The sequence below is a fragment of the Bordetella sp. BOR01 genome (assembly GCF_019218885.1).
GTDB lineage: Bacteria > Pseudomonadota > Gammaproteobacteria > Burkholderiales > Burkholderiaceae_B > Bordetella_A.
The window spans coordinates 168,649-226,319 of sequence record NZ_JAHUWT010000004.1 but is presented as its reverse complement, the minus strand read 5'-3'; the positions used below and the strand labels follow the sequence as shown (position 1 = coordinate 226,319).

Here is a 57,671-nt window from a genome sequence, read left to right as displayed (position 1 = left end):
GCGGTTCGGCAGGTTGGCGACCTGGTCGTCGATCGGGCCGGCCTGGCCGCCGCAGATGTCGATGATCAGGCGCGCGATGAATTCCAGGTGCTCGGGAATGCTGGCGTAATCGACGCCGCGCTCGAAGCGATGGCTGGCCTCGGAACTGAACTTGTAGCGACGTGCGCGGCCCGCAATCGACTCGGGCCACCAGAAGGCGGCCTCGACATAGATGTTGGCGGTATCCAGCGTGACAGCGGTCGCTTGGCCGCCCATGATGCCGGCCAGGCTCTCGACCTGCTGGCCCGCTACCACGACGCCAACCTTGCTGTTGAGCTCGACCGTCTGGCCATTGAGCAGTTCCAGGGTCTCGCCTTCGCGCGCCCAGCGCACGTCGATGCTGCCGTGGATCTTGTCGAGATCGAACACATGCGAGGGGCGGCCCAGCTCGAGCATGACGTAGTTGGAAATATCGACCAGTGCCGAAACAGACCGTTGCCCGGCGCGTTCCAGGCGCGTCTTCATCCAGGCTGGCGTGGCGGCACGCGCATTCACGCCGCGGATGACACGGCCGGCGAAGCGGCCGCACAGGTCGGGCGCCTGGATGGTGACGGGGATGCGGTCGGCCAGCGTGACGGGCACCGCCACGGCGGTGGGCACCGACAGCGGCGCGCCGGTCAGGGCGGCGACTTCGCGCGCCACGCCCAGGATGGACAGGCAATCGGCGCGATTGGGGGTCAGCTTCAGGGTGAACAGCGTGTCGTCCAGGTCGAGCGCCTCGCGCAGCGGCTGGCCGGGCGCCAGGCTGGCCGGAAGCTCGAGCAGGCCTGCATGATCTTGCGACAAGCCCAATTCGCGCGCCGAACACAGCATGCCGGCCGACTGCACGCCGCGCATCTTGGCCTGGCCTATCTGGATGCCGCCGGGCAGTTCCGCGCCCACGCGTGCCAACGGCACCGTCAGGCCTTGCGCCGCATTGGGCGCGCCGCACACGATCTGCAAGGCCTGGCCCGATCCGTCGTCGACCTGGCAGACGCGCAGCTTGTCGGCATCGGGATGCGGGGCAATGGCCGTGATACGCGCCACCACCACGCCGGTAAATGGCGGCGCGGCCGGTGCGGTTTCTTCGACTTCCAGGCCGGCCATGGTAAGCCGGTGTGCCAGTTCGTCGGTTGCGATCGCGGGATTGACCAGGGCGCGCAGCCAGGATTCGGGAAATTGCATGATCAGCCGTCGGTTATTCGTTGAACTGGCGCAAGAAGCGCAGGTCGCCTTCGTAGAACTGGCGCAGGTCGTTGACCCCGTAGCGCAGCATGGTCAGGCGCTCGAGGCCGGAGCCGAATGCGAAGCCGATGTAGCGCTCGGGGTCGAGGCCGAAATTGCGCACGACTTGCGGATGCACCTGGCCCGAGCCCGAGATTTCCAGCCAGCGGCCGCGGTTCGGGCCCGAGGTGAACATCATGTCGATTTCGGCCGATGGCTCGGTGAACGGGAAGAATGACGGACGGAAGCGCACGACGAGATCGTCGCTTTCGAAGAAGCGACGCAGGAAATCGGTGTAGACCCCTTTCAGGTCGGCAAACGAGATGTCTTCGGCGATCCATAGCCCTTCCACTTGGTGGAACATGGGCGAATGGGTGGCGTCGCTGTCGACGCGATAGGTGCGCCCCGGTGCAATGACCTTGATGGGCGGCTGGTGCATGCGCGCATAGCGCACCTGCATGGGGCTGGTATGCGTGCGCAGCAGCAACGGCAGGCCGTCGCCGTCTTGCAGGTCGACGTAGAACGTATCCTGCATGGAGCGCGCCGGGTGGTCCAGCGGATTGTTCAGTGCCGTGAAGTTGGTCCAGTCGTTCTCGATCTCGGGGCCGTCGGCCACATCGAAACCAATCGAGCGGAAGATCTCTTCGACGCGTTCCCAACTGCGGGCAATGGGATGGATGCCGCCCAAGGCCCTGCCACGGCCGGGCAAGGTGACATCAATGGTTTCGGCAGCCAGGCGCGTGTCGAGTTCGGCCTGTGCCAATTGGGCGCGGCGCTCGTTCAGCAGGGCTTCGATCCGCTGCTTGGCCTGGTTGATGCGCGCGCCCGATTCGCGCTTCTGTTCGGGGTCGAGCTTGCCCAACTCTTTGAGCAGCATGGTCAGTGCGCCCTCTTTGCCCAGGAAACGCGCCTTGGCGTTTTCCAGGGCAACGGCATCGGGCGCCGCGGCGAAGCGTTCTTGGGCCTGGGAAACCAGGTCATCAGCCAATAGAGTCATGGAATCACAGCCTAAAAACAATGCCCCCAACGCTACGCCCGGCGGCAAAACGCAAACGGGGCCAACAAGCCCCGTTTGCAGCGATGCGCGATGCGATCAGCGCACGATCAGGCGGCCAATGCTGCCTTGGCTTGCTGCACGATGGCGGCAAAGCCGGCCTTGTCGCGCACGGCCAGATCGGCCAGCACCTTGCGGTCGAGCTCGATCGAGGCCTTTTTCAGGCCGGCGATGAACACGCTGTAGCTCATGCCCTGTTCACGCACGGCGGCGTTGATACGGGTGATCCACAGGGCGCGGAAGGTGCGCTTCTTGTTGCGGCGGTCGCGGTAGGCATATTGCCCGGCGCGCATGACCGCCTGCTTGGCGATGCGGAATACATTGCCGCGGCGGCCACGGTAACCCTTGGCAGCAGAGATGACTTTCTTATGACGAGCACGGGCGGTAACGCCGCGTTTGACGCGAGGCATAGTGGATCTCCTATCAAGCGAAAGGCATCATGGCCTTGACGGAGGCCACGTTGGTTTCATGAACCGCCGTCGAACCGCGCAGCTGGCGCTTGTTCTTGGTGGTCTTCTTGGTCAGGATGTGGCGCTTGAAAGCCTGGCCACGCTTGATCGACCCGCTGCCGCGAACCTGAAAGCGCTTCGACGCGCTTTTCTTGGTTTTCATCTTGGGCATGATGATTCCTAGTTTTGTTAAATACATGAACCACAGGTGCTTGCTCGGGGCAAGGCTTGCCGTACCTGGATCCACTTCTGGTTTTTCCCTGGCGAACCAGGAAAAGCCCTTGATTATATGGTGGTTTTGGGTTTTTTGTCGAATCTGCGGAAAAGACGGGACCTTAGCGCAGGGTGCAGCGGTATTGCAGGGCCTCGGCCACATGGCGGACCTGGACGCGCTCCTGGCCGTCCAGGTCCGCCACCGTGCGGGCCACCCGCAAGGCCCGCAGGGACGCCCGGGCCGAGCCGTGCAGCCGCTGCATGGCTTGCTGCAGCAGGCCGCGCGCGTCGGCATCCAGGGCGCAGCAGGCGTCCAGGTCGGCCCCCTGTAATCCCGCATTCGGCCCGCCCTGACGGCCCTCTTGGCGCTCGCGGCAGCGGGCCACCCGGGCGCGCACCGCCTCGGACGACTCGCCGGGCGGGCTGTCAAGCCAGTCCGGGGCGGCGGCCGGCAATTCGATCGCCAAATCCAGCCGGTCGAGCAGCGGTCCCGACAACTTGCCGACGTAGCGAGCCACCTGGTCGGGCGTACAGGTACAGGGCCGCGCCGGGTGGCCACGCCAGCCGCATGGGCAGGGATTCATGGCGGCCACCAGTTGGAAACGCGCCGGATACTGCACGGTATGCCGAGCCCGCGCGATGGCCACCCGGCCCGTTTCCAGCGGCTCGCGCAGCGATTCCAGGGCCCTGCGATCGAACTCGGGCAGCTCGTCAAGAAACAGCACGCCATGGTGCGCCAGGCTGACCTCGCCAGGCCGGGGACGGGTGCCGCCGCCGACCAGGGCGGCCGCCGATGCCCCATGGTGCGGCGCCCGGAACGGTGGCTGCCCCTGCAAGACCGCGGCCGCGCCGCCCGGGCTGGCCAGCCCCGCCAGGGAAGCCGCCTCGAGCGCCTGGGCACGCGACAAGGGCGGTAGCAGTCCGGGCAGGCGCTGGGCCAGCATGCTTTTTCCGGCGCCCGGCGGCCCCACCATCAACAGGCTGTGCGCACCGGCGGCCGCCACCTCGAGCGCGCGGCGCGCCATGGGCTGACCCCGGACGTCCGACAGGCAAGGCGGCATGGCCGCGGCTGGCCAGGCACCGGGCTCGGCCTGGGCCAGCGAGGCGGCGCCCGCCAGATGGGCGGCTACCTGGGCCAGCGTCGCCGCAGCCAATACTCGCAGCCCGGGCACCCAGGCAGCCACCGAAGCGCTGCCGACCGGCAGCACCAGCGCCGCGCCCGGCTGCTCGCGCGCCACCGCCAGCGCCAAAGCCAGGGGCGCGCCCATGGGCACCAGGGCCCCCGTCAGCGACAGTTCACCGGCCAGCACCAGGTCTTGCAGGCCGGCAGGCGCCTGCGCACCGCCCGGGCCGGGCACGGCGACCTGGCCCGAGGCCAGCAGCACGCCCAGCGCAATAGGCAGGTCAAAGCGCGCCGATGCCTTGGGCAGGTCGGCGGGCGACAGATTGACGGTAATGCGGCCGTTGGGAAAATCAAAACCGCTGTTGAGAATGGCCGCCCGCACCCGCTCACGGCTTTCGCGTACTTCGGTATCCGGCAGGCCTACCACGGTGAAGGCCGGCAGCCCCGGCCCCAGGTGTGTTTCCACACGCACGGCCGGCGCGTCCGCGCCCGACAGGGCGCGGCTGGCAAGTATGGCAAGAGTCATGGCGGCCCCAAGGATGGATCAGCCGCCAGTATGCGCAAGGAGGGGCCGCCTGGGCGGCGCCGATGCGACCGGAATGTCGCGCCTTGCGGGCCGGAACCGCCCTACTGCTTGCCTTCCAGCGTGGCGACTCGCGTTTCCAGTTGGCGCACCTGGGCGTCAAGTTGGTCAACCCGTTCGCGCGCCCGGGCCAGCAGTTCGGCCTGCACGTCGAATTCCTCGCGCGTGATCAAATCCATCTTCGTGAAGGCCTGGCCCATCATGGCCTTCGCATTGCGTTCCAGATCGGCAGCCGGGCTGCGCGCGATCAGGTCGGACAGGTTCTTCTGGAAATCTTCGATCCATTGTGTGCGGTTCATGACATCCTCGCATTCATCTTCGGTGCCCACAGTGTAGACCCGAACGACGATTGCCTGACGGCGGCCCGATGGCAAAAAAAATGGGCGGGCCGCACGCGGCACCGCCTCAAAGCACAGGAGAAAACCGAATCGCCATCTGGCGACTCCCAGAAGCAATCGCACCCGGAGGTGCTGGCCGCACGCAAATGCGGTATGGCTTGATTCTTCCTGACCTGAAGGTCTGTCACAAGCGGGCGCATGTAATGCCGCGTTTCAGGCGACCCGATACATTTATATCGAAAGTGCACCGAATTTTGACGCATGTGCAGCCGGCTGAATTGCTTTTCAGCCTTTGCATGCCGCATGCACGAGCCATTCGCGCATCATGGGACGGGTCGCTCACCATGTATGCAAATGATCAGGGCAGCAGCCCGATTTGCTGCAATTCGATACAACAAGGGTGCGGGCAAAATATTCTGTTGCACACCTCCCTGCCACGGTGCCACGCACCAGGACGGGGATCGCACGCACGCTACTTTGCACCGCAATGGGGCATTCGGGCACGATGCCGGGGCCTGCGCCGAGCAACTGCCCGCCGTGGAGCCGGAAAAAACATGGCATGGATATTGCTTGATTGGGCATGCCTGAGTGCAACCACGAGAGGAATTGCCATGAAACTCATCATCGCCATCATCAAGCCGTTCAAGCTCGACGAGGTGCGGGTGGCTCTGTCCGGGATCGGCGTCCAGGGACTGACCGTGACCGAAGTCAAAGGGTTCGGCCGCCAAAAGGGCCACACCGAACTGTATCGGGGCGCGGAATACGCCGTCGATTTCCTGCCCAAGTTGCGCGTCGAAGCCGCCGTGCCCGATCACCTGGTCGACCAGGTGATCGACGTCATCGAACAGGCCGCGCGCACCGGCAAGATCGGCGACGGCAAGATCTTTACCGCGCCGCTGGAGCAAGTCATCCGTATCCGGACAGGCGAGTCCGGCGAAGCCGCACTGTAACGACAACGATAAAGAAAGATGCATTGGAGCCTGAAAAATGGATAAAGCGGATATCTCCTGGTTGCTTGTTTCCACCCTGCTGGTCTTGATGATGGCCGTGCCGGGCCTGGCCTTGTTCTACGGCGGCCTGGTGCGCAGCAAGAATGTACTGTCGGTGCTGATGCAGGTGCTGTGCACTTTCGTGCTGGGACTGGTGCTGTGGTTCGTGTACGGCTACTCGCTGGCATTCACCGAGGGCAACGCCTTCTTCGGCGGCCTGTCGCGCACTTTCTTCTCGGGCATGTTCACGCCCGCCGATGGCACGTACTCCATGTCGGGCTCGCTGACCGAAATGCTGTTCGCGTCGTTCCAGGCCACGTTCGCGGGCATCACTTGCGCGCTGATCGTGGGCAGCTTTGCCGAGCGCGCGCGCTTCTCGGCAGTGCTGGTGTTCACGGTGATCTGGTTCACCTTCGCCTACGTTCCCATCGCACACATGGTGTGGTTCGCATCGGAAACGGCGCCGGGCCTGCTCAATGCCCGCGGCGCGCTGGATTTCGCCGGCGGCACGGTGGTGCACATCAATGCTGGCGTGGCCGGCCTGGTAGGCGCCTATGTGGTGGGCAAGCGCGTGGGGTATGGCCGCGAAGCGATGCAGCCGCACAACCTGCCCATGACCTTCATCGGCGCGGCGCTGCTGTGGGTGGGCTGGTTCGGCTTCAATGCGGGCTCGGCGCTGGCCGCCAATGAAGGCGCGACCCTGGCCTTCTTCAACACCATGATCGCCACCGCCGGCGCGGTACTGGCCTGGCTGTTCACCGAATGGGCGCTCAAGGGCAAGCCCTCGATGCTGGGCGCGGCGTCCGGCGCGATTGCCGGCCTGGTCGGCATCACTCCGGCCGCGGGCCTGGTGGGCCCTGGCGGCGCGCTGGTCATCGGCATCGTGGCGGGCGCCGTGTGCGTGTGGGGCGTGAACGGCTTGAAGCGGCTGCTGCGCGCCGATGATGCGCTGGACGTGTTCGGCGTGCATGGCGTGGGCGGCATCATCGGCGCCCTGCTGACCGGCGTGTTCAACGCCCAGGCCCTGGGCGGGCCGGGCCTGGCCAGCACGGGCGAGATCCTGGGGCAGGTCTGGGTGCAATTGGAAGGCGTGCTGCTGACCATCGTGTGGTCGGGCGTGGTGGCATGGGTTGCCTACAAGATCGCCAACGCACTGTGCGGATTGCGCGTGCCGGAAGACCAGGAACGCGAAGGGCTGGATGTCACCAGCCATGGCGAATCGGCCTACCACAGCTGATCGCGCTGCGGCTCGACTGGCCGACGAGGTGTCTGGCTTCCCTGCGGGAGTCAGACACCTTTTTTATTACCGGAACGCCGGCGCACGCTCGCATCGATCAGCCGGCCGGCGGCCTCGGGCAAATGACGCGCCGGACCGCCGCGGCCGAACAACTGGCTGGACACGAAGGCCCCTTCCAGCAACAACAACAGGCCGTCGGCCAGCATGTCGGCATCGTCAGCCCCCATGGCGCGCGCCAGTTCCGCCATGCGCTTGCGCAATTGCGCCTTGTGCGCCACGGCGACCCGGCGGGCCGGATGATCGGGCTCGGGGTATTCCACCGCCGCGTTGGTCAGCCCGCAGCCGCGATAGCCGCCACTGCTCGCGGCGCGCTGCGCCAGGCCGTCGAAGTACACCATCAACGCGGCGCGCGGATCGTCGGGATGCTGCTGCCCGCCCGCCTCGAACTTGCTCCAGAACTCGGCTTCGTAGTCGCGCAGATACGACGCGGCCAATTCATCCTTGGATGAGAAGCTGCGATACAGGCTGGGCTTGGTGACGCCGGCCTGGGCCACCAGTGCGTCGACCCCCACGGCCCGGATGCCATCCTGGTAGAACATGCGGCGCGCGGTCTCGCGGATGCGGTCGGCCGCCAGCTTGGGCGAGGCGGCCGGCGGCGATGGTGCGGCAACGGATGGGGTCTTGCGGGCCATGGCGTGCTCCTGACATCGGATCAAAAAATTTCACTTGACGATGTTACTGACCGGTACGTAGCATACGAGTTCCATTACGTACCGGTCAGTAACATGAGTATATCCCAGCTTCCCCGCCCGTTCCGGCACTACGGCCAGGCGTATGCCTTCGTGGTGGTCGCCGTGATTTTCCTGGCGTTGCTGGTTTCCGCCGGATTGCGCTCCACGCCCAGTGTCCTGCTGGTTCCATTGGAAGAATCGTTCGGCTGGAGCCGGGCCACGATTTCCTTCTCGGTGGCGATCGGCATTTTCCTGTATGGCCTGGTGGGCCCCTTCGCCGCGGCCGCCATGGAACGCTTCGGCCTGCGCCGCGTGCTGATCAGCGCGCTGGCGCTGATGGCCGTGTCCACGGCCGCCAGCACGTTCATGACCGAATCGTGGCACCTGCTGCTGAGCTGGGGCGTGTTCTCGGGCATCGGCTCCGGCGCGGTGGCCGTGGTGCTGGGCGCCACGGTCGTCAATCGCTGGTTCAGCACGCGCCGCGGCTTGATGATGGGCCTGCTGACCGCCAGCACCGCCACCGGCACCCTGCTCTTCTTGCCCGGGCTGGCCGCGCTGGCCTCGTCGGGCGACTGGCGCCGCGCGGTGTGGGCGGTGGCCGCAGGTGCCGCGGCGCTGGTGCCGCTGGCCTGGTGGCTAGTGCCCGACCGACCCGCCAGTGTGGGTCTGGCGCCCTACGGTACGCCGCCCGGCACGCCGCCGGCGGCGCCGGCACCGCGCACCGGCTTGCTGGCGGCCACGTTCGGCACGCTGAACCGGGCTATCCGCACGCGCACGTTCTGGTTCCTGTTCGCCACTTTTTTCGTGTGCGGTTTCACCACCAATGGCCTGGTGGGCACGCACCTGATCGCGCTGTGCGGCGACCATGGCATTCCCGAAGTGCGTGCCGCCGGCCTGCTGGCCGTGATGGGTGTATTCGACCTGGTAGGCACCACCGCATCGGGCTGGCTGACCGACCGCTATGACCCGCGCAAGCTGCTGTTCATGTACTACGGCTTGCGCGGCCTGGCGCTGATGTACCTGCCCTATTCCGATTTCTCGTTCTACAGCCTGTCCATCTTCGCCATCTTCTTCGGCCTGGACTGGATCGCCACCGTGCCGCCCACGCTGCGCCTGACGACCGAGGCCTTCGGCGATCGCGACGCACCCATTGTGTTCGGCTGGATCGTGGCCGGCCACCAGGTGGGCGCGGCCACCGCGGCCTGGATGGCCGGCTATGTGCGGGAAACGCAAGGCAGCTACTTGATGGCGTTCGTACTGGCCGGCGCCACCGGTCTGCTGGCGGCAGTGATCGCGCTGATGATCCGGCGCAAGCCGTTGGACGCTGCCGCAACCGCAGCGGCATAAGCCATCGATAAAGCGGCGGCCGCGCATACGGCGCGGCCCCGCTTTTATTTCGCTTTCTCGGGCGGCGTGGCCGACGCCCGGTCGTGCCGCCTGCGATACCACGGCGGGCGCTCGGCTTCCAGCCTGACGGTCATTTCGGGCGTACGCTCGTGTTCCATGCGGGCGAATATCTCGATCAGGAAATCGATGAACAGACGCACCCGTGGCAGGCGCCGCTGGCTGGAACGATACATTGCGCTGATCGGAGGCGCATGCTTGGATTCCCAGTCGACCAGCACCGGCACCAGCTTGCCCGTGCGTAGCGGCTCACGGATAGAAACATCGGTAAAACGCGCCACGCCCACGCCCGCCATGGCGGCATCCAGAATGACATCGCGGTGGCTGCTGACCAGCCACCCACTGACGGCAACTGCCACGCGCTGGCCATCGCGCTCGTGATCCCAGAAATCGATGACCGTGCCCTCCTGGTCGCGAAACAACAGGCAATTATGCTGTTTCAGCTCGACCATCGTCTTGGGAACGCCATGTGCCGCCCAGTACCCCGGCGAAGCGCAGATAAGCGAGCGTGTATTGATCAAGTGCCGGTGCACCATGCCGGGTTGTTGCGGCCAGCCGTACAGCACCATGATCTCGGCCGCGCCGGCATCCTGCGACGCCGGGCGGTCGACATTGCGCACGTCGATCTGGATGTCGGGATAGCGCGCATGGAACAGCGGTAGCGCCGGCAGAATGCAGTGCTGGGAGATGATGGGCGAGGTGCCCACTACCAGCGTGCCGCGAGGGCGCACCGCCGCGCCGCGCAGCGCCTCGTCTGCGGCGGCCAGTTGCTCCAGCACCGGCTGGCACGACTCAAGGTAGCGGCTGCCGTCGGCCGTGAGCGACAGGCCATGCACCGTACGCTCGAACAGGCTGACTCCCAGGCTGTGCTCGAGCGTGCCTATCATGCGCGCCACTGCCGGCACGCTGATGTCCAGTTGCCGCGCGGCGCCGGAAAAACTGCGTTCTTGTGCCGCTGCCACGAAATATTGCAAGGCGCGTAGCTTGTCCATGCGACCCCCCTTTATTCTTTACTTTATGCCGCTGGGATTAAACAAATAGTTAAAGCCGATTTTATCCATTTGAGAATTCCGCGCCCTCTTCCTCGTGCCTAAGATGGCTTCCTATCGCACCCGAGGAGAACGGCAGTGATTACGATAGGTAGTGACATCGGCGGCACCTTTACCGATTTCGTGGAAATCGACGAAACCAGCGGACGGTTCGAGGTGTACAAAACGCTGACCACGCCCGACGACCCGTCGCGCGCCGTGGACGAAGGCGTGGCCGAACTGACCTCCCGCCAGAACCGCACCGCCCGCGCCATCGACGTGATGGTGCACGGCACCACCCTGGTGATCAATGCCGTGATCGAGCGCAAGGGCGCGGTCACCGGCCTGATCACCACGCGCGGCTTTCGCGACGTGCTCGAAATCGGGCGGGAAAAACGTTTTGACGCCTACGACCTGCAGATCGAGTTTCCCGCCCCGCTGGTGCCGCGCCACCTGCGCCTGGAAGTCGACGAACGCATGCACGCCAGCGGCAAAGTGCTGACCGCGCTGGACGAGGCCAGTGTCCGCACCGCCGTGCGCAATCTGCTTGAACAGGGTTGCGAGTCGATCGCCGTATGCCTGATCAACGCCTATATCAATCCCGCGCACGAACAACGCATCCGCGACATCATCCGCGAGATCGCCCCGGACTGCCCCGTCAGCCTTTCCAGCGAAGTGCTGCCCGAGATGAAGGAATATGAACGCGCCAGCACCACCACGCTGAACGCCTATGCCAAGCCGGTGGCCTCGCGCTACCTGACGCGCCTGCAGCAGAGGCTGGAGGGCGCCGGCTTCGGCGGAGAACTGCTGCTGATGCAGTCCAGCGGCGGAATCAATTCGGTGGGATTCGCGCGCGAGTTTCCCGTACAGATCATTGAATCGGGGCCCGCCGCGGGCACGCTGGGCGCGGCGCATTTTGCGCGCCTGGCGAACCTGGACAAAGTGCTGGCATTCGACATGGGCGGCACCACCGCCAAGCTTGCGCTGGTCGAAGACGGCCGTGCCATCCGCACCAATGATTTCGAAGTGGCCCATATGCATCGCTTCAAGCCGGGCAGCGGCATTCCCGTGCGGATATCGGTGGTGGACCTGATCGAGATCGGCGCGGGCGGCGGCAGCATCGCGCATCGCACGCCCGTGGGCACGATCCAGGTCGGGCCGCAAAGCTCATCGGCCGTGCCCGGCCCCGCCTGTTACGGCCAGGGCGGCACGGACCCGACCGTATCCGATGCCGACCTGATGCTGGGCTACCTGGACGCCGAGCACTTCCTGGGCGGCCGGATGAAGCTCGATGCCGCGGCGTCGGGCACTGCCATCGAGATGACGCTGGCCGCACCGCTGGGTATCACCGCCGATGAGGCGGCCTATGGCATCTACGCCATCGTCAACGAGAACATGGCCTCGGCGGCCAAGGCCTACATGAGCGAAAAAGGCGAGAACCCGCGCTCGTGCGCTCTGGTGGCCTTTGGCGGAGCGGGGCCGGTGCATGCCTGCGACCTGGCCGCGAGGCTGGGCGTGCGCACCGTGCTGATCCCGCCTCGCGCCGGCGTGGCGGCTGCCTTCGGCATGATCGTGGCGCCCGTCACCTATGACGCCGTGCGGTCGCGGCGCATGCTGCTCGACACCCTGACGCCCCAGGTACTGGATGACGTCTACCAGGAAATGAAAGACGAATGCGCGCGGCGCCTGCCTGCCACCATCGACCGCGACCAGGTGTCTTATGAATGCAGTGTCGACATGCGCTACCTGGGCCAGGGCTACGACATCAACACCCTTATCGATGCCGATGGCGGCGGCATGTCTGCCGTGGCTGCCATACAGACCGCTTTCGAACGCGCCTATGGCAAGTTGTACGGCCGCGTGTTTGCCGGGCAGCCGCTCGAGATCATGAGCTTCAGGCTGAGCGCGAGTGCTTCGCGGCATGTGGCCGATGTGGCGGGAACCAACCCGGCCGCCCGCGGCGACGGCAAGCGCGGCAGCCGCCGGGCATTCTGCCCCGCCTTGCATGCCTGGACCGAGTTCGCCATCCATCGCCGCGACCAGATCGAACCCGGCGTGGCGTTCAGCGGCCCGGCCATCGTCGAAGAGAATGAATCGACCACCGTCATACCCAGCGGCGCCCGCGCGCGCATCGATGAACACGGCAGCCTGATCGTCAGCTTGTCTGCCTGAAGGAGAAACACAATGCATGCATCAGCCAAGATCGACCCCGTGACCCTGGAAATGCTCTGGCGCCGCATGGTGTCCATCGTGGGAGAGCTGGGATCAACCCTGCGGCGGACGTCATTCTCGACGGTCGTGCGCGATATCGGCGATTACGGTTGCGCGGTGTTCGATGCCGACAGCCGGCTATTGGCCCAGACGCCCGACAGCACACCCGGCTTGTGCGGCCCGCTGGGTTCGATGCTGCGCTACCTGCTGGCGGCCCATCCGCCCGCCACCCTGGCCGAGGGCGATGTCATCATCGGCAACGATCCCTGGGCCGGCAGCGGGCACCACAACGATGTCAGCATCATGGTGCCTGTATTCCACGCGGAAACCCTGATCGGATACGTCATCACCTGCTGCCACCATGTCGATATCGGCGGACGCCGCGCCACGACGGAAAGCCGGGACAACTACGAAGAGGGCCTGCGGATCCCTGCCCTGAAGTTCTACCGCCAGGGTGAAGTCAATGCCGACGTCCGGGCATTCATCGAGGCCAATGTGCGCTCGCACGAAACCGTGCTGGGCGACCTGGGCGCACAGGTCGCCGCCTGCCATGTGGGCGGCGAACGCCTGCGCGAGATCTGCGCCGAAATGGCCTGGCCCGACCTGCAGGCGCTGTCCGACGAGATCGTCTCGCGCAGCGAAACCGTGACCCGCGCCGAGATACGCAAGCTTCCCAATGGCGTGTATCGCCACGAAGCCAAGGTCGACATCGTGGGCGGGCACACCGTGGTATTGCACACTGCCGTCACTATCGACGATGACGAGATCACGGTCGATTTCGCGGGTTCGTCGCCCCAAGTGGCGCCCGCCATCAATTGCACGCTGACCTATACCAGCGCCTATACCGTATTTGGCGTGCTGTGCATGCTGAACCTGCCGGTCTCGGTCAACGAAGGCACGTTGCGGCCGATCACGGTGCGCGCCGAGCCGGGCAGCATCCTGAATTGCACGTTTCCGGCGCCGGTGTTCGGCCGTACGGCAATCGGCAACTTCCTGCCCGACCTGGTCTACCTGGCGGTGGCGCCAGCCGCGCCCGAACGGGTGTGCGCCGGCGCCGGCGCCACCCCCATGTGGGGCCAGTACATGTTCGGCAAGCGCCGCGACGGCGCCAACTTTGCCCCCTTCAATGTCTCCAGCGGCGGCCTGGGCGCGCGCGCCGGCAAAGACGGCGTATCGTGCCTGGCGTTCCCGTACAACGTCGGCAATACACCGGCCGAAGTCATCGAAAGCGAGGTTCCCCTGATCGTGGAAGAGCGTTCGCTTTGGCAGGACTCGGCCGGCCCCGGGAAATTCCGCGGCGGCTTTGGGCAAAAGTATGTGCTGCGCCTGCTCGAAGGCGAACTCGGCCCGGTGGGCGATGTGCTGGCCAGTTTCCGTGGCGGGCGCTTCCAGTTTCCACCGGAAGGCGTGCTGGGCGGCGGCTGCGCGCCCAATGGCTTTCTGTCGATCCGTGGCACCGCCGAAGATGCGGGCCGGCAAGTGATCGTGCGTGCCGGCGACCGCATCGTCAGCCACATTCCGGGCGGAGGCGGCTACGGCGACCCCGCGCAGCGCAGTCGCGCCGCCATCGAGCAGGACATCAAGAACGAATTGATCACCAAGGAGCACGCCCGCAAATACTACGCCTACGAAGCCGCCTAGCGGTACGAATGGACGGCAGATATTCCTGACAGACCATACAAGGGGAAAGCGCCATGACGCTCTCGATCCGGAAGTGCCCAGTTACCATGCTTGCTGCGTTCGCCTGTGCAGCCATGCTGCACGCCGCGGCCTCGGCCGCACCCGCTGGCCCGGCGGATTATCCAACCCGGCCCATACGGCTGGTAGTGCCCTGGACGGCCGCCGGCACCACCGACCTGGTTGCGCGTTCCGTGGCCGAACGGCTGGGCGCCCGGCTCGGCCAGCCCGTGGTGGTAGAGAACCGCCCAGGCGCCACCGGCCTGATCGGCACGCAACAGGTAGCGCAGGCAGCCCCCGACGGCTATACGCTGCTGCTGATGTCGGCCACGGTTCATACCGTGTCGCCCAACCTGAAGAAGTCCTTTCCGCTCGATCCCATCGACGACTTCACCCCCATCTCGCAGGTCGTCTCCTTTCCGTATGTCATGGTGGTGCCCGCCAATAGTCCTTACCACAGCGTGGCCGACGTGGCCGAAGCGGCGCGCAAGGCGCCGGGCAAGGTGTCTTACGGATCGTTCGGTTTGAGCAGCAGTCCTTTCCTGATCAGCGAGCTGTTTGCGCTGTCCACCGATACCAAGCTGCTGCACGTGCCCTACAAGGGCGCGGCGCCGGCCATACAGGACCTGCTGGGCGGCTATATCTCGTTCTTCATCGACTCCCTGCCCTCGCCGCTGGGCCAGATCCGCGGCGGGCAGCTCAGGGCGCTGAGCGTGACCACCCCCCAGCGCGCACCTATTCTTCCCCAGGTGCCCACCATGGCCGAGACCATCCCCGGCTTCGAGGCCATCGCGTGGATAGGCATAGGCGCACCGGCGAACCTGCCCGCCCCGATCGCCGACCGCCTGAACCGCGAACTGCAGGCCATTGCGGCCGAACCCGCATACGCGCAGAAGCTGCGCGACATGGGCCTGGAAGCCGTGTCGAACAAATCGCCCGCGGAATTCCGCAGTTGGCTACAGGCGCAAAAACAGTACTGGGGCGATTTCGTCCAGAAAGCCGATATCCCGCTCAGTGAATGAACACCAGCACACAGGAGACTCGCTTGAATCCGGATACGCCTGCCACCGCATCGATCCGCGCGCGCCCGCAGCGCACGTACTCGATGCTGATCGACGGCACATGGTGCGCGGCGGCCGACGCGCGCACATTCGCCAGCATCGACCCCTATACCGGCCAACCCTGGGCCCTGGTGCCCGAGGCCGGCACGGCCGACGTGGAACGCGCCGTATCCGCGGCGCGCCAGGCGCTTGAAGCCGGCCCGTGGGCCGGGAGCCTGCCGGCCTACCGCGCCAGGCTGTTGCGGCGGTTGGCCCAGCTGATCGCCGACAATGCGCAGGAACTGGCCAACGTCCAGGTGCTCGAGAACGGCAAGCTGATGCGCGAAGTGCTGGCGCAGACCCACGGGCTGGCCGCGCACTGCCATTACTTCGCCGGCGCGGCCGAGCTCATGCATGGGCACACGGTCCCCATCAGCATCCCGGACATGTTTACCTATACCGTGCGCGAGCCGGTCGGGGTGGTTGCGGCGATCACGCCCTGGAACAGCCCGCTGTCCCTGCTTTTCTGGAAGCTTTGCCCCGCGCTGGCGGCCGGCAATACGGTGGTCGTCAAGCCATCCGAGATCACCCCGGTATCCACGCTGGTACTGGCCGAGCTGTTCGAGCAGGCGGGCTTCCCGCCCGGCGTCATCAATGTGGTCACCGGCGGCGGCACAGTAGGCGCGACGCTGGCCGCCCATCCGCAAGTGGACAAGATCGCCTTCACGGGATCCACCGCCGTCGGCAAGCAGGTCGCGCAGACTGCCGCCGCCCGCCTGGCGCGGATCTCGCTTGAACTGGGCGGCAAATCGCCCAATATCGTTTTCGACGATGCCGACATCGATCGGGCTGTCAACGGCGTGCTGGCCGGCATTTTCTCTGCAAGCGGCCAAACCTGCCTGGCCGGTTCGCGCGCCCTGGTGCAAGCGGACATCTACGATGAGTTCGCTCGCCGCCTGGTCGCCCGCGCGCAACGCGTCAAACTGGGAGACCCCTTGCTCGAGGACACGGAAATGGGCACCGTGGCCTGCCGCATGCAGTACGACAAAGTACTGCGCCTGATCGAGGCCGCCCGACAGGAAGGCGCGCAACTGCTATGCGGGGGCGGCCCGCCGGACGACCCGGCGCTGGCGGCGGGCTTGTTCGTGCTACCGACCATTTTCGGCAAGGTGCAGAGCGACATGCAGATCGCGCGCGAAGAGGTGTTTGGCCCGGTGCTGTGCCTGATCCCGTTCACGAGCGAAGACCAGGCCGTGGCCATTGCGAACGACACCCGCTTCGGACTGGCCGCGGGCGTCTGGAGCCGCGACGTGGCGCGTGTGCACCGTACCGTCCGGCGGCTGCGGGCCGGCACGGTGTGGGTCAATACTTATCGCCGCACGCACTACAGCATGCCCTTCGGGGGCATGAAGGAAAGCGGCCTGGGGCGCGAGAATGGCCTGGAAGCCATTTACGAGTACACCGAAACCAAGGCGGTCTGGATCGATAGCGGGCCCGGCATCGCCGACCCCTTCAATCCGCGCGCCGGCTGACAGCCGGCCGCCAGGCGCGGCTCAGGCCGCGTCTTCGACTTCGCCCAGGTAGGCGGCGCGCACCTTGGGATCGGTCAGCAGTTCGCGCGCCGGTCCCGACAGGGTCAATTCGCCGGATTCCATCACATAGCCGCGATGGCTGTGCTCGAGCGCCAGCTTGGCGTTCTGTTCGATCAGCAGGATGGTGACGCCCTCGGCGGCAATGGCCCGCACCACCTCGAACACTTTTTCCACCATCAAGGGGGCCAAGCCCATCGACGGCTCGTCCAGCAGCAGCAGCTTGGGCCGCGCGATCATCGCCCGGCCCATGGCCACCATCTGCTGCTCGCCGCCCGACAGCGTGCCGGCAGCCTGCTTGCGCCGTTCGGCCAGGCGCGGAAACAGCGTGAACACGCGCTCTGTGTCCTGGCGCACCTGCGCCGCATCGCGCCGCACGTAGGCGCCCATGGCCAGGTTCTCTTCGATGGTCAGTTGCCCGAAGATGCCACGGCCCTCGGGCACCATGACCAGGCCGCGACGCACCAGTTCGAATGACTTGCGGCCGTTGATGGATTGACCGTCGTAGACAATATCGCCGCCGGCCAGCGGCACCAGGCCGCAGATGGCGCGCAGCGTGGTGCTCTTGCCCGCGCCATTGGCCCCGATCAGGCAGACCAGTTCGCCGGCATCGACCCGCAGGTCGATGCCGCGCACCGCGCGGATACCGCCGTAGGCCACTTCCAGCCCCCGCAGTTCCAGTAAGGCTTGGGACTCGCTCATGATGGCGCTTGCTCCGATGATTGCGCGGGCGCATCGTGGGCCGCGCCCGCGCCCAGGTAGGCCTCGATCACTTTGGGATCGCGCTGAACCTGGGCCGGCTTGCCCATGGCCAGCACCTTGCCGTATTCCAGCACCAGCACCCGGTCGCACAGCCCCATGACCAGCTTCATGTCGTGCTCGATCAGCAGCACCGTGACGCCGTCGTCGCGGATCTTCTCGATGAGCTGGCGCAGCACCACGGTTTCCGAGGCATTCATGCCGGCCGCGGGCTCGTCCAGTGCCAGCAGCTTGGGATCGGTGGCCAGCGCCCGGGCGATTTCCAGGCGCCGCTGGTCGCCATATGACAAAGAGCGGGCCACGTCGTTGGCGCGCACGCCTATGCCCACGTAGTCCAGCAGTTCGTGCGCGCGGCGTTCGATGGCGGCCTCTTCGGCGCGCGTGGCGGGCGTGCGCAGCACCGCGCCCAGCACGCCCGCGCGAGTCCGTGCATGGCGCCCGATCATGACGTTCTCGATGGCGCTCAGGTTGGCGAACAGGCGAATATTCTGGAACGTGCGGGCCAGCCCGGCCTGAGCGACCTCATGCGGCTTCAGCCCGGTGAGCGGCGTGCCGTCGAAAGTGCAGCGCCCTTCTTCCGGAATGTACAGCCCGGTCAATACGTTGAACAGCGTGGTCTTGCCGGCGCCGTTGGGGCCGATCAGCCCGTAGATCTCGCCGGCACGGATGTCGAAACTGACCTCGGACAAGGCCCGCAGGCCGCCGAAACGCTTGCCCAGGCCTTCCGCTTGCAGAATGAAGTTCATGCCTGGCCTCCCGCGGTGCCCGCCAGTTCGCGTTTGCGCACCGCCGACGGCCACAGGCCGGCCGGACGGAACAACATGACGCAGACCATTGCCAGGCCGAACAGCAGCATGCGTATCCCTTCGGGATCGAGCACCACTTCGCCGAACACCAGCCGCTGCACGGGTTCGACCACCGCGCGCAGGAACTCGGGCAAGGCGGACAGCAAAATGGCGCCCAGGATCACGCCGGGGATGTTTCCCATGCCGCCCAGCACCACCATGCACAGCACCGAGATGGATTCGGTCAGGCTGAAGCTCTCGGGGCTGACGAAACCCTGCATGGAAGCAAACAGCGCGCCCGCCACGCCGCCGAACGAGGCGCCCATCGCGAAAGCCAGCAGCTTCACGTTGCGGGTGTTGATACCCATGGCCTTGGCGGCGATCTCGTCTTCGCGGATGGCTTCCCAGGCCCGGCCAATGCGCGAATTCTGCAGGCGCATGCACACCAGCACGATCAGCAGCGTGATGCCCAGCAGCAGGTAATAGTACTTTTCGGGTCCGGTCACGCGGATGCCCAGCAAGGTCTCGGTGCGGCCGAACATGAATTCGCCCACCTTGAAGCCGTCGATGCGGTTGATACCCTGCGGCCCGTTGGTGATGTTGACCGGCGCGTTCAGGTTATTGAGGAAGATGCGGATGATTTCGCCGAAACCCAGCGTGACGATGGCCAGGTAGTCGCCGCGCAGCTTCAGCGTGGGCGCGCCCAGCAGCACGCCGAACACGCACGCCACGCCCAGGCTGATGGGCAGGATGGCCCAGAAAGGCAGGTGCAGCCCGAAGTGCGGCGAGGCCAGCAATGCCCAGGCATAGGCTCCCACCGCATAGAAGGCGATATAGCCCAGGTCGAGCAGCCCGGCAAAGCCCACCACGATGTTCAGGCCCAGCGCCAGCATCACGTACAGCAGCGCGAAGTTCAGGATGCGCACCCAGCTTTGCCCGGCCATGCCCAGCACGAACGGCAGCACCGCCAGGGCCACGCCCACCAGCACGATGCCCAGCAAGTTGCGGCGCGACAGGCCCCGGCTCTTGAGAATGGCGTTCATGCGCGGTCTCCCACGCGTTCGCCCAGCAGGCCGGACGGACGGAAGATCAGCACCAGCACCAGCACCACGAAAGCGAACACGTCCTGGTAATGGCTGCCCAGGAAGCCGCCGGTCAGGTCGCCGATATAGCCGGCGCCCAGTGATTCGATAATGCCCAGCAGCAGGCCGCCTGCCATCGCCCCGACCATGTTGCCGATGCCGCCCAGCACAGCGGCGGTGAAGGCCTTCAGGCCCAGCATGAAGCCCATGGTGTATTGCGCCACGCCGTAGTAGGTGGTGACCATCATGCCGGCCACGGCCGCCAGGGCCGAACCGATCAGGAAGGCGGCCGAAATCACGGTGTTGATATTGACCCCCATCAGGCCGGCCACCTCGCGATTCTGGGCGGTAGCCCGCATGGCGGTGCCCAGCCGGGTCTTGTGCACGACAGCCAGCAAGGCACCCATGATCAGCGCGGCGATCAGCACGATGGCCATCTGCAGCGAGCTCATGCGCGCGCCGGCCAACTCAAATACCTGCGGCTGCAGCACCTGGGGGAAATTCAGGTAATTCCGGCCCCATACCATCATGGCAAGGTTCTGCAGGATGATGGACACGCCAATGGCGGTGATCAGCGCCGCCAGCCGCGGCGCCCGCCGCAGCGGCCGGTAGGCCACGCGTTCGGCCGTCCAGCCCACCGCCATGCACAGCGGCACCGATATCAGCAGCCCGGCGCCCAGCACGGCAAAAGCCGATACGGTGGGGTCGCCGCCCACCATGGCCGAGGCAATCATGGTGGCCGCCATCGCGCCTATCATGACGACATCGCCATGCGCGAAATTGATCAATCCGATGATGCCGTACACCATCGTGTAGCCCAGCGCGACCAGCGCATACACGCTGCCCAGCGTCAGGCCATTGATGAGTTGTTGTATGAAGATGTCCATAGAGGCCGAGCCCGCCTGGTGCTTGCAGAGAAAGAAGCCGCTGCGCGCGGGCAGGATGCCCGCGTGGTGATGCGACAACGCGGGCGCGCGGCGCCCGCGTGCGGTACACGCCGGCCGTTCAGTTGGCCTGGCTGATCATGGTCTCGACCATTTCCCACTTGCCATTCTTGACTTCGTAGATGGTGACCGAGATTTCTTTCAGGTCGCCCTTGGCATCGTAGGCGATATGTTCGCTGGTGGCACCCTTGCGTTCCAGCTTGGCCAGCTTGGGCAGGTAGTCGGCGGGATCGGCCGAATCGGCCTGCTCGATGGCGGTGATCATGTTCCAGGCGCCGTCGTAGGCATACGGCGCGTATACGCCGGGCGCCTTCTTGAAGCGGGCTTCATAGCGCTGGGCGAAATCCTTGCCGGCCGCCATTTTTTCCAGCGGCACGCCAGCCAGCGAGGCATAGGTGCCGTCGGCGGCATCGCCAGCCAGCTTGATGAAGGTATCGCTGCGAGTCATTTCGCCCGATACCAGCGGTGCCGTCAGGCCCAGGCGCACCAGTTGGCGCTTCATGGGGCCGGACTGGGCATCCAGGCCGCCGTAGAAGATCGCGTCGGGCGCGGCAGCCTTGATGTTGGTCAGGATGGACGTGAAGTCGTTGGCCTTGTCGGTGGTGTACTCGCGGCGCACGATCTCGCCGCCCGCCTTCTTGACGGCCTTCTCGACTTCGTCGGCCAGGCCTTGTCCGTAGGCCGTGCGGTCGTCGATGATCGCGACCTTCTTCGCCTTCAGGTTCTCGACGATGAACTTGCCCACCGCCGCGCCCTGCTGGGTGTCGCTGGTCATCATGCGGAAAGTGGTGTCGTAGTTCTGGTTGGTGTATTCGGGCGAAGTCGCCATGGCGATCTGCGGCAGGCCGGCTTCGTTGTACACCCGCGAGGCAGGAATCGTGGTGCCCGAATTGAAGTGGCCCAGGATGCCGTCGACGTCTTCATCGACCAGTTGTTGCGCCACTTGCACGGCCGTGCGCGGGTCGGCCTGGTCGTCGCGCGAGACCAGCACGAACTTGGCGGTTTCGCCATCGACCTTGATGCCCTTCTTGTTGGCCTCTTCGAGCGCCAGGGTCAGGCCGTTCTGCATGTCTTCGCCGTAGTGCGACTGCGGGCCTGTCAGGGGCGCGGCAAAGCCGAACTTGATCTCTTCGGCATGGGCGCCGCCAGCCAGGCAGGCAACGGTCAGCGCGGCTACCAAGGCCGGGCGGGAAAATGCGAGTTTCATATGAATCCTCCTGTGTGAATGAGGTGGCACAAAGACACGCCGCTGCTTGTGGCGCGGGTGGCTTTTATTGATAGGCAGACGCTGGCAGGCCGATGGCGACGGTTACGCCATGGCTTACCGTGAGTGCCGCCTGAAAAGTTGCACCGGATTTTGGATCAGGTGCAACCCTCTGTGCTATTGGAGATAACCCGCGCCCGGCCAGGCCGTATCGTGCTTGCATGGCGAATCTTCCCTCAGCCTATGGACATCAGGCTGGCGTTGCCGCCGGCCGCGGCCGTGTTGACACTGATAGACCGTTCGGTTACCAGCAATTCCAGCGTATAGGCCGCGCCAGCCGCCAGGGCGTCGGACGTAAGGCCCTGCACCGTCAGGATGGGTCCGCCGCGCGCCGCAATACGCTCATTCCAGGTGCGCAGCGCATCGCCGTCGCCTTCGAACAGTACGCCATGGAACACTGCATCGTCGACCTCGGCGTCGGCCAGCAACGACACGGCTGCCGCCCCTGCCCCCGCACTTGCCTGCCAGGCGCGCGCGGCGGGCGTATCCAGCAACAGGGCCGAGTTGCCGGTGGCCTGGACGGCGGCGCCTTGGGCATGCGCGCCGGCTTCGGTAGCCGCCACGCACAGCACCGCGCCGCGCGCCTGCAGGCGATACGTGTTCTGTTCGCCGGTCGGGCCAGGCAAGGTCAGCACGCGCGGCAGCGGACCGGCGCCATCGGCGCCAGCCGGCAAGCCGGCCGGCCGCGTCGCCAGCAAGCGATACAAATACAAAGGGCCGCCGGCCTTGGGGCCGGTGCCCGACAGGCATTCGCCGCCAAACGGCTGCACCCCCACCACGGCGCCGACGATGTTGCGGTTCACGTACATATTGCCCGCGTGCACGCGTTGCGTGACATGGCCGATGGTCTCGTCGATGCGGCTGTGCACGCCAAAGGTAAGCCCATAGCCGGTAGCGTTGATCTGGTCCAGCACCTGGTCCAGGTCGTCGCGGCAATAGCGCAGCACGTGCAGAACCGGCCCGAACACCTCGCGGGTCAGCTCGCCCACATTGCCGATCTCGATCAGGGTGGGCGGCACAAAGGTGCCGTAGCGGCACTTGCCGTCGAGCTCGACCTGGTCGACGCGGTGTCCGGCCGTGCGCATGGCATCGATATGGCGCACGATATTGTCGCGCGCCTCGGCATCGATGACCGGCCCCACGTCGGTGGACAACTGGTCGGGATTGCCCACCCGCAGTTCGCGCATGGCGCCGCGCAGCATGTGCAACACATGATCGGCGCTGTCTTCCTGCAGGCACAGCACGCGCAGGGCCGAACAGCGCTGGCCGGCGGAATCGTAGGCGGAATTCAGCACATCGAACACCACCTGCTCGGCCAGCGCCGACGAATCGACGACCATGGCATTCTGCCCGCCGGTCTCGGCGATGAGCGGAATGGTGTGGCCGCGGTCGTCGAGCCGACCGGCCAGCGTACGCGCGATCAGCCGCGCCACATCGGTAGAGCCGGTGAACATGACGCCGTCGATGGCCGGGCTTTCAACCAGTTGCGCCCCGACCGTTTCGCCGCGCCCCGGCAGCAACTGCACGGCACCCGCCGGCACGCCGGCCAGGCGCAGCACTTGCACCGCCTGGGCGGCGATCAGGCAGGTCTGCTCGGCCGGCTTGGCGATCACGGTATTGCCGGCCACCAGCGCCGCGGCAACCTGCCCCGTGAAGATGGCCATCGGGAAGTTCCAGGGGCTGATGCACAGCACCGTGCCCAATGGCCGATGCGTGTCGTTGCCGAACTCGCGCTCGGCCTGGTCGGCGTAATAGCGCAGGAAATCCACGGCTTCGCGCACTTCGGCGATGGCGTTTGGCAGCGACTTGCCCGCCTCGCGCACGATCAGGCCCAGCAGCGGCTGCATGCCTTCTTCCAGCAGTTGCGCCGCGCGGCGCAGGCATTGCGCCCGCTCGCCCACCGGCGTGGACTGCCAGATCGGCGCGGCATTGCCGGCCACCTGCAAGGCCTGGTCGACCTCAGCGGCGCGCGCCTCGATGACGTGGCCGACCACGTCGCGGTGATCGGCGGGGTTGCGGACTTCGGCGGCGCGTTCGGTATCCCAGGCGCCGGCGTCCTCGCCCAGCATCGGCATGGCCTGCCACGGCGTGGCGGCGCTGGCCAGCAAGGCCGCCGCCAGCGAACCCAGGCGGTGTTCATTGGTCAGGTCCAGGCCGGCGGAATTCAGCCGCGCACCGCTGCCGGCCGGGCCGTACAGCTCGCGCGGCAGGGGGATTTTCTCGTGCGGAGCGCCCAGTGGCGAGATGCGGGCCGCCACGTCGACCGGGTCGGCCACCAGCTCGTCGACCGGAATGTCCTCGTCGCCGATCAGGTTCACGAACGACGTATTGGCGCCGTTTTCGAGCAGGCGGCGCACCAGGTAGGCCAGCAAGGTCTCGTGCGTGCCCACCGGCGCATAGATGCGGCATGGACGGTTCAGCTTGTTCTGCGAGACAGGGCCGACCACTTCTTCGTACAGGGGCTCGCCCATGCCATGCAGGCACTGGAACTCGTACTGGCCGGGGTAGTAGTTCTGCCCCGCCAACTGGTAGACCGCCGCCAGGGTGTAGGCATTGTGCGTGGCGAACTGCGGATAGACCGCTTCGGGCGCGCCCAGCAGCTTGCGCGCGCATGCCAGATACGCCACGTCGGTATAGACCTTGCGGGTGTAGACCGGATAGCCTTCCAGGCCATCGACCTGGGCCTGCTTGATTTCGCTGTCCCAGTAGGCACCCTTGACCAGGCGCACCATGATGCGATGGCGGCTGCGGCGCGCCAGGTCGATCACATAGTCGATCACGAATGGCGCGCGCTTCTGGTAGGCCTGCACCACGAAACCGATGCCGTTCCAGCCGTCCAGCTCGGGGACCAGGCACAGTGCCTCGAGCAGATCCAGCGAGATTTCCAGCCTGTCGGCCTCTTCGGCATCGATGTTCAGGCCGATGTCGTAGCTGCGGGCCAGCAAGGTCAGCGCCTTGACGCGCGGCAGCAGCTCTTCCATGACGCGTTCGCGCTGTGCGCGCGAATACGTCGGGTGCAGCGCCGAGAGCTTGATGGAAATGCCCGGCCCTTCATAGATGCCGCGCCCTGCCGCCGACTTGCCGATGGCATGGATGGCCTGCTCGTACGATGCGTAGTAGCGATCGGCGTCTTCGCTGGTAGTGGCGGCCTCACCCAGCATGTCGTACGAATAGCGAAAGCCTTTGGACTCCAGCTTGCGGTTATTGGCCAAGGCCTCGGAAATGGTCTGGCCCGACACGAATTGCTCGCCCATCATGCGCATGGCCATGTTGACCCCCTTGCGCACCAGGGGTTCGCCGCCCTTTCCTATCAGGCGCGTCAAGGCCTTGGACAACGACTGTTCGCTGTTGACGGCAACCAGCTTGCCCGTCAGCATCAGCCCCCAGGTGGCGGCGTTGACAAACAGCGACTGCGATCCGCCCATGTGCGAGCGCCAGTCGCCGCGGGCGATCTTGTCGCGGATCAGGGCGTCGCGGGTGGCGCGGTCGGGAATGCGCAACAAGGCCTCGGCCAGGCACATCAGGGCCACGCCCTCTTGGCTGGACAACGAAAATTCCTGGATCAGGCCTTCCACCCCACCCCCGCCGCGCTTGTCGCGCAGCGTCTGCACCAGGCGAGAAGCCAGGGCGTGGATCTTCTCGGTGTTGGGCATGCGCGCCTGCCCCAGCAGCAGCGGCACGCATTCCGGCTCGGGGCGGCGGTAGGCGGCCGTGATGGCGGCGCGCAGTACAGACTGCGGCTGCACATCCTGGCCGAATTCGAAGAAAGGCGGGGTCACAGGCTGCGCGCCCAGGTCGATATCGTCGAGATCGGCCTCGTCTTGCGACAGGTGCGAGATTTCGGCGGGCAACTGGCCGCGCTCGATCTTGTCCAGGTATGCCAGCAGCGCCTGCTTGTGCAACCAGTGCGGGGTGCAACTCAGTTTCCGCGCGGCGGCTTTCAGGCGATCGCGCAAGGTGTCGTCCACCTTGACGCCCAATGTGGTACTGGCCATGATGAATTCGGTTCCTCAGCTCATGCGGCAATGCCATGGCCCCACTGGGCCATGTATTCATTCACCGCTTTCCGGTCAAACCGGAATACTAAGGAAGATACAACCCGGATTGAATTATGGTTAACCTTTAAGGGTTTACCCTTGGTTCAGGCGCAATCCCAGAGCTGTACTTGCTGGCCCGCCGGGATAGCCCGCGTCCCGCCCGACTGGATGGCCGATGCGATAGTCTGGGCCATCAGCGCCACCGCGCGTTGCTGGGCCTGCACCAGCGCGGGAATGTCCTGGCCGTCGGCCGGCATTTGCACGGCCGCGCGGCATATCAGCGTGCGGGCGCCCTTCAGGTTGATGGGCCGCACCCGCCACGTGGCATCCAGGCGGGCCGGGCCGCCGGCCACCATGTCAAAGCGCTGCACGTCCACCTGCACCCGCCAAACTGGCGTGCTGTCGGCGGGTCGCAGCGTCTGGACGTCCAGGGCGCCCAGGGTACGCGTCAGTACATCGGACATGGCGGCCCCGATCTCATCGGACAGCGGAGCGCTCCAGCGATGCGAATACAAGGGAGCCAGCGCGCCGTCGCCCTCGTGCTCGCGCAGCATGATCTGCGGCTGGTCGGCCTGCATGGGCACCGATACCGGTACAACCTCGATCTGGAACCCGGCCCGACTGGCCTCCGGCGACACCGCCTGCGGCGCGGTTTGCAGCGTGTAGAAGTGCGCGGGCGGCGACCCGGCGCAGCCGGACAACAAGGCCGACAGCGCCAGGATGGACAGCGACAGCGGGACGTATCGGATGGTACGCATGGATCAGTTCCTGGTTTCGCCGGGCAGCGGGTCTTGGCCCCGGCCGCGGATCAGGGCTTCCGGATTGGCCTGCAAGTAATCAGCCAGGGCGCGCAACGAACGGGCGGCGCGGCCCAGCTCTTGCATGGCGCGCTCGGCGTTGGCCGGCAGCGCCGCATCGGTGGCCAGCAGCTGGTTGATGTTGTCCAGCGACTTGCGAGCCGCACGCAAGGTCTCGCGCGCTTCGGGCGCCAGGGTCTTGTCAAGATTGGACATCAGCCTGGATGCACTGGACAGCGAGGTGCGCAGGTCGCGGCCGATCTGGTCGAACGGGATCTTGTCGATCTTGTCGACGATATTGGTGATCTGCTGCTGCAACTGTTCCAGGTTGCCGGGAATGGTCGGGATGACGATGGGGTCGGAAATATGGAATTCGACCGGTTCGGCCTTGGGGAAGTGTTGCAGCACGATGTACAACTGCCCGGTCAGCAGGTTGGCCGTGCGCAACTGACCGCGCAGGCCGTGCTCGACCATCGAGGCCAGCAGTTTGCCCTCGGTGTCGTCGCCGGCTTCCAAGGCGCGTTCGTGGACCCGATCGTAGACCGACCCCAGGCGCTCGGGATACAGCGAGGCATCGACCAGGGCATAGAAGCGCTTCTTCTTGGAGTCGAAATCAATCGTGATGCGCGTGACTTCGCCCAGTGCGATGCCCTGGAAGTCGATCGTTGCCCCCACGCTAAGGCCGCGCACCGACTGGTCAAAGCGCATGCGGATCGGAACCGGCTCGCCATCGGGATTGGCCTTGGCCTCGGCCTCGCTCGAATACAACTGGAACTGGTTACCCTGCGCGGCAGTACCGGGGTCGTTCTGGTTGACCGGAGCAAAGGCCACCCCGCCCAGCGCCAGCGATAACAGAGATTGCGTATGCAGCTTCAGCCCGCTGCCATCAACCGACAGATCGACGCCGCTGGCATTCCAGAACCGTGTGCCCTGGGTCACGAACTTGTCGTTGGGGGCATCGATGAACACTTCCACATTGACGGCGCTGCCGGTTTCGTCGAGCTTGTAGCCGATCACCCGCCCGACATTGATGCGGCGAAAATACACTGGCGATCCGATATCCAGCGACCCCAGGTCGTGGGCCTTCAGGGTGAACCGCTTGCCATCGCGGTCATGCGTGACCGGTGGCGGCGTTTCCAGGCCTATGAATTCGAACTTGGTGGCGGTGGTCGAGGCGTTGGGCCCATCGACGGCGTCCACGCCTATGTAGGCGCCCGACAGCAGCGTGCCTAGCCCCGAGACCCCGCTGATGCCCAACCGGGGCCGCACCACCCAGAAATTGGTGCCCTCGGTCGCCAGGCCGGCAGCGTCCTTGGCCAACTGTGCCTGCACGATGACCTTGGACCTGTCGTCGTTGAAGCGGATGTTGTGCACCGTGCCCACCACCACGTCTTTGTAGCGGACCTGGGTCTTGCCGACCTCGATGCCCTCGGCGGTGTTGAATTCGATGGAGATTTCCGGGCCTACTTCCATCCAGGTCCGGACCACCAGCGACAAGCCCGCCAACAAGGCCACAATCGGCACCAGCCATATCCATGAGATGCGCCGCTGCTTCTTGTGCGTGACTTCCGGCGCGTCGATGCCGTCGTTGGATGGTGGGGGATTCTGGTCGGCCATATCGGGAATTTGTGTTGGTCGGAACTATGCCGTGTTTTGCCCAGTTGCCGCACGGATATTGCCGTCGGCCGGCCGGCTGCGGCGACTGCCGCGGGATTCCTGGTCCCACGCACTGCGCGGATCGAAGCTCATGGCCGCCAGCATGGTAAGAATGACCACCAGCCCAAACGCGCCGGCCGCCGGGCCGGCGGAGATTTCCATGATGCCCTGGAAATGCGCCAAGGCCGACAACAATATCACTACGAAGACATCGAGCATCGACCATTGGCCGATGAATTCGATCATTTCGTACAGCCGCGTGCGCGGGCGCAGGTTGAACTGGCTGCCCCACTGTACCGCGCCGGCCAGCACAACCAGCGCAAGAATCTTGGTCAGGGGCACCACGATGCTGGCCACGAACACGATCAGGGCAATGTCCCATGAACCTGTGTGCCAGAGCTCGACCACGCCGCCCAGGATGGTATGGCCACTGTCGCCGAGGAAAATCGAGCTGATGTTCATGATGGGCAGCATATTGGCCGGCACATACAGCACGGCCGCGGCCAGCAGCAACGCCCAGGTTCGTGCCAGGCTATTGGGCTTGCGGTAGTGCACGACTGCGCTGCAACGCACGCAATGGTGGGCCGGGCCGTCATGGTCGTGGGACGACAGGGCCTGCACCTGGCCGCAGACGTGGCAGCCCGCCAGCACCTGGCCCTGCTCGAGGCTGGGCACGTGCACCGGCACCGCGCCGCTTTGTTCGGCAAAGCGCCACACGGCATGGGGCGAAAGGCGGTCGAGGATGGTAAGCAGCACGGTCAGGGCCCCAAAGGCATACAGGCCCGGCGCGGGACCGACCGCCGCCATGCCCGCCAGCTTCACCACGGACACCAGCACACCAAGCAGGAATACCGGCACCATGCACCACGGCCGCAGCATGCCCAGGATCCGCATGGCGGGACGGAACCCCAGCGGCTCGCGCCCCTGGGACAACGGCCACAGCACCCATGACAACACACACAGCTGCAGCAGCGGCAACGCAAACCCGGCCAGGCCGGTCATGATGGCAGTGGCGTTATACCCCTGTTGCCAGGTCATCGACACGGCGTCGAGCAGCGAGGCGTCGCGCGTCATGCCCTGCACGGACATGCTGATGACCGGGTAGGCATTGGCCACCACGAACACGATCAGCGCGGCCAGCGTCAAGGCCAGCCAGCCGGACAGGCTTACGCTGCTATAGCGCCACAGGATGGTACCGCAGCGCGAGCAAGTGGCGGTCTCGCCCGGCTGCAATTCGTGGCGCCTGAAAACGCTGGCGCAGTGTTCGCACGAGATCAGGGGCTCACGGCTCAAGGTGATCAGTCGACCAGTTCGACTTCCTGCTTGTCGGGTGCGCCGGAACCCGGCGTCTTGCCTGCACCGTCGAAGTTCAGTCGCACCTTGCCGGCCTCATCGAGGTCCACGGTCACCGTACCGCCATCGGCCAGTTTGCCGAACAACAGCTCATCGGCCAAGGCCCTGCGTATGGTGTCCTGGATCAGGCGCTGCATGGGCCGCGCGCCCATCAACGGATCGAACCCTTCTTTGGCCAGGTGCTGGCGCAGTTCGTCGGTGAACACGGCCTCGACACGGCGCTCGTGCAACTGGTCTTCGAGCTGCATCAGGAACTTGTCGACCACGCGCAGGATGATCTCGCGCGACAGCGGAGCAAACGGAATGATGGCGTCGAGCCGGTTGCGGAATTCCGGTGTGAACATCCGGCGGATCTCGGCCATTTCATCGCCCACGACGCGGCTGTTCGAGAACCCGATGGCCGGCCGGTTCAGGGTCTCGGCACCCGCGTTGGTCGTCATGATGATGATGACATTGCGGAAGTCGGCCTTGCGCCCGTTGTTGTCGGTGAGCGTGCCGTGGTCCATGACCTGCAGCAGGATGTTGAATACATCCGGGTGGGCCTTCTCGATCTCATCGAGCAGCAGCACGCAGTGCGGCTGCTTGGTGATGGCTTCGGTAAGCAGGCCGCCCTGGTCGAAACCGACGTATCCGGGCGGCGCGCCGATCAGGCGCGACACCGCATGACGTTCCATGTACTCGGACATGTCGAAGCGCAGCAGCTCGACACCCATGGTGAAGGCCAACTGGCGCGCCACTTCGGTCTTGCCCACGCCCGTGGGGCCCGAGAACAGGAAAGAGCCGATGGGACGGTCTGGCTTGCCCAGCCCCGAGCGGGCCATCTTGATGGCGGCCGCCAGGGCATCGATGGCGTTGTCCTGGCCAAACACCACCGTCTTGAGATCACGGTCGAGCGTGGCCAGCTTGCTGCGATCGTCGTTGGACACCGACTGCGGCGGGATGCGCGCGATCTTCGAGACGATGTTCTCGATGTCGATCTTGCCGATGACTTTCTTCTGGCGCGAACGCGGCAACAGGCGCTGCGCGGCACCCGCCTCGTCGATGACGTCGATGGCCTTGTCGGGCAGGTGGCGGTCGTTGATATAGCGGGCGGACAATTCGGCCGCGGCGCTGAGCGCGGCTGCCGAATAGCGCACGTTGTGATGTTCTTCGAAACGGCTTTTGAGGCCGCGCAGGATCTGCACCGTTTGCTCGACGCTGGGCTCGGACACGTCGATCTTCTGGAAGCGGCGCGACAGCGCGTGGTCTTTTTCAAAGACACCGCGGAATTCGGTATACGTGGTGGCGCCGATGCACTTGAGCTGCCCGGACGACAGCGCCGGCTTGAGCAGGTTGGACGCATCGAGCGTGCCGCCCGAGGCCGACCCCGCACCGATCAGGGTGTGGATCTCGTCGATGAACAGGATGGAGTCGGGGTTGCCGCGAATCTGCTTGAGCACGCCCTTCAGGCGCTGCTCGAAATCGCCCCGGTACTTGGTACCGGCCAGCAGCGCGCCCATGTCGAGCGCAAACACATGCGCGCCCTGCAGGATTTCAGGGACTTCGCCGCGCGTGATGCGCCAGGCCAGGCCCTCGGCAATGGCAGTCTTGCCCACGCCGGCTTCGCCGACCAGCAGCGGGTTGTTCTTGCGGCGCCGGCACAACACCTGGATGACGCGCTCGACCTCGTGCTCGCGGCCGATCAGTGGATCGATGCGGCCCGCCAGGGCGGCGGCGTTCAGGTCGTTGGCGAACTGGTCCAGCGGCGATTGGCGCGATTCGGACGGCTCTTCCAGGCTGGGCTGTTCTTTCGGCGCAGCCCCGGACTCTTCCTGGGGTTGCTTGGTGATGCCATGTGACAGGAAATTGACCACATCCAGCCGCGTCACGCCCTGCTGTTGCAGGTAGTAGACGGCGTGGGAGTCTTTTTCGCCAAAAATGGCCACCAGCACGTTCGCGCCCGTGACCGGCTTCTTGCCAGTGCCGCCGGCCGACACATGCATGATGGCGCGCTGGATCACCCGCTGGAAACCCAGCGTGGGCTGCGTATCGACTTCTGCACCGGTGGGAATGACCGGCGTGTTCTCGGACACGAACTGGCGCAGGTTGCGGCGCAAGTCATCCATATTGGCGGCGCAAGCGCGTAGAACTTCCACGGCCGACGCGTTGTCCAGCAACGACAGAAGCAGGTGCTCGACGGTAATGAATTCATGCCGGGCCGAGCGGGCCTCAACAAAAGCCATATGCAGGCTGACTTCAAGCTCTTGGGAAATCACGCTTCCTCCGTAACGCATCGAAGCGGTCGAAATACACGATTCATATTCTAAGCTGATCAGGGCGTAACGCCAGCGATTTCAAAAACCACACGGTCGTATCGACCTTGCTCATCCATGGCGGTCAAGGTATAGCGGCCATTGTGCACCATCGACAATGTCAGGGGTGTGGATGCCGCGCCGCGTTCACGCACGCGCCCGTCCAGCATCCACCACACCTGGCCGCGTGCGCCCTGCACGCTTACATCCAGTACTACCTCTTGCCTGCCCGGCACCGGCCTGAGCACCGACCCGTTGGCCACGCCCTGCAACCGCAGCGGCCCGCTGGCCACGTCAGCATAGCCCGCAAACGCGGGCGGCACTGTGTCGTCCAGTGCCCAGGCGGCGCGCGGCTGGGCACATGGCCCCGCTTGCACGCTACCCTGCCGCCAGCCCGACGGCCAGCAAGTGACCACCGGCTGTACGCTGGACGGCCGCTGGACGTGCGGCGCGACGCTGCCGGGCAAGGCCGCGACGATGTCCTGCAACAACGGCGCCGCCACGTTTGCTCCGAAAAAACCCGGATTGGGCGTGCCATCGGGCCGTCCTACCCAGACGCCGATGGTCCAGGCGTCGGTGACGCCCAGCGCCCAGGCATCGCGGAACCCGAAACTGGTGCCGGTTTTCCAGGCCAGCGGCCGGCCGGCCTGAACCAACGGCCGGTCGGGATGGCCGCCACCCTCGAGAATGTCGCGCACGATCCAGGCGGCCCCAGGGCTCATCATACGGGACTCGACCCGGGGCTGTCCCGGCGCCAGGCGCGGCCGGCCGGCCAGGCCGCCGCGGGCCAGCGCCCGATAGGCGCCGACCAGTTCTTCCAATGTGGTGCCGGCACCACCCAAAATCAAGCTCAGGTTGGGCTGTGCCCCGTCCGGCATGCGCAGGCGCACGCCGCCCGCCATCAGCATCGAGGCAAAACGGGCCGGCCCCACCCGGTCCAGCAGGTCCACCGCGGGCACATTCAACGAACGCTGCAGCGCTTGCGCCACACTGACCGGACCGGAAAAGGCCGCCTGGAAGTTGCCCGGCGCATAGCCGCCGAATGACAGCGGCGCGTCGAGCAGCAGGCTTTCGGAATGCACCAGCCCGGCATCCAGCGCCTGCGCATACAAGAACGGCTTCAGCGTCGACCCCGGCGAGCGCACCCCGCGCACCATGTCCACATGCGCATAGCGGCTATCATCGGAGAAATCGGCCGAACCGGCATAGGCCTTGATCGCCAGCGTGTCGTTGTCCATGACCAATACCGCCATCGATACCTTGGGCGGTAATCCGTCGACCCGGTCCAGCAACATGCGCTCGGCCGTGGCCTGGATGTCGGCGTCCAGCGTTGATGCCACGATGGCCGGCTGCCGGCCGGCCCTCCGCTGGCTCGCCAGCAGCCGCTGGGCCGCCAGCGGCGCCAGCCAGCGCGCCCGCAGCGGCGGCGCCACCACGGTCTCGATTTTGGCGTCGGCCACGGTGACGGGGCTCCAGCCGCGCGCCACCATCCGGTCGAGCACTTTGTCGCGCGCCACCTGGGCGGCCTGCGGATGGCGATCGGGACGCAGGCGCGAAGGCGCCTGCGGCAAGGCCGTAAGCAAAGCGGCTTCGGCACGGCTGAGATCCTGGGCAGACTTGCCCAGCCAAAGGCGGGCCGCCATCTCTACACCTTCGACAATGCCGCCCATCGGGGCATGCGTCAGGTACATGGCAAGGATCTCGTCCTTGCTGTAGTGCCATTCAAGCTGCAAGGCCCGGATAATCTGGCGCAGCTTGGCCACCGGCGATCGCGAGGACAGCGCGGCCAACTGCGGATCGAGCAGCCGGGCCACCTGCATGGTCAGGGTGGAACCGCCGGATACGATGCGCCCGTGCGCCAGCCATTGCCAGCCGGCGCGAGCCAGCGCCACCGGATTGACGCCCGGGTGCCAATAGAACCAGCGGTCTTCGTAGCCCAGCAAGGTTGCCAGGTACGCGGGCGCCACCTGGCCGGGCATGACCGGATAGCGCCACATGCCATCGCGGCTGGGGTACGTGCGCAGCGGCGTGCCGTCGACCGCCACGACGACGGCCGCTCCACCGCTGCCCATGGCGGGCAAGGGAAACAGGCGGTCCAGCGCAAATAGCGACGCCACTCCCGCCAACAATACGCCGGCCAGCAGCAGCACGCACCGCCGGCCCGGACCGCCGCGCCCTAGCGAGGCGCGGCGCCGCGGTCGCGGATTTCGATCGGGCTCCATCGTTCGCCTACGCCTCGCAATTCGGGCCGGTACATGTCTTCAGCCACGGTCGACGGCACGGCATACCGCCCTGGCGTGACCACCCGCGCCATATAGAACACCTCGACCGCCTTGCGATCCAGGGCCATGGCCGCCACGTAGCGGTCGTCGCGGAATTCGCGGTGCTTGATGGCCGGGTTGGCCATCGCATCGGCCACCCGCGTGCCACCGATCTCCCAGTCTTGCATGTCGGGGCTTTGTGACAGGTTCAGGTTCTCGACTTCGAAGCCTGCCGGGACGCGATCGACCACCAGGGCATCGGGCAGCAGCTGGTTGGCCGAGGCCCGCAGCCTGACCACCAGCAGGTCGCCGGTATGCAGCACGCCGCCATCCCAGGGCTTGCCATCGGGCGTATACCAACTGCGCTGCAGGCGAATCACATCGCTGCGCGGCGCGGGCGGCTCTTGGCGGGTACCCTGCAGATCGAGCTCGACAAATAGCGGCTGCGTGCCGGTGTTGGTCAGTTGCAAGGCAGCCAGATCGGCGCCGCGCAAAGGCACGCTGCGATCTTCGGTACCGCCCAGGTCCTGGCTGCCATGGGCGGTGGCCAGCGTGGCCGCCCAGGGCGTGCTGGCATCGCCGCCGGCTGCCCGCGCGGCCAACAGCAAGGCCATCTGCTCTTGGGTCGACAAGTACGAGCGCCCTTGCAGGCGGCTATCGAGCTGCGCCAGCAAGGGCTCGCGGCCTTGCTCGGCCAACTTGTATTGCACTGCCAGCGCATAGGCAAGCGCGTAATCGCGCACCGCGCTGCCATAGTCGCCCAGCCATTCGTCCGAATAACCGGCACCGCCATGGTGCCGATAGCCATAGGCGCGCGCCAGCGCCAGGTCGACGGCCTGTTCCATGCGCCCGGCATCGCCCATCAGTTGGAAGGCCGCCGCCAATTGCATCAGCGGCAAGGGCGACAAGGCGCGCTCCTGGTAGCGGTCGAACAACTGGCGCACGGTCGACAATGGTGCCTGGCGGTCGCGCGCCAGCACCAGCGCGGCAGCCGCGAATCCGGCGAAACGGCGATGGTCATTGCGCAGCGTGTCGGCATTGTCGCGATCGACGCGGCCGCTTTGCAGGTCGCGGCGCAGCTTGTCCGGCCAGGTGCCGAAACTGCCCGCGCTTTGCTGCAGTTGCTCCAGCAACCACTGGCGCGGGCGCGCCAGCGCGGCCTCGGGCACGGCGAATTCGTGGTCGCGCGCATCCTGCATGAAGCCGGTGGCGTAAGCAGTCAGCCAGATGTCGCGCGACGAGGCATCGCCCCATAACGAATAGGCGCCAGAGGCATTGCGCATGCCGGCCAGCCGGCCCAGCGCGCCAGCCACCTTGTCGGCCCGTTCCTGGCGGGTATGCGCGGGCAGGCCGAAGCGCTTGGCATCGGCATCGTCAATCAGTATCCAGGGCAAGGCCGCGCTGATGGTTTGCTCGGTGCAGCCATAAGGGTAGCTGAGCAGGCGCTGCACCAGGCGTGCCACGTTGATGGGCGGCCGGTTCGACAAGCTGAGGCTGGCCATGACGGAATCCGGGTAATAGCCCGCCGCCAGTTCGGCCCCCGGCGCGAAGCGTTCGCCCGGCGCCAGCCGCAGGCGCCGCAACTGATTTTCGGGTGCATGGGCCGGTTGCACTTGCAGCACCGATTCGCGCACGATATGCACGGGCTTGGCCCCGCCCTTGCCGTCGATTTGCAGCCGCACTTGCCCCAGGCCATACGAACCAGTGGCACTGGCAGTAAAGCGCAAGGTGGTGCGCTGGCGGTCTTTCAGCGTCACGGTGCGCGTGCCGTCGGCGATAGCCAGCGGATCGAGCGCGCGCAGATTCACCGTGACCTGCTGCGTGGCGCCGCTGAGATTGGTCAGGTCCAGCGCCACGGCAGCCTGGTCGCCCGGGGTGATGAAACGCGGCGTACTGAGTTCGGCCACGATGGGTGCTGCCACCACCATTTCGGTATCGGTGCTGCCGTATTTCTCGTCGTTGAAAACCACCGCCATCAGGCGCAGCGTGCCGTTGAAATCGGGCAGGTCCAGCGGGATCTCGGCTTCGCCCTGCTCGTTCAGCGCCACCGGTCCCGAAAACAGGTCGACCAGCTTGACCTTGCGGGGCAAGCTGCGGCTGTCGCCGCGCAACGCCGCATCGCCGCCCCATTTGAGGCGGCCGGTGGTGCCATCCATTTTCTCGATCAGCTTGCCGTACATGTCGCGCAGCTCGGCTGCGTAGCGATGCTTGCCGAAGAAGAAATCCAGCGGGTCCGGCGTGGCATATTGATTGATATTCAAGATGCCCACATCGACCGCCGAGAGCGTGACCGTGGCCTGCTTGCCCTGGGCGCCGTCCACCTTGACGCGCACCGTGGTGCGCTGTTCGGGTTCGACTTTGCCGGGCGCGTCGAGCGTCACGCCCAGCTTGCGCTCGACGCTGGCAATAGGCAGGAACGCCAGGCCCAGTGCGCGGGCCGGCGTGACCCGGTCGCCGGCGCTGCCGGGCCGGAACACCACGGCCGATACGTACAGGTCGTGCCGTTTCCAGGACGGGTCGAGCGGAATGTCCACCGGTGTGCCCGAGGCCTGCACCGGCACCCAGCGCGACCACAACATGCGGTCGCCTTCGACGGTAACCAGTGCCTGCCCATCGTGCGGCGGCGTGATGGTCAGCTTGACCGTATCGCCAGGCCGGGCGGGCACGCCTTCGAGTTTCATTTGCACGCGGTCGGGCCGGTTGCCCACCGCCTCGGCATCCTGGGCTCCCCAGCCGGCGTAGAAGCGGTAGCGCGCGACCTGGCCGGTCTGCGGGTCGGCGATCTCCAGCCGGTAGCGTCCCCAGTCGACCGGCAGCGCCAGCGAAGTGCGATCGGGCAGCGCGATCACGCGCGATTCAACCAGTTCTTCGGTATCGGTATAGCCGCTGTTCCAGCCGCGCTGGTCGTCGTAGCGCCAGTAATAGCGGCGATGCTCGCGATACAGTCGCAGTTGAGCCTCGGGCAGCGGGACCACCTTGCCGGCCGCGTCCAGGCGCACCACCTCGAATCCGGCCGGCGCGCCTTCGCGCGTGACATCATCGTCAAAGAGCGGCCGCACGGCGATCAGCTTGTCGGCCGGCCACACGCTACGCTCGATAGACCGCACCACCGGCCGCCCGCCCGATTCCAGCAGGCTGGCCGACAGGCGCACGCGCAGCGGCGAATGCGCGGCACCCGCGCCTTGCGGGTCTACGCTCAACCGGGCCGTGCCTTTGTCATCGAGCTTGCCTTCAGGCAATTCTTCATAGTGGCGCAAGGTGTCGTCGGCAACATCGCCGAACACGAAGCCCGGCCATTGCTGAGCCAGCGCAAAGCGATCACGCCGCACCTGGAAGCTGGCCAGCAAACGATTGCCCGCAGCGGGCGCACCGTACAGGTAATCGCCCTGTACGTCGATCTGCCAGGGCTCGCCCGGTGTCAACACCGCCTGGGTGGATTCCAGCTGCAGCTTCATGCGTTCGGGCATGAACTCCTCGACCTGGAACCACCACGATGCATCTGGCACCCGGGCGGCCGGGTCGACCCGCAGTTCCAATAGCCACTTGCCGGTCTGCGCATCGAGGGGCAGTTCGACGCCGTGCTCGATGTAACCGGCCACCTTCGAGGCAGGTTGCCACAGCTCGCTGCGCACCACGCGGCCATCGGGGCGCTTGAGCGTGGCCGTCAGCGGGGCTGGCGCCAGCGGCCGGCCGTCGGGGTCGCGCGGCAGTACCGATACCTGGAACGTCTCGCCCGGCCGATAGAGATTGCGGCCCGCATAGACGAACAAGTTGTTGTTGCGGGCGGGGTGGCCGCCTATGTCGTATTCGGACAGGTCGAGCGCCGGCTCGCCCAGGGCCAGCACCGTCATTTCGCCGCCACGTACCGCGCGCACCAGGCGTGCCCTGGCCGGATCGCCGTCGAAGCGCACATGGCCGGCCTGGTCGGCACGTGCCCGCGCCAGCACCTTGCCGGCGCCATCGACCAGTTCCACGTCCGCATCGGACACCGGCTGGCCGCTCTTGAGCGACACGGTGTAGGCCTCGATGCGATCGGCATAGCGTCGCGTATGCAGGCCGATGTCGCTGACATAGAAGTAGGTAACCTGGTATTCGTAACGGAAACGCCCCGGTTCACTCATGACCGCGACATAAATGCCCGGCTGGCGCAGTTCGGCAATGGTCTCGACCGGCAGGAACGTGACATGGCGCCGGTTGGCGCGCTCGTCGGTCAGGAAACGCCCCTGGTAGGCGCTGGTGGTCAGGCTGTGCAACCGGTCGAGGTCCCAGTTGCTGACCGAGCCTTTCAGGCTGCGGTTGTCGGCATACCGCCACTCATCATCGTCATCGTCTTCATCGCCCGAGGTGCGGCCCAGGCCGAGCACATCGTCGAAAAATTCAGACATATGCTCGGGTGCGACGCGCAGGAACTGCACATCGACTTCCGGCACATTGACGGTTGTCACGGGCAGGCCACCGTTCTGCCCGGCCGGCAGCACCACGCCGCGGCTGGCGAAATAGAACGACGGCGGCATGGCAGGCGTCTGCACGCTGCATTGGCGGTCTGCCCCCAGCGTGACGCCAGCCTGGGCCCCCGGCAAGGCCGCGCCCACCCGCACGGCATAGCTGCGCTGCGGTTGTACATAGGGGAAATACACCATGCGCGGGTTGTCGCCCGCCACCCAGGCGCCTTGCACCGGCTTGCCCTGGGGGGGCGCTGCGCTCGCAGCCACCGGGGACGCCGCGGCGGGCGCCGCATCCTGGGCGTCATCGGCCGCCTTGGCCGCGCCGGTATCGATCACGCCAAGAAAAGAATCCAGGTTTGCCTTGCGGTCGACCGGCTGGGTGAAGGTGACCGCCAGCGCCAGCGTGTCGTTGTATTCGCGCGATTGGCAATCGAGCACGGCAAAGGGATCAGCCTGGCCCACGGTGGCGGCGGCAGGTTGCGCGGCCGGGGAAGGCTGCGGAGCAGGCGCCACGGCCGGCGCGCGCGCTGCCGGTGTCACGGAAGCCGCCGGGTCGACCGATGCCGGCACGCCCCCGCGCCCGGCCCACCACCCCAATCCGATGGCGATAGCCACCACCACCGCCAGTATCCCGACGGTGCCCCCTCTTTCACTCATGACATGCCCCTGTACAGCGTGTGCGAGCGCCGTGCGCCCTGAACCATCGCGCCGGCCTGCGCCGGCGCGCGGCGGATACGAGACAGCTTCTTCTTAAACCGGCTCCATGACGCACTGCAACGGATGCTGGCGGGCGCGCGCATATTGCGCAACCTGCGCAATGCGCGTGGCCGCCACATCGTGCGGATAAACGCCACAGGCGCCGCGTCCCTCGTGGTGGACTTGCAGCATGATGCGGGTAGCGTCTTCCTGGTTCTTGCCAAAAAACTTCTGCAGAACCTTCACCACGAATTCCATCGGCGTGTAGTCGTCATTGAGCAGCAATACTTGGTACATGGGAGGCGGCGCGGTGCGGGCCGGCGCCTTTTCCACAGCCACGTCATGCTGGGTATCCAAGGTCGAACTCATAGGGCGGGATTCTATTGAAACAGGGGGCAGTAACGCCGGGACTTACGTAAAATTACACGCAGAAATGCGTAGTTTCCATACTTGACGCCGGAAAGAAAAGCAGAGCATTATCCACGCATTCGGGGGTCCTTAGCTGCAGGGAGGCCCACCCGGAAGCCGGAAGGCTGCCGGCTCAGGCCGGGATGCCTTCTGTCAAACATATACGATTCAATGAGGCAGTCCGCATGTCTGATACGACCGCAACCGCCGTCCAAGGGGACAATCCCAAATCGACGGGTACCGTCAAATGGTTCAACGATGCGAAAGGTTTCGGCTTCATTACGCCCGATGACGGCGGTGAAGATCTGTTCGCGCATTTTTCGTCCATCCAGATGAACGGGTTCAAGACCCTGAAAGAAGGCCAGAAAGTGGCGTTCGAAATCATCCAAGGCCCTAAAGGCAAACAGGCTTTGAATATTACGTCGGCCTGACGCCCAGTATCCATATCGCGCCGCCCGTGCGCCGGCCCACCGGCAACGGGCGGCGTTATTGCCCGGGCGGGGCGCAATGCCCCGCCCTTGTTATTTTCCGCTGTTTCCCCATCTCATGTCGACCCATCGCCTGCCGCCCTTCCCGCAACTCTTGATCAAGGCGGCCATGGCCCTTGCCGCATTGCTGGCATCCCTGCCCGGGGCCCAGGCCCAGCATGGGCCTGCCGCCCCCCAGCGCGGCCTGCCAATAACGGAATTATCGGCCGGCATCCATATCATTCGCGCTGAAGTCGCCAGCACCGACGACACTCGCCGTGTCGGCCTGATGCACCGGCAAAGCCTGCCGGACAACCAGGGCATGCTGTTCGTGTTCGAGACTCCCGACCTGCAGTGCTTCTGGATGCGCAACACCCCCCTGCCCCTGTCGATTGCCTTCATCGCCGATGACGGCACTATCGTCAACATTGCCGATATGGCACCGCAGACCGACGATGCCCATTGCTCGGCCCGGCCGGTACGCTATGCGCTCGAAATGGCGCAGGGCTGGTTCGCGTCGCACGGCATCCAGGCAGGCAACCGCATCGGCGGCCTGCCCTGATTCGCCGCCTGGCTGCCGCCCAGAACGAAAAAGAGCCGGCAAACCGGCTCTTTTCGTTGCGGCGAAGCGTGTTCAGACGCGTTCGAGAACCAGCGCAATCCCCTGGCCCACACCGATACACATCGTGCACAGCGCATAGCGGCCACCGGTGCGATGCAACTGGTTGATGGCGGTGGTTGCCAGGCGGGCACCGCTGGCGCCCAAGGGATGGCCCAGCGCGATGGCACCACCATTCGGGTTGACGCGTGCATCGTCATCGGCAATGCCCAGCTCGCGCAACACGGCCAGGCCCTGGGCGGCAAACGCCTCGTTCAGCTCGATGACGTCGATCTGGTCGAGTTTCAGGCCGGTGAGTTCCAGCACCTTGCGGGTGGCCGGCGCCGGGCCGATACCCATGATGCGCGGGGCCACGCCGGCGGTGGCCATGCCCACCACGCGCGCGCGCGGCGTCAGCCCGTGGCGGGCAGCGCCGCGCTCATCGGCCAGCAGCAGCGCCGCGGCACCGTCGTTCACGCCCGAGGCATTGCCGGCCGTGACCGTACCGCCTTCGCGCACGACGCCCTTCAGGCGGCCCAGCGCTTCCAGGCTGGTTTCGCGTGGATGTTCGTCTTTGGACACCACGATCGGATCGCCCTTTTTCTGGGCGATGGACACGGGCGTGATTTCGGCATCGAAAAAGCCTTCCTTCTGCGCGCGAGCGGTCTTTTGCTGGCTGGCCAGGGCGAACTTGTCCTGGTCTTCGCGGTTGACCTTGAAATCGTCGGCCACGTTCTCGGCCGTCTCGGGCATGGAATCGACGCCGTATTGGGCCTTCATGAGCTTGTTGACGAAGCGCCAGCCGATGGTGGTGTCGTAGATGGCGGCGTTGCGCGAGAACGCGCTGTCGGCCTTGCCCATGACGAAGGGCGCGCGGCTCATGCTTTCGACGCCGCCCGCCAGCATCAGGCCGGCCTCGCCCGCGCGGATGGCGCGTGCCGCGGTGCCCACGGCGTCCAGCCCCGAGCCGCACAGCCGGTTCAGCGTGGCGCCCGGCACCTCGGTCGGCAGCCCGGCCAGCAGGGTGGCCATGCGGGCCACGTTGCGATTGTCTTCGCCCGCCTGATTGGCGCAGCCGAGGATCGCATCGACCAGTTCATCCCAGTGCACGCCCGGGTTGCGGGCCATCAGCGCCTTGATCGGTACAGCGGCCAGGTCGTCGGCACGCACCGGCGCCAGGGCGCCGCCGTAACGGCCGAAAGGAGTGCGAATGGCATCGCAAATGTAGGCATGCACGGTCATGGATCGAAACTCGAAAAGTGTTGGAAGAAAAAGCCGAATTTATCGATGTTACGCCAGCGGGGGCTGCCCCGGGACGGTGCTGCCCCGGTGTGTCCATATGACGGACGGTGCCTGGCGGCCGGACACTAGGGCTCACCGCGGCCGGCTCGGCCGGCCTCGACCTGCGCCTGCCGGCGATAGCGTCCCGCTGCAAAATGATAGAACGGTTGCGGGCAGAACTGCCGCGCCACCACCGAGGCCGACAATGCGCCCACCAGCAGCCAGAACAGCATGGGTTGGCTGCCGGTCATTTCCATGACGATCACGCTGGCCGTCAGTGGCGATTGCGTGGCCGCGGCCAGGAATGCCGCCATGGAAATCAGCACCAGCACGCGGCGGTCGACTTCGCCGCCGCTCAATTCCCACAAGTGCTGGCCCACACCCGCGCCGGTAGTCAGGGCGGGCGTGAAAATACCGCCGGGGATGCCGGCCCAGTACGACACCACCGTGGCGCCCAGCTTGGCCAGCCCGAAGGCCGCCGGGCCTTCGGCTTCACCCGAAAGCAGTCCGCCGGCCACCGCGTAGCCGGTGCCATATACCGTGTTGCCGCTGAGAGCTCCCAGCACCGCCAGCGCCAGGCCCATGGCGGCCGCGGTATAGATGGGGTGGCGGCGGATCCAGCCGCGCCACGAGGCTGGCGCGACGCCCGAGGCGCCCCTGCCCAGCAGGCGGCCGAACACGCCGCCCAGCACGCCGTTGACCAGGCCGCACAGCAATACCCACATCGCCATGTGCTTGGGCAAGGCCTGGCCGCCGAAGGTACCGAAATATGGATTGTTGCCGGCCAGCGCCACCACCAGGAAGCCCGCTGCCAGCACACCGATCAATACCAGCCGCTGCCAGCGCAGTACCGTGCCACGCCCCAGCTCTTCAATGGCGAAGATGACGCCCGCCAGGGGCGCGTTGAATGCGGCGGCCAGCCCGCCGGCGGCGCCGGCGGCGATCAATTCGTTGGCATGGAAGCCGCGCAGCGGCACGCCCATGCGCCGCCAGAAACGCCCCCAGGCCAGCATGAGCGCGGCGCCCACCTGCACCGACGGACCTTCGCGCCCGGCCGAAGCGCCAGCCGCCAGCCCCAGGAAGGTCAGCGGGATTTTCCAGGCGGTCTGCCGCAGCGATACCAGGCTGCTCTGGGCCGGCCCGGGAGCCAGCGACAACGCACCGATCACCTGGGGAATGCCGCTGCCGGCCGCATTGGGCGCCAGCCGCAGGGTCAGCCAGCGCAATGCGCCGAATGCCACCGGAATCAGCAGGAAGGCCAGCCAGCCGTGGCTGGAGGTCCAGGCACGGTTCCATTCCAGCGCCAGGTCGGCCAGCCAGGCAAAGCCCAGCGACATCAGGGCCACCAGCGCGGCGCCCCCCAGCAGCAGCCCCAGTTGCAGGCTTTTGCGCGACAGGCGCCCCATCTGGCGCGCCTTGCGGCGAGCCAGCAGGCGCAGGCGGGACATCAGGCGGCTTGGCGATTGCATGGGCGCATGGCAGGCAAACGGTAATGAGGAAAGAGGGCTCGCGGTGTGGCCGCTACCTTACCACCGGGACGGCCCGCGCCGCACCCAGGCTCGGGCTCGGACCAGCATGGCTGCGGCCCAACGAAAACGCCCGGCACAAGCCGGGCGCACGCATGAGCAGCAGGCCGATCAGGCAAAGTTCTTGGCAGCGAAGTCCCAGTTGACCAGCGCCCAGAAGTTTTCCAGGTACTTGGGACGCGCGTTGCGATAGTCGATGTAGTAGGCGTGTTCCCAGACATCACAGGTCAGCAGCGGCTTGTCGGCCGTGGTCAGCGGCGTGGCGGCGTTGCTGGTGTTGACGATGTCGAGCGAGCCGTCGGCTTTCTTGACCAGCCAGGTCCAGCCCGAGCCGAAGTTGCCCGCGGCGGACTTGTTGAAAGCTTCCTTGAAGGCGTCGAAGCTGCTCCACTTGGCATTGATGGCGTCGGCCAGCTTGCCCGAGGGCGCACCGCCCGCGTTGGGAGCCAGGCTGTTCCAGTAGAACGTGTGGTTCCAGATCTGGGCCGCGTTATTGAACACGCCGCCAGAGGACTTCTTGACGATGTCTTCGAGCGAGGCGTTTTCGAATTCGGTGCCCGGGATCAGGTTGTTCAGGTTGGTGACGTAGGTCTGGTGGTGCTTGCCATAGTGAAACTCGAGCGTTTCTTTGGAGATGTGCGGGGCCAGTGCGTCCAGCGCGTAAGGCAGGGGGGGAAGAGTATGTGCCATGTGGGTTCCTTCTGTTGAGTGCACGATCAAGCGGGATCATTGTATCGGCTCTTGCCACGGGTACCGGCTTAACCCTGCTTGGGCGTGGGTTAACGCCACCCATGGCCGCTTGGAGCCGCGCCTGGAGCCGGTTTACTGGCGCTTGTCCAGCACTTGCACCTGGGCGCCACCCTGCGCGAACGTCAAATCCAGTTCCTCGCCCCGCGTCAACGGGGCGGCATCGCGCAGGATGCGGCCCTGCGCGTCACGCACGATGGCGTAGCCGCGGGCCAGAGTGTGCTGGGGATCGAGCGCGCGCAGATGCGCGGCGAGCGCGGCGACACGCGCCTGCCGGGTAGCCAGTTGGCGCGCCTGGGCCTGGTCCAGGCGGCGCGCCAGCGCGGCCAGCCGTTCGCCGGCGCGGTCGAGGTCGGGGGTCGCATGCGCCAGCCGTTGCGCCAGCAATCCGGTGCGCGCGGCCCGGTGGCCGTGCGGGCCCTTCCAGGCAGACGCCAGGCGGTGGCGCAGCGTGTTCAGGCGTTCGGCCTGGTGCGCCAACCGGCGGGCCGGCGACACCAATTGTGCGGCCGCGCGATCCAGCCGCTGCGCAGCCATATCCAGCCGGCGCTGCTGCCCGCGCGCCAGGCGCTGGGCCGCCTGTCCCACCCGCCCCAGCAAGTCGGCGCGCGACACGCAAGCCAGTTCGGCCGCCGCAGTCGGCGTAGGGGCACGCACATCGGCCACGAAGTCCACGATGGTGAAATCGGTCTCGTGGCCGACACCACTGATCACGGGAATGGCACTGGCGGCCACCAGGCGCGCCAGGGTCTCATCGTTGAAGCTCCACAAGTCTTCGATGCTGCCGCCGCCGCGTACCAGCAGCAGCGTGTCCACTTCCTGGCGCGCATTGGCCAATTGCACCTGGGCCGCCAACCGGGCCGCCGCATCGGTGCCCTGCACCGGCGCGGGATACACCACCACCGGTACTTGCGGCGCGCGCCGGGCCAGGGCCGACAGCACGTCGCGCAGCGCGGCCGCATGCAGCGAGGTGATCACCCCGATGGCGCGCGGCAGCGATACCGGCACCCGCTTGACGGCAGGGTCGAACAGCCCTTCTTCAGCCAGTTGCGCCTTCAGGCGCAGGAATGCCTCGTACAGGTTGCCCAGGCCGGCGCGCCGCATGCCGTCGGCCTGCAGTTGATAGTCGCCGCGCGGCTCGTACAGCGAGACCCGCGCGCGCACTTCCACTTGGTCGCCGGCACGCGGCACGAAGCCCACGGCCGTGGCGCGGCTGCGGAACATGACGGCGCGAACCGCTGCCCGGCTGTCCTTCAGCGTGAAGTACCAGTGGCCCGACGCGGCCTGGGTAAAGTTGGAAATCTCGCCGCGAACCCACAACGACGGAATGTTGCGCTCCAGCAATTGGCCCACGGCTTGATTTAGCTGGGCAACCGTCATGATATCCCGCATAAATACGTCGTTTCTTACGGGAAATTCAACTGTCATAAGGCTTTCCGAAGAGATATCTGTCCACAGGGCTTGCCACGCGGGCTCAAATGATATCGCAGCCACACCGGCAAGCGCCCGACTGCCCGCAACGCCAGCAATTTAGTAGCAAGTACTTGTTTTTTATACAGAAAATAGCTGAGCACATATGGGCGCCCCCCCTTCAATCCAGCTCAGAACCAGCATCCGTCCGTGTTTACGGGAAGTTCTGCACAGAATTATCCACAAAAACTGTGGATAGATTCGACATCGGAAGCGGCCTTGCCACGTGCCCCTTCCGCCCGTTACAGTTCGCCCTTGAAATCGGGCTGCGCCGCCAGGCGCGGTCACCCCCGGGAGCCCACGTCTTGCTGTCCATTTTCCACGAAGCCGGCTGGCCGATCTGGCCGCTGCTTGTCACGTCCGTGCTGGGCCTGGCCCTGATCGTCGAACGCCTGCTCTCGTTAAGACGCAGCCTCATCCTGCCGCGCGGACTAGCCGACCAGGTACTGGACATGCACCGCAACGGCCAGGATACCCCCGAGGCCCTGCTCAGGCTCGAGCGCAACTCGCCGCTGGGCCGCATTTTGGCCGAAGTGCTGCGCCAGCGGCGCCAGCCGCGCGAAGTGCAGCGCACGGCGGTCGAGGATATCGGCCGCGCGGTGGCCCACGACCTGAACCGCTACATCCCGGCCCTGGGCACGGTGGCCGTCATCGCCCCGCTGATGGGCCTGTTCGGCACCGTGGTGGGCATGATCGAGATATTCGGTTCGTACACGCCCGCGGGCGGCGATCCGGCGCAATTGGCGCGCGGCATTTCGATCGCCCTGTACAACACCGCGTTCGGCATCCTGATCGCCATCCCGGCCATGATCGCCCACCGCTACCTGCGCGGGCGGGTCGACGGCCTGCTCAATGCGATGGAACAGATTGCCGCCCGGGTGGCGCGGGCTTGCTCGCCGGCCACGCAACCCGGGAACCTGCCATGAACTTCCGCGGTGTCCGCGGTGAACGCGACGATCTCGAGATCAACCTGATCCCGCTGATCGACGTACTGCTGGTCATCCTGATCTTCCTGGCCGCCACCACCTCGTTTGCGCGCTATACCCAGTTGAAGGTCACCCTGCCCGAGGCCGCCATCGAGCAAGACACCCCGCCGGCCATCGAAGTCGCGATCAGCCGCGATGGCCGATACGCGGTCAATGGTACGCTGGTAGACGCCGCCGGTCCGGCCGACATGGCCCAGGCCTTGACGCTGGCCGCTGCCGGCAAGGCACAGCCGCTGTTGCTCATCAATGCCGACGCCCAGGCCACGCACCAGTCGGTGGTCAACGTGATGGAAGCCGCCCGCCTGGCAGGCATCGGGCGCGTCAATTTCGCCGCTCAGAACGCCAGGTGAAGCCCCCTTCTTCCCGCACCGCATTTCCGCATCGCCATTGGCAGCACGATGGCTGGCTTGCCTGGCTGCTGCGACCACTGTCGGCCCTGACCGCCTGGCACGTGACGCGGCGGCGCGCCCGATACCAGGCCGGGCGCCGCGCGGTGTACCGTGCGCCCGTGCCCATCGTCGTCATCGGCAACATCTATGTGGGCGGCACCGGCAAGACCCCCGTGGTCATCGCCACCGTACAAGCCTTGCGCGAGCGCGGTTGGACGCCGGGGGTGATCAGCCGGGGGTACGGGACGCGTGTCGGCCCGCAAGCCCGGGTCGGCCAGGGCGAACTCGACCCCTGCCACTTTGGCGATGAACCGGCCCTGATCGCCCGTGCCACGGCGGCGCCCGTGGCCGTTCACCCGCGCCGCGCCCTGGCTGCCCAGGCCCTGCTGCGGCAGCACCCCCAGGTCAACGTCATCGTGTCCGACGACGGCCTGCAGCACCTGGCGCTGGCGCGCGATGTCGAAATCGTCGTCCAAGACGAGCGCGGCATCGGCAACGGCCGCCTGTTGCCGGCCGGCCCCCTGCGCGAACCCGCTGCGCGGCTGGATACAGTCGATGCGGTCATCACCAACCGCAGCAATGGCCCGCCTGCGCCGGCCCATCCCGATGGCGGGCCGCGGCGCGCCGACATGCGGCTCGAACCCGGCGCGGCCCGGCACCTGCAAAGCGGTGCCTGCCGCCCCCTGGCCGATTTCGCCGACCGTACCGTGTTTCCGGGCGTCGCCGCCGCAGCGGGCATCGGCAATCCGGGGCGCTACTTTGCCACGCTGCGCGCCGCGGGCATACGGGCCGACCCTTGCCTGGCCCTGCCCGATCATTACGATTACCGCCGCTCGCCCTTTGATGCGGTACACGCCGACGCGATCCTGATCACATCGAAAGACGCCATCAAATGCCGCGGCCTCGATGACGCGCGTCTCTGGGAAGTCCCCGTGCAGGCGCGGCTGTCCGACCCGGGCCTGTTCGACTGGCTGGCGGCGCGCCTGCGCCGGGCTGCTGCCGAAATCGCGCGCTGAAGCGCCGCCCGCCCCCCCAAACTGTTTTAGAATCGCGGCATGGAATCCCGCCTTCTCGACACTCTCGTGTGCCCGCTGTGCAAGGGCCGCCTCGACTATGACCGTGCCCAGGCCGAACTGGTCTGCCACGCCGACCGCCTGGCCTATCCGGTGCGCGACGGCATTCCAGTCATGCTCGAATCGGAAGCCCGGCAACTGGATGCCGCACGCCCCGACAATCCGGCCTGAGCCGTGAGCTTCATCGCCCTGATCCCCGCGCGCATGGCGTCCACGCGCCTGCCCGACAAGCCGCTGGCCGACATCGCCGGCAAGCCCATGGTGGTGCGGGTGGCCGAGCGCGCCGCCCGCTCGGGCGCCGCCCGCGTCTACATCGCCACCGATGACGCCCGGGTCGAACAGGCGGTGGCGGCGCATGGCCACATGGCGCTGCTTACCCGCGCCGACCACCCCACCGGCACCGACCGGCTGGCCGAGGCCGTCGAGCAACTCGGCCTGCCCGACGACGCCATCGTGGTCAATGTGCAAGGCGACGAACCCCTGATCGATCCCGCCCTCATCGACGCCGTGGCCGCTTCGCTGCAAGACCATCCCGGCGCGGCCATCGCCACCTGCGCCAGCCCCTTGGCCGACGCCGAAGCGCTGTTCAATCCCAATGTGGTCAAGGTGGTGTGCGGCACCGACGGGCGCGCACTGTATTTCTCGCGGGCTCCCGTGCCGTGGGCGCGCGACGCCCTGGCCTCCGGCCAGCGGGTCCTGGCACCCGGCCTGCCGGCCTTGCACCACATCGGCCTTTATGCATACCGCGCAGGATTCCTGCGCCGCTTCCCGACGTTGCCCCAGGGCATGCTGGAACGCTACGAAGCCCTGGAACAACTGCGCGCCCTTGAACACGGCCACGCCATTGTCGTGCATTGCACGCTGCAGCCCCCGATGGCAGGGGTGGACACGCCTGCCGACCTGGAGCGGGTGCGGGCGCTGTACGCTGATGGGTTATAAGGGGTTTCCCTTGATAGCCGCGGCCACAAGGGCTGCTGCGTTGCGGCATAATCGTTCCCGGTCATAAAAATTCCCAATCATTCAGGAGCACCCATGCGTCTCATCCTGCTCGGACCGCCCGGCGCCGGCAAAGGCACCCAGGCCGCATTCGTCACCCAGCATTTCGCCATTCCGCAGATTTCCACTGGCGACATGTTGCGCGCGGCTGTCAAGGCAGGCACGCCGCTGGGTCAGGAAGCCAAGAAAGTCATGGATGCGGGCGGCCTGGTATCCGATGAAATCATCATCGGCCTGGTACAAGACCGCCTGGAACAACCCGATTGCACCAACGGCTACCTGTTCGATGGCTTTCCCCGCACCATCCCGCAGGCCGACGCGCTCAAGAGCGCCGGCGTGGCGCTCGATTACGTAGTCGAGATCGAAGTTCCCGAAGAAGACATCATCGAACGCATGAGCGGCCGCCGCGTGCATCCGGCCAGCGGGCGCAGCTATCACGTACGCTTCAATCCCCCCAAGCAGGACGGCCTGGACGACGTCACCGGAGAAGCCCTGGTGCAGCGCGACGACGACCGCGAAGACACCGTGCGCAACCGCCTGGCCGTCTACCAAAAGCAAACCCGGCCCCTGGTCGACTACTACGCCTCGTGGGCCCAGGCAGGCGACGGCAAGGCCCCCAAGTACCGCAAGATCTCGGGCGTGGGCCCCGTCGACGATATCAAGGCCCGCCTGTTCCAGGCGCTGGCAAGCTGAGCCGGCATCGCTTTCCACTTGCGCCGCGGCATGCCGCGGCGCCTCACTGAACTCATCTGCTTCCAAAGACCCGACATGGAAATCGCGAACAAGGTATTCATCGTCACTGGCGGCGCGTCCGGCCTGGGCGCCGGTACGGTGCGCATGCTGGTGGAAAACGGCGCCAAGGTCGTTATCGCCGACCTGCAAGACGAACCCGGCCAGGCCCTGGCCAACGAACTGGGCCAGCGCTACGTGCATTGCGACGTTACCCAGGAAGCCGACGGCAAGCAGGCCGTGGCCGCCGCGCTCGAGATGGGCGCGCTGTTCGGCCTGGTCAATTGCGCGGGCGTGGCTCCGGCCGCCAAGATCGTCGGCAAGAATGGCGCGCACCCGCTCGACCTGTTCCAGAAAGTCGTTGCCATCAACCTGATCGGCAGCTTCAACATGATGCGGCTGGCCGCCGAAGCCATGAGCGCAAACACGCCCGAGCCTACCGGCGAACGCGGCGTACTGATCAACACAGCTTCGGTGGCGGCGTTCGACGGCCAGATCGGCCAGGCCGCCTACGCGGCCTCGAAGGCCGGCGTCGCCGGCATGACGCTGCCCATTGCGCGCGACCTGTCCAAGACCGGCATCCGCTGCATGACCATCGCCCCGGGCATCTTCGGCACACCCATGATTTTCGGCATGCCCCAGGAAGTGCAGGATTCGCTGGCCGCCAGCATCCCCTTCCCCGCGCGCCTGGGCCGCCCTGAAGACTACGCCAAACTGGTGCGCAGCATCGTCACCAACGATATGCTCAACGGCGAAACGATCCGCCTGGACGGCGCGATCCGCATGCCGCCCAAGTAACTGTTTCCTGCGCGCCTGCCTTGCTGGCGCGCGCTTTCCTTTCCTGTCCATGAGCCTGTTCCGCTCGGCCGCCACTGTCAGCAGCTTCACGCTGCTGTCGCGCATTACCGGCCTGGTCCGCGACATCCTGGTTGCGCGCGCTTTCGGTGCCGGCCCGCTGACAGACGCCTTCTGGGTCGCGTTCCGCATTCCCAACCTGCTGCGCCGCCTGTTTGCCGAAGGCGCATTCGCCCAGGCCTTCGTGCCCATCCTGGGCGCCGCCCGCAATGAACGCAGCGATGCCGAGGTACGCACCCTGCTCGACCGCGTTGCGCTGCTGCTCACGCTGGCGCTGATGGCCGTCACCGTGCTGGGAATCCTGGCCGCCCCGTGGGTGGTTACCGCCATGGCCAGCGGCCTGCGCGGCGATGCCCGCGACACTGAATTCGGCGCCGCCGTCTGGATGACGCGGGTCATGTTCCCGTACATCTTGTGCATGTCGCTGGTGGCGTTCGCCTCGGGCGTGCTCAATACCTGGCGGCGCTTTGCCGTCCCCGCCTTCACCCCCATGCTGCTGAACCTGTCCATGATCGCAGCCTGCCTCTGGCTGGCGCCGCGCATGGACATCCCCATTTACGCGCTGGCCGTCGGCGTGATGGCCGGCGGCATGGCCCAACTGGCCATGCAATGGGCCGCGCTGGCGCGCCTGGGCCTGGTGCCACGGCTTTCCACCAACGCGCGGCAGGCCTGGCGCGACACCACCGTGCAGCGCATTCTCAGGCAAATGGCTCCCGCCACACTGGGGGTATCGGTGGCGCAGATATCGCTGCTGATCAATACCAATATCGCCACCTGGCTGACGCCCGGCAGCGTCACCTGGCTGTCGTTCGCCGACCGCTTGATGGAATTTCCCACCGCCCTACTGGGGGTTGCGCTGGGCACCGTGCTGTTGCCCAGCCTGTCGGCCGCGCATGCCCGGCAAGACGACACCGGCTATTCGGCGTTGCTGGACTGGGGGCTGCGCCTGGTGCTGTTGCTGGGCTTGCCCGCCGCCCTGGGCCTGGCCTTGCTGTCCGACGGGCTGGTAGCCACGCTTTTCCACTACGGTGCGTTCCAGGCCCAGGACGTCGCCCAGACCCGCCTGGCTGTCATTGCCTATTCGGTTGGCCTGATCGGCATCCTGGGGGTGAAGATCCTGGCCCCGGGGTTCTACGCCCAGCAAGACATCCGCACCCCGGTGAAGATCGCCGTGATGGTGCTGGTGGCCACCCAACTGATGAACCTGGCCCTGGTGCCTGTCCTGGCCCATGCCGGCCTGGCGCTGGCCATCGGGCTGGGCGCCACGCTGAACGCCCTGGCATTGCTGATCGGCCTGCGGCGGCGCGGCGTGTACCGCCCCTCGGCAGGCTGGCCGGTGTTCCTGCTGCGCATGGTGCCTGCGCTGGCGGCCCTTGCGCTGGTACTGGTCTATGCCGACCACCGCCTGGACTGGGTAGGGTTGCAGGCCCAGCCGGCCCACCGCGCCCTGTGGCTGGCCGCGGTACTGGCCGCCAGTGGCCTGGCCTACTTTGCGGCCCTGTTCGTATGCGGCTTCCGGTTACGGGATTTCGGCCGGCGCCGTGCCGATTGAGCGCTGCGTTACCCTACATTTGCCTCTTTTCGCCTCAAATCTGCCAAAAAGGTAAAAAACTGCGCTCAGACTATGTAATCTAAAGTAAAAAAAGCATTATTATTTAATAATGCAACTGCTCGGTAGTCCTTCGGGTTCGCTCATGGCACCGGATCCCTCGTCCAGTCAGACGCCGCCTCTCGCAGACCAGGTCATAGACTGGCTCCTGCTGTTGCGTTCGGGCCGCGCAACGCAACACGACTACGCCGAGTTCCTGGCTTGGCGCGATGCCAATCCACAACATAACAACGCTTGGCAACAACTGACGGGAACCCTGGGCGGCGCGACGTTCGGCCGGCTGGGCGATTCGTACCCGGCAGGCTACGACTCCGATCTGCCCCCGCTCGAACTGCAACCGGTGTCCCACGCGCGCCGGCGTTTCCTGGGCGGCGCTGCGTTGCTGGCGGCCGGCGGCATGTCGGCCGCGTACGTCGGCAACATGTTCTTCCCGCTGGGCAGCCTGGCATCCGATGCCGCTACCGGTACCGGCGAACGCCGCCGCTACATGCTGTCCGATGGCAGCGAACTGCTGCTGGACGCGCGCAGCCGCATCGACCTGAACTACACCGCCAATACCCGCAAGCTGAAATTGCTGGCCGGTGCGGTCACGGTGGCGGCCAGTACCGACGACAAGCGTCCGTTCACGGTGGAAACAGCCGAAGGCACCATCCGCTCGGGCGGCAGCCGCTACATGGTGCGCCAACAGCCGCATCGCACGCTGGTGGTGGCGCATGACGATCCCATCACCATCGAAACCCTGGCCGGCGCTCACGACACCCTGCGCCCGGGCCTGGGAGTACGCTTCGATGCCGTACGCGTCGGGGTTCCGCGCGCCGAGCTCGCCGCCCAATCCGCCTGGGAAGACGGCCTGATCGACGCACGCGGCCAGCCCTTGGGCGAAATCGTCCAGGCGTTACGTCCCTATTATTCTGGCAGCCTGCGCGTGTCCATGGCAGCCGGCGGCCTGCCCGTCTTCGGCGAATACCCGCTGGACGACGTCAATGCCACCCTGCGCACCCTGGAAGGCGACATGCCGATCGATGTGCGTCGCTTCACCCCCTGGTTTGTCACCATAGGCGTGGTCTCGGCCTGACGCCTCTTGTTGCCCCGTACGGGCAAAGATCTTGCAATCCCCGGCAGAGTTGCTACAATGTTGGACTTTGCCGAATTCACTAGATACCGCAACATGGCCAATACCGCCCAAGCACGCAAACGCGCCCGTCAATCGGTCGAGCGCAACAAGCACAATTCCAGCCTGCGCTCGATGCTGCGCACCGCTATCAAGCGCGTACGCCAGTCCATCGCTGCCGGCGACAAGGCCACGGCGGGTGAAGTGTTCCAGAAAGCCAGCAGCGTGATCGATCGCGTGGCCGACAAGAACATCATCCACAAGAACAAGGCCGCTCGCCACAAGAGCCGCCTGTCTGCCGCCATCAAGGCGCTGGCCTGATCATTCTGCCGCCCTGAACGGGCGGCATGAATACGGCAAAACAAAAGGATGCCCGCGGGCATCCTTTTGTGCTTCTTGCCGCCCGCCAGGCCAGGCCGGCCCTCAGGTAGGAAACGCCTCGCGCAGCGCGAAAGTAGCCTGCTTGAATACGCCCAGGTCGGTACCCACCGCCACGAAATGCATGCCCATGTCCAGGTAGCGGCGCGCATCCGCGTGCACAGGTGCCAGAATGCCCACCGCCTTGCCCTGCGCGCTGGCGCGCTGGTACAGGTGGCGTATGGTGTCCTGCACCTCGGGGTGCCCCGGGTTGCCCAGATGCCCCAGCGCAGCTGCCAAGTCTGACGGGCCGATGAAAATGCCGTCCACGCCCTCTACGGCGGCGATCTCGTCCACTGCCTCGATACCGGGCCGGCTTTCGATCTGCAGCAGCACGCAGATGTTGTCGTTGATGGTGTGCAGGTAATCAGGCACCGTGCCGTAGCGATTGCTGCGCTGCAAGCCAGCCACACCGCGCATGCCTTGCGGCGGATAGCGCGTCGCCGCGACCGCGCGGCGCGCATCTTCTTCGGACTCGATGAACGGAATCAACAGGTTGTAGAAGCCGATATCCAGCAAGCGCTTGATCTCGACCGGATCGTTCCACGATGGCCGGCCCACCGCCGCGCTGGCACTGCTCTGCAAGGCCTGCAACTGCTGCAGGAACATCGGAACATCATTGGGCGAATGCTCGCCGTCGAGCAACAGCCAATCGTAATTGGCCAATCCGACCAGTTCGGTCGTGATGTGGCTGGACATGCACATCCAGAAGCCGATGAGCCGCTCGCGCGCCAGGATGCGCTGGCGAAAACGGTTGGGCAGCGGTGTAGTCATGGCGATTCCTTGTCTGGTAGTAAATATGTGGCGTCAATGGATCTCGGGCTCGCCGGCGGCTTCCTGGCGCTGGTCGGTCTGCAGGAAATCGAAATCGCAGCCGGTGTTGGCCTGCCCGACATGCTTCAGGTACAGCACGCCGTAGCCGCGCTCGAAACGCGGCGGCGGCGTCTGCCAGGCTGCCTTGCGCTCGGCCAGCTCGGCCTCCGACAACTGCACGTCCAGGCGCCGATTCGGAACATCCAGGGTGATCAGGTCGCCATCGCGTACCAGCGCCAGCGGGCCGCCCACGTACGCTTCGGGCGCCACGTGCAGCACACAGGCGCCGTAGCTGGTGCCGCTCATGCGCGCGTCCGAAATGCGCAGCATGTCGCGCACCCCTTGCTTCAGTAATTTCTGCGGAATCGGCAGTTGTCCCCATTCGGGCATGCCCGGTGCGCCTTGCGGGCCGGCATTCTGCAGCACGATCACGCTATCGGCATCGACATCCAGGTCCGGGTCGTCGATGCGCGCGACCATGTCGTTGTAGTCTTTGAACACCACTGCACGGCCGGTATGGGTCTGCAGGTGCGCCTCCATGGCCGGCGGCTTGATCACCGCGCCGTCGGGCGCCAGATTGCCACGCAGCACGGCGAGGCCGTCGCAGGCAACGAGCGCCTGTTCGCGCGTGCGGATCACGTCGTCATTGAAGACGCGCGCCCCGGCGATGTTCTCGCCCAGCGTGCGGCCATCGACGGTGCGCTGCGAGGTGTCCAGCAGGTCGCCCAATTGCATCATCAGGGCGCGCAGGCCGCCAGCGTAATAGAAGTCTTCCATCAGGTACTTGCCCGCCGGGCGCAGATTGGCCAGCACCGGGGTACTGCGCGCCAGGCTGTCGAAGCGGTCCAGGTCGAGCGGGAATCCGCAGCGCCGCGCCATGGCGATCAAGTGCACCACCGCATTGGTCGAGCCCGACAAGGCCAATACCGTACGCACCGCGTTGTCGAACGACGCGGCCGTCAGCAAGCTGGACGGCGTGATGTCTTGCCACACCATCTCGACGATGCGCTTGCCCGACAAGCCGGCCATCTGGGCATGGCGCGAATCCGGCGCCGGAATCGACGAATAGCCTGACAGGCACATCCCCAGCGCCTCGACCGCCGCCGTCATGGTCGAGGCGGTACCCATGGTCATGCAGTGGCCGGGCGAACGCGCAATACCGTCTTCGACGCCCTGCCAGTCTCCTTCGGTAATGTTGCCGGCCCGCAGTTCGGCCCAGTATTTCCAGGTATCCGAACCCGACCCCAGCGTCTGGCCATTCCAGTTGCCGCGCAGCATCGGCCCGGCCGGCACGAAGACCGTGGGCAAGTCCATCGAGGCCGCGCCCATCAGCAGCGCCGGCGTGGTCTTGTCGCAACCGCCCATCAGCACACAACCGTCAGCCGGATAAGAGCGCAGCAGCTCTTCGGTTTCCATGGCAAGCAGGTTGCGATAGAGCATCGTGGTGGGTTTCTGGAACGGCTCGGACAAGCTCATGGCCGGCATCTCGACGGGGAAGCCTCCTGCCTGCCAGATGCCGCGCTTGACCTCTTCCACACGCTGCTTGAAATGGCTGTGGCAGGGATTGATGTCGCTCCAGGTATTGATGATGGCGATCACCGGCTTGCCCGCATAGTCGGACCGGTGATAGCCCATCTGCGCCGTGCGCGAGCGGTGGCCGAATGAACGCAGGTCTTTCACGCCATACCAGCGATGGCTGCGCAGGTCTTCGGGGCGCTTGCGCTTGGAGTTGTCAGTCATGATGAGGCGGAGTCCTTCGATGAGTCGTCGTGGTCCGGCGGTATGGCCGTGTCGTTTCGGGAAGTTCGTCAGGCACCCAGCACATAGGGTACGCCGCCGCGTTCGCACAATGCCCGCAACCGCTGTGCCAAGGCTTCGGGAATGGGAATGCCGTCGCGCAGGCGGCGCTGGCGCTCGGCGGCTTCGGGCTCACCCGCCACCTGCACCGGTTGCGCCGGATCGGCAGCGGGCGTGTCGTGCAACAGGTCGATCACGTCGTCTACGTCTTCCTCGAATGAGCCCGATTCCCGGAAGGCATCTGGATTGAGCGCCAGGAAGAAATGGCCTATGTCATCGGGCTCGCCAGGCTGGCGCACGGCGGCACGGCGTGCCGCCATGGCGCTGCCGCCCAGGGTGCCGCCCAGTATCTGGGCCATTACGGCCAGGCCATAGCCTTTGTGGCTGCTCATGGCAGCGGTGCCGCCCAGCGGCGTCAGGCCGCCGTCGGGCCGCTCGAAGATATATTGCATGGCCCGCGCAGAGTCGGTCACGCTTGCCCCCTGCCCGTCCACCGCCCAGCCTTCGGGCAGGCGCTTGCCATGGAAGTCGTACACCTTCACTTTGTTGGCCGCCACCGTGGTGGTGGCCATGTCCAGCACGAAGGGTTCGTTCTGCGCCGCCGGCGCGGCGAAGGCGATCGGATTGGTGCCCAGCACCGGGGCCGTGCCATGGGTCGGCACCATGATCAAGGTGGTGGCGCTGCTGGTCACCAGCCCGACCACCCCGCGCCGCACCGCAATGCGGGCGTAGACGCCGGCCGCGCCGAAATGATGCGAGTTGCGTACCGCCACCGCGCCCACGCCATGCTCAAGAGCCTTGTCCACCGCCAACTGCATGGCCTGCGCCGCCACCGGGTAACCCAGCCCGCCCATGCCGTCGAGCAACGCGGTCGACAACGCATCGCGCACCACGCGCGGACGCGCATCGATGCGCAGCGTACCCGCCCGCAGCTTGGCCTCGTACGAGGGCAGCATCGAGATTCCGTGCGAATCGATGCCCAGCAAGTCGGTCTCGGTCATCAGGTCGGCCGTGGTGGCGGCCAGGTCGGCCGCCATGCCCCAGGCGTTCAGAACCTGCAGAATCTGTTCCCGCACCTGTCCGGCAGGCACATCCACCGTTGCCAATTGCACACCACTGCT

General features: G+C 66.1%; 47 protein-coding genes (2 of these 47 only partly in view). 19 read left to right on the top strand and 28 right to left on the bottom strand.

Annotated elements, in window-relative coordinates:
- The 6 genes from pheT to KW845_RS22730 all read right to left on the bottom strand — a co-directional run.
- Window positions 1-1,203, bottom strand: partial view of a phenylalanine--tRNA ligase subunit beta gene (pheT, locus tag KW845_RS22755; protein ID WP_218371646.1) — the beginning only. The gene continues 1,215 nt to the left of window position 1, outside the view; the window shows 1,203 of its 2,418 coding nt (coding positions 1-1,203); its start codon is at window positions 1,201-1,203; its stop codon lies beyond the left edge, outside the window.
- Window positions 1,204-1,216: 13 nt separating this feature from the next.
- Complete coding sequence (gene pheS / locus KW845_RS22750; protein ID WP_218371645.1) at window positions 1,217-2,239, bottom strand: phenylalanine--tRNA ligase subunit alpha; 1,023 nt, start codon at window positions 2,237-2,239, stop codon at window positions 1,217-1,219.
- A 107-nt stretch (window positions 2,240-2,346) separates the two neighbouring features.
- Window positions 2,347-2,706: a 50S ribosomal protein L20 gene (rplT, locus tag KW845_RS22745; protein WP_218371644.1), complete on the bottom strand. Its 360-nt coding sequence runs from the start codon at window positions 2,704-2,706 to the stop codon at window positions 2,347-2,349.
- 13 nt (window positions 2,707-2,719) lie between these two features.
- On the bottom strand, window positions 2,720-2,917 hold the full coding sequence (rpmI, locus tag KW845_RS22740) for a 50S ribosomal protein L35 (RefSeq protein WP_218371643.1): 198 nt from the start codon (window positions 2,915-2,917) through the stop codon (window positions 2,720-2,722).
- A 163-nt stretch (window positions 2,918-3,080) separates the two neighbouring features.
- Entirely contained in the window at window positions 3,081-4,607 is a 1,527-nt protein-coding gene (locus tag KW845_RS22735; protein WP_218371642.1) for a YifB family Mg chelatase-like AAA ATPase, read from the bottom strand.
- A 101-nt stretch (window positions 4,608-4,708) separates the two neighbouring features.
- A complete protein-coding gene (locus KW845_RS22730; protein WP_218371641.1) occupies window positions 4,709-4,963 on the bottom strand; it encodes an accessory factor UbiK family protein in 255 nt (84 codons plus the stop codon).
- Between the two features lie 650 nt (window positions 4,964-5,613).
- On the opposite strand from KW845_RS22730, the gene glnK reads away from it, so the two are divergent.
- Window positions 5,614-5,952 carry a P-II family nitrogen regulator gene (glnK, locus tag KW845_RS22725; RefSeq protein ID WP_012249555.1) on the top strand — a complete coding sequence of 113 codons (339 nt, stop codon included), beginning with the start codon at window positions 5,614-5,616 and terminating at the stop codon, window positions 5,950-5,952.
- 37 nt (window positions 5,953-5,989) lie between these two features.
- Complete coding sequence (gene amt, locus KW845_RS22720; protein ID WP_218371640.1) at window positions 5,990-7,228, top strand: ammonium transporter; 1,239 nt, start codon at window positions 5,990-5,992, stop codon at window positions 7,226-7,228.
- 50 nt (window positions 7,229-7,278) lie between these two features.
- Here the strand turns inward: amt and KW845_RS22715 are convergent, their stop codons facing one another.
- Window positions 7,279-7,920, bottom strand: a complete 642-nt coding sequence (locus KW845_RS22715; RefSeq protein ID WP_218371639.1) for a TetR/AcrR family transcriptional regulator — start codon at window positions 7,918-7,920, stop codon at window positions 7,279-7,281.
- Window positions 7,921-8,013: 93 nt separating this feature from the next.
- On the opposite strand from KW845_RS22715, the gene KW845_RS22710 reads away from it, so the two are divergent.
- Window positions 8,014-9,306 (top strand): MFS transporter, encoded by a 1,293-nt coding sequence (locus tag KW845_RS22710; protein WP_218371638.1) that lies wholly within the window; start codon window positions 8,014-8,016, stop codon window positions 9,304-9,306.
- A 44-nt stretch (window positions 9,307-9,350) separates the two neighbouring features.
- Here KW845_RS22710 and KW845_RS22705 read toward each other — a convergent pair whose 3' ends face one another.
- Window positions 9,351-10,355 (bottom strand): LysR family transcriptional regulator, encoded by a 1,005-nt coding sequence (locus tag KW845_RS22705; RefSeq protein ID WP_218371637.1) that lies wholly within the window; start codon window positions 10,353-10,355, stop codon window positions 9,351-9,353.
- A 135-nt stretch (window positions 10,356-10,490) separates the two neighbouring features.
- Here KW845_RS22705 and KW845_RS22700 point away from each other — a divergent pair, with 135 nt between their 5' ends.
- The 4 genes from KW845_RS22700 (at window position 10,491) to KW845_RS22685 (ending at window position 16,851) form a co-directional block, all read left to right on the top strand.
- Window positions 10,491-12,563, top strand: a complete 2,073-nt coding sequence (locus tag KW845_RS22700; RefSeq protein WP_218371636.1) for a hydantoinase/oxoprolinase family protein — start codon at window positions 10,491-10,493, stop codon at window positions 12,561-12,563.
- A gap of 12 nt (window positions 12,564-12,575) precedes the next feature.
- On the top strand, window positions 12,576-14,243 hold the full coding sequence (locus KW845_RS22695; protein ID WP_218371635.1) for a hydantoinase B/oxoprolinase family protein: 1,668 nt from the start codon (window positions 12,576-12,578) through the stop codon (window positions 14,241-14,243).
- A gap of 86 nt (window positions 14,244-14,329) precedes the next feature.
- Window positions 14,330-15,301 (top strand): tripartite tricarboxylate transporter substrate binding protein, encoded by a 972-nt coding sequence (locus tag KW845_RS22690; RefSeq protein ID WP_218371634.1) that lies wholly within the window; start codon window positions 14,330-14,332, stop codon window positions 15,299-15,301.
- A gap of 23 nt (window positions 15,302-15,324) precedes the next feature.
- Entirely contained in the window at window positions 15,325-16,851 is a 1,527-nt protein-coding gene (locus KW845_RS22685) for an aldehyde dehydrogenase (protein WP_370628277.1), read from the top strand.
- 21 nt (window positions 16,852-16,872) lie between these two features.
- On the opposite strand, the gene KW845_RS22680 is transcribed toward KW845_RS22685, so the two are convergent.
- The 13 genes from KW845_RS22680 to clpS all read right to left on the bottom strand — a co-directional run bounded on the left by KW845_RS22680 (window position 16,873) and on the right by clpS (window position 39,647).
- Window positions 16,873-17,610 (bottom strand): ABC transporter ATP-binding protein, encoded by a 738-nt coding sequence (locus KW845_RS22680; protein WP_218371633.1) that lies wholly within the window; start codon window positions 17,608-17,610, stop codon window positions 16,873-16,875.
- On the bottom strand, window positions 17,607-18,413 hold the full coding sequence (locus KW845_RS22675; protein ID WP_218371632.1) for an ABC transporter ATP-binding protein: 807 nt from the start codon (window positions 18,411-18,413) through the stop codon (window positions 17,607-17,609). The genes KW845_RS22680 and KW845_RS22675 overlap by 4 nt, the downstream gene beginning before the upstream one ends.
- A complete protein-coding gene (locus KW845_RS22670; protein ID WP_218371631.1) occupies window positions 18,410-19,495 on the bottom strand; it encodes an ABC transporter ATP-binding protein in 1,086 nt (361 codons plus the stop codon). Before KW845_RS22670 ends, KW845_RS22675 begins: the two co-directional genes overlap by 4 nt.
- On the bottom strand, window positions 19,492-20,343 hold the full coding sequence (locus KW845_RS22665; protein WP_370628292.1) for a branched-chain amino acid ABC transporter permease: 852 nt from the start codon (window positions 20,341-20,343) through the stop codon (window positions 19,492-19,494). Before KW845_RS22665 ends, KW845_RS22670 begins: the two co-directional genes overlap by 4 nt.
- Window positions 20,344-20,539: 196 nt before the next feature.
- Window positions 20,540-21,685, bottom strand: coding sequence for a branched-chain amino acid ABC transporter substrate-binding protein (locus KW845_RS22660; RefSeq protein ID WP_218371630.1), 1,146 nt, complete (start codon window positions 21,683-21,685; stop codon window positions 20,540-20,542).
- A 233-nt stretch (window positions 21,686-21,918) separates the two neighbouring features.
- Window positions 21,919-25,737 carry a trifunctional transcriptional regulator/proline dehydrogenase/L-glutamate gamma-semialdehyde dehydrogenase gene (putA, locus tag KW845_RS22655; RefSeq protein WP_218371629.1) on the bottom strand — a complete coding sequence of 1,273 codons (3,819 nt, stop codon included), beginning with the start codon at window positions 25,735-25,737 and terminating at the stop codon, window positions 21,919-21,921.
- Between the two features lie 146 nt (window positions 25,738-25,883).
- Entirely contained in the window at window positions 25,884-26,537 is a 654-nt protein-coding gene (locus KW845_RS22650) for a membrane integrity-associated transporter subunit PqiC (RefSeq protein WP_218371628.1), read from the bottom strand.
- A gap of 3 nt (window positions 26,538-26,540) precedes the next feature.
- Window positions 26,541-28,193 (bottom strand): intermembrane transport protein PqiB, encoded by a 1,653-nt coding sequence (locus tag KW845_RS22645; RefSeq protein WP_218371627.1) that lies wholly within the window; start codon window positions 28,191-28,193, stop codon window positions 26,541-26,543.
- A 24-nt stretch (window positions 28,194-28,217) separates the two neighbouring features.
- A complete protein-coding gene (locus tag KW845_RS22640) occupies window positions 28,218-29,525 on the bottom strand; it encodes a paraquat-inducible protein A (protein WP_255592865.1) in 1,308 nt (435 codons plus the stop codon).
- A 5-nt stretch (window positions 29,526-29,530) separates the two neighbouring features.
- Window positions 29,531-31,858 (bottom strand): ATP-dependent Clp protease ATP-binding subunit ClpA, encoded by a 2,328-nt coding sequence (gene clpA / locus KW845_RS22635; RefSeq protein ID WP_218371626.1) that lies wholly within the window; start codon window positions 31,856-31,858, stop codon window positions 29,531-29,533.
- Window positions 31,859-31,896: 38 nt separating this feature from the next.
- A complete protein-coding gene (gene pbpC, locus KW845_RS22630; protein ID WP_218371625.1) occupies window positions 31,897-34,098 on the bottom strand; it encodes a penicillin-binding protein 1C in 2,202 nt (733 codons plus the stop codon).
- Complete coding sequence (locus KW845_RS22625) at window positions 34,053-39,239, bottom strand: MG2 domain-containing protein (RefSeq protein ID WP_218371624.1); 5,187 nt, start codon at window positions 39,237-39,239, stop codon at window positions 34,053-34,055. The genes pbpC and KW845_RS22625 overlap by 46 nt, the downstream gene beginning before the upstream one ends.
- Before the next feature lie 93 nt (window positions 39,240-39,332).
- Window positions 39,333-39,647, bottom strand: coding sequence for an ATP-dependent Clp protease adapter ClpS (gene clpS / locus KW845_RS22620; protein WP_218371623.1), 315 nt, complete (start codon window positions 39,645-39,647; stop codon window positions 39,333-39,335).
- Window positions 39,648-39,871: 224 nt separating this feature from the next.
- Between clpS and KW845_RS22615 the strand changes: the two genes are divergently transcribed.
- Window positions 39,872-40,117 (top strand): cold-shock protein, encoded by a 246-nt coding sequence (locus KW845_RS22615; RefSeq protein ID WP_012249572.1) that lies wholly within the window; start codon window positions 39,872-39,874, stop codon window positions 40,115-40,117.
- Between the two features lie 166 nt (window positions 40,118-40,283).
- The gene (locus KW845_RS22610; RefSeq protein WP_255592933.1) at window positions 40,284-40,715 is read left to right on the top strand and encodes a DUF192 domain-containing protein; all 432 of its coding nucleotides are present in this window, start codon (window positions 40,284-40,286) and stop codon (window positions 40,713-40,715) included.
- A gap of 72 nt (window positions 40,716-40,787) precedes the next feature.
- Here the strand turns inward: KW845_RS22610 and pcaF are convergent, their stop codons facing one another.
- The 4 genes from pcaF to xseA all read right to left on the bottom strand — a co-directional run bounded on the left by pcaF (window position 40,788) and on the right by xseA (window position 45,733).
- Window positions 40,788-41,993: a 3-oxoadipyl-CoA thiolase gene (gene pcaF / locus KW845_RS22605; RefSeq protein WP_218371621.1), complete on the bottom strand. Its 1,206-nt coding sequence runs from the start codon at window positions 41,991-41,993 to the stop codon at window positions 40,788-40,790.
- A gap of 125 nt (window positions 41,994-42,118) precedes the next feature.
- Window positions 42,119-43,501, bottom strand: coding sequence for a chloride channel protein (locus tag KW845_RS22600; RefSeq protein WP_255592864.1), 1,383 nt, complete (start codon window positions 43,499-43,501; stop codon window positions 42,119-42,121).
- A 168-nt stretch (window positions 43,502-43,669) separates the two neighbouring features.
- Window positions 43,670-44,248, bottom strand: a complete 579-nt coding sequence (gene sodB, locus KW845_RS22595; RefSeq protein WP_218371620.1) for a superoxide dismutase — start codon at window positions 44,246-44,248, stop codon at window positions 43,670-43,672.
- A 132-nt stretch (window positions 44,249-44,380) separates the two neighbouring features.
- On the bottom strand, window positions 44,381-45,733 hold the full coding sequence (gene xseA / locus KW845_RS22590) for an exodeoxyribonuclease VII large subunit (protein ID WP_218371619.1): 1,353 nt from the start codon (window positions 45,731-45,733) through the stop codon (window positions 44,381-44,383).
- Between the two features lie 347 nt (window positions 45,734-46,080).
- Between xseA and KW845_RS22585 the strand changes: the two genes are divergently transcribed.
- The 10 genes from KW845_RS22585 (at window position 46,081) to rpsT (ending at window position 53,844) form a co-directional block, all read left to right on the top strand.
- Window positions 46,081-46,701 (top strand): MotA/TolQ/ExbB proton channel family protein, encoded by a 621-nt coding sequence (locus KW845_RS22585; RefSeq protein ID WP_218371618.1) that lies wholly within the window; start codon window positions 46,081-46,083, stop codon window positions 46,699-46,701.
- A complete protein-coding gene (locus KW845_RS22580) occupies window positions 46,698-47,111 on the top strand; it encodes a biopolymer transporter ExbD (RefSeq protein WP_218371617.1) in 414 nt (137 codons plus the stop codon). The genes KW845_RS22585 and KW845_RS22580 overlap by 4 nt, the downstream gene beginning before the upstream one ends.
- Complete coding sequence (gene lpxK / locus KW845_RS22575) at window positions 47,108-48,166, top strand: tetraacyldisaccharide 4'-kinase (protein WP_218371616.1); 1,059 nt, start codon at window positions 47,108-47,110, stop codon at window positions 48,164-48,166. The genes KW845_RS22580 and lpxK overlap by 4 nt, the downstream gene beginning before the upstream one ends.
- A gap of 39 nt (window positions 48,167-48,205) precedes the next feature.
- Window positions 48,206-48,394, top strand: a complete 189-nt coding sequence (locus tag KW845_RS22570; protein ID WP_218371615.1) for a Trm112 family protein — start codon at window positions 48,206-48,208, stop codon at window positions 48,392-48,394.
- A 3-nt stretch (window positions 48,395-48,397) separates the two neighbouring features.
- Entirely contained in the window at window positions 48,398-49,162 is a 765-nt protein-coding gene (gene kdsB / locus KW845_RS22565; protein ID WP_218371614.1) for a 3-deoxy-manno-octulosonate cytidylyltransferase, read from the top strand.
- A 93-nt stretch (window positions 49,163-49,255) separates the two neighbouring features.
- Window positions 49,256-49,912, top strand: coding sequence for an adenylate kinase (adk, locus tag KW845_RS22560; protein WP_218371613.1), 657 nt, complete (start codon window positions 49,256-49,258; stop codon window positions 49,910-49,912).
- A 75-nt stretch (window positions 49,913-49,987) separates the two neighbouring features.
- Window positions 49,988-50,746 (top strand): 3-hydroxyacyl-CoA dehydrogenase, encoded by a 759-nt coding sequence (locus KW845_RS22555; protein ID WP_218371612.1) that lies wholly within the window; start codon window positions 49,988-49,990, stop codon window positions 50,744-50,746.
- 49 nt (window positions 50,747-50,795) lie between these two features.
- Window positions 50,796-52,355 (top strand): murein biosynthesis integral membrane protein MurJ, encoded by a 1,560-nt coding sequence (murJ, locus tag KW845_RS22550; RefSeq protein ID WP_218371611.1) that lies wholly within the window; start codon window positions 50,796-50,798, stop codon window positions 52,353-52,355.
- Window positions 52,356-52,497: 142 nt separating this feature from the next.
- The gene (locus KW845_RS22545; protein ID WP_218371610.1) at window positions 52,498-53,487 is read left to right on the top strand and encodes a FecR domain-containing protein; all 990 of its coding nucleotides are present in this window, start codon (window positions 52,498-52,500) and stop codon (window positions 53,485-53,487) included.
- Between the two features lie 93 nt (window positions 53,488-53,580).
- The gene (gene rpsT / locus KW845_RS22540; protein ID WP_218371609.1) at window positions 53,581-53,844 is read left to right on the top strand and encodes a 30S ribosomal protein S20; all 264 of its coding nucleotides are present in this window, start codon (window positions 53,581-53,583) and stop codon (window positions 53,842-53,844) included.
- 102 nt (window positions 53,845-53,946) lie between these two features.
- Here rpsT and garL read toward each other — a convergent pair whose 3' ends face one another.
- From garL to KW845_RS22525, 3 genes are all read right to left on the bottom strand, one after another.
- Window positions 53,947-54,714: a 2-dehydro-3-deoxyglucarate aldolase gene (gene garL / locus KW845_RS22535; protein WP_218371608.1), complete on the bottom strand. Its 768-nt coding sequence runs from the start codon at window positions 54,712-54,714 to the stop codon at window positions 53,947-53,949.
- 33 nt (window positions 54,715-54,747) lie between these two features.
- Complete coding sequence (gene araD / locus KW845_RS22530; RefSeq protein WP_218371607.1) at window positions 54,748-56,493, bottom strand: L-arabinonate dehydratase; 1,746 nt, start codon at window positions 56,491-56,493, stop codon at window positions 54,748-54,750.
- A 68-nt stretch (window positions 56,494-56,561) separates the two neighbouring features.
- Window positions 56,562-57,671 carry the 3' portion of an Ldh family oxidoreductase gene (locus KW845_RS22525; protein WP_218371606.1) on the bottom strand. 9 nt of this gene lie beyond the right edge of the window, so 1,110 of the gene's 1,119 nt are visible here — the last part of the coding sequence; its start codon lies beyond the right edge, outside the window — the gene reads right to left on this strand; it ends in the stop codon at window positions 56,562-56,564.

Coding starts and splice junctions, on each gene's coding strand:
- pheS (WP_218371645.1), bottom strand. CDS start 2,239: ATGACTCTATTGGCTGATGACCTGGTTTCCCAGGCCCAAGAACGCTTC.
- rplT (WP_218371644.1), bottom strand. CDS start 2,706: ATGCCTCGCGTCAAACGCGGCGTTACCGCCCGTGCTCGTCATAAGAAA.
- rpmI (WP_218371643.1), bottom strand. CDS start 2,917: ATGCCCAAGATGAAAACCAAGAAAAGCGCGTCGAAGCGCTTTCAGGTT.
- KW845_RS22735 (WP_218371642.1), bottom strand. CDS start 4,607: ATGACTCTTGCCATACTTGCCAGCCGCGCCCTGTCGGGCGCGGACGCG.
- KW845_RS22730 (WP_218371641.1), bottom strand. CDS start 4,963: ATGAACCGCACACAATGGATCGAAGATTTCCAGAAGAACCTGTCCGAC.
- glnK (WP_012249555.1), top strand. CDS start 5,614: ATGAAACTCATCATCGCCATCATCAAGCCGTTCAAGCTCGACGAGGTG.
- amt (WP_218371640.1), top strand. CDS start 5,990: ATGGATAAAGCGGATATCTCCTGGTTGCTTGTTTCCACCCTGCTGGTC.
- KW845_RS22715 (WP_218371639.1), bottom strand. CDS start 7,920: ATGGCCCGCAAGACCCCATCCGTTGCCGCACCATCGCCGCCGGCCGCC.
- KW845_RS22710 (WP_218371638.1), top strand. CDS start 8,014: ATGAGTATATCCCAGCTTCCCCGCCCGTTCCGGCACTACGGCCAGGCG.
- KW845_RS22705 (WP_218371637.1), bottom strand. CDS start 10,355: ATGGACAAGCTACGCGCCTTGCAATATTTCGTGGCAGCGGCACAAGAA.
- KW845_RS22695 (WP_218371635.1), top strand. CDS start 12,576: ATGCATGCATCAGCCAAGATCGACCCCGTGACCCTGGAAATGCTCTGG.
- KW845_RS22690 (WP_218371634.1), top strand. CDS start 14,330: ATGCTTGCTGCGTTCGCCTGTGCAGCCATGCTGCACGCCGCGGCCTCG.
- KW845_RS22680 (WP_218371633.1), bottom strand. CDS start 17,610: ATGAGCGAGTCCCAAGCCTTACTGGAACTGCGGGGGCTGGAAGTGGCC.
- KW845_RS22675 (WP_218371632.1), bottom strand. CDS start 18,413: ATGAACTTCATTCTGCAAGCGGAAGGCCTGGGCAAGCGTTTCGGCGGC.
- KW845_RS22670 (WP_218371631.1), bottom strand. CDS start 19,495: ATGAACGCCATTCTCAAGAGCCGGGGCCTGTCGCGCCGCAACTTGCTG.
- KW845_RS22665 (WP_370628292.1), bottom strand. CDS start 20,343: ATGGTGTACGGCATCATCGGATTGATCAATTTCGCGCATGGCGATGTC.
- KW845_RS22660 (WP_218371630.1), bottom strand. CDS start 21,685: ATGAAACTCGCATTTTCCCGCCCGGCCTTGGTAGCCGCGCTGACCGTT.
- putA (WP_218371629.1), bottom strand. CDS start 25,737: ATGGCCAGTACCACATTGGGCGTCAAGGTGGACGACACCTTGCGCGAT.
- KW845_RS22650 (WP_218371628.1), bottom strand. CDS start 26,537: ATGCGTACCATCCGATACGTCCCGCTGTCGCTGTCCATCCTGGCGCTG.
- KW845_RS22645 (WP_218371627.1), bottom strand. CDS start 28,193: ATGGCCGACCAGAATCCCCCACCATCCAACGACGGCATCGACGCGCCG.
- clpA (WP_218371626.1), bottom strand. CDS start 31,858: ATGCGTTACGGAGGAAGCGTGATTTCCCAAGAGCTTGAAGTCAGCCTG.
- pbpC (WP_218371625.1), bottom strand. CDS start 34,098: ATGGAGCCCGATCGAAATCCGCGACCGCGGCGCCGCGCCTCGCTAGGG.
- KW845_RS22625 (WP_218371624.1), bottom strand. CDS start 39,239: ATGAGTGAAAGAGGGGGCACCGTCGGGATACTGGCGGTGGTGGTGGCT.
- clpS (WP_218371623.1), bottom strand. CDS start 39,647: ATGAGTTCGACCTTGGATACCCAGCATGACGTGGCTGTGGAAAAGGCG.
- KW845_RS22615 (WP_012249572.1), top strand. CDS start 39,872: ATGTCTGATACGACCGCAACCGCCGTCCAAGGGGACAATCCCAAATCG.
- KW845_RS22610 (WP_255592933.1), top strand. CDS start 40,284: ATGGCCCTTGCCGCATTGCTGGCATCCCTGCCCGGGGCCCAGGCCCAG.
- pcaF (WP_218371621.1), bottom strand. CDS start 41,993: ATGACCGTGCATGCCTACATTTGCGATGCCATTCGCACTCCTTTCGGC.
- KW845_RS22600 (WP_255592864.1), bottom strand. CDS start 43,501: ATGCAATCGCCAAGCCGCCTGATGTCCCGCCTGCGCCTGCTGGCTCGC.
- sodB (WP_218371620.1), bottom strand. CDS start 44,248: ATGGCACATACTCTTCCCCCCCTGCCTTACGCGCTGGACGCACTGGCC.
- xseA (WP_218371619.1), bottom strand. CDS start 45,733: ATGACAGTTGAATTTCCCGTAAGAAACGACGTATTTATGCGGGATATC.
- KW845_RS22580 (WP_218371617.1), top strand. CDS start 46,698: ATGAACTTCCGCGGTGTCCGCGGTGAACGCGACGATCTCGAGATCAAC.
- KW845_RS22570 (WP_218371615.1), top strand. CDS start 48,206: ATGGAATCCCGCCTTCTCGACACTCTCGTGTGCCCGCTGTGCAAGGGC.
- adk (WP_218371613.1), top strand. CDS start 49,256: ATGCGTCTCATCCTGCTCGGACCGCCCGGCGCCGGCAAAGGCACCCAG.
- KW845_RS22555 (WP_218371612.1), top strand. CDS start 49,988: ATGGAAATCGCGAACAAGGTATTCATCGTCACTGGCGGCGCGTCCGGC.
- murJ (WP_218371611.1), top strand. CDS start 50,796: ATGAGCCTGTTCCGCTCGGCCGCCACTGTCAGCAGCTTCACGCTGCTG.
- KW845_RS22545 (WP_218371610.1), top strand. CDS start 52,498: ATGGCACCGGATCCCTCGTCCAGTCAGACGCCGCCTCTCGCAGACCAG.
- rpsT (WP_218371609.1), top strand. CDS start 53,581: ATGGCCAATACCGCCCAAGCACGCAAACGCGCCCGTCAATCGGTCGAG.
- garL (WP_218371608.1), bottom strand. CDS start 54,714: ATGACTACACCGCTGCCCAACCGTTTTCGCCAGCGCATCCTGGCGCGC.
- araD (WP_218371607.1), bottom strand. CDS start 56,493: ATGACTGACAACTCCAAGCGCAAGCGCCCCGAAGACCTGCGCAGCCAT.